Source organism: Streptomyces endocoffeicus (assembly GCF_016741935.1).
GTDB classification, from domain to species: domain Bacteria; phylum Actinomycetota; class Actinomycetes; order Streptomycetales; family Streptomycetaceae; genus Streptomyces; species Streptomyces endocoffeicus.
This window is the reverse complement of the sequence record NZ_JAERRG010000004.1, coordinates 230,687-288,357: the sequence shown is the minus strand read 5'-3', so window position 1 is coordinate 288,357 and position 57,671 is coordinate 230,687. Positions and strand designations below refer to the sequence as shown.

Sequence of the window (57,671 nt, the reverse complement as noted above, 5' to 3'; positions counted from 1 at the left end):
GACGGGACGGCCCTTGCCCGCGAACCAGCGCTGCCGGGGCAGCCACTCGGTGAGCAGCGGCGCGAGCGAGGTGAGCAGCCCGGGCGGGCCCGCGGCCGCGGCGGTGCGGGCCGCGGCCGGTGGGGGCTGGTCCCGCGGTACGGCGGTCGGCGGGTGATGTGCCCCCCGGGAGAGCGGAGCTTCCGGCATGGCGTCGCGTCCTTTCCCCGGGCACACGACAGATCAGGGCAAAGTGTCCCGGATTGCGGCATTGACTGTGCGACGGTGCGGGACGTGTCGGGCGAGGATCGTCCGTACGGCGAGCCCGGTGAACGCCATCGGGCCCGCCGGTGACGGTGTGAGTACAGAGTGCCCATGACGGGGGGTCGAAAACGCCCGTACGCGCCCGAGATGGACGCGTACGGATGAGCGAGCACCGGAGCGGGTGCCGGGCCCCGGCCGAAACCGGACGCCGGAGCGTGGCGCCTGCGGCGGGCCGTTCCCCTCCCCGCCCCTTCCCGACACCTGACGATTTGCGGCTCCGCCGCGTGGGGGGCATCGACCCCAGCCCCCGAGGTCGGGGGCGGAGCCCCTGTGCCCCGACCTGCCGTCGACCGTCTGCGGCGCCATCGTGGCTGGTCGCGCAGTTCCCCGCGCCCCTTCGGGGCGCCTGCCGCGCCCCCGGGGTCCAGGTGCGGCCATCCCGGGGCCCAAGGGCGGAGCCCCCCGCCATCCCGGGGTCCAGGGGCGGAGCCCCTGGTATCGGGAAGGGGCGGGGAGGGGAAAGCATCGGCGGCCCGGTACCCGCGTCGGCTCAGTCCGCCCAGCGCCCCGCCGTTTCGCCGCGTCGCAGCCGGAACCAGTAGAAGCCGTGCCCGGCCAGGGTGAGCAGGTACGGCAGCTCGCCGATGGCCGGGAAGCGGACCCCGCCGATCAGCTCGACCGGATGGCGGCCGGCGAAGGACTGCAGGTCCAGCTCGGTGGGCTGAGCGAAGCGCGAGAAGTTGTTCACGCACAGCACCAGGTCGTCCTCGCCGTCCCGGGTCCTCGGGGCCTCGCGCAGGAACGCGAGGACGGCCGGGTTGGAGGACGGCAGCTCGGTGAAGGAGCCGAGCCCGAAGGCGGGGTTCTGCTTGCGGATCTCGATCATCCGGCGGGTCCAGTGCAGCAGCGAGGACGGGCTGCTCATGGCCGCCTCGACATTGGTGACCTGATACCCGTAGACCGGGTCCATGATGGTCGGCAGGAACAGCCGCCCCGGATCGCAGGAGGAGAAGCCCGCGTTCCGGTCGGGGGTCCACTGCATGGGGGTGCGCACGGCGTCGCGGTCGCCGAGCCAGATGTTGTCGCCCATGCCGATCTCGTCGCCGTAGTAGAGGATCGGCGAGCCGGGCAGGGACAGCAGCAGCGCGGTGAACAGCTCGATCTGGTTGCGGTCGTTGTCCAGCAGGGGCGCCAGTCGTCTGCGGATCCCGATGTTGGCGCGCATTCTCGGATCCTTGGCGTACTCCGCGTACATGTAGTCGCGCTCTTCGTCGGTGACCATCTCCAGCGTCAGCTCGTCGTGGTTGCGCAGGAAGATGCCCCACTGGCAGCCGGAGGGGATGGCGGGGGTCTTGGCGAGGATCTCCGAGACCGGATAGCGGGACTCGCGCCGCACCGCCATGAAGATGCGCGGCATCACCGGGAAGTGGAAGGCCATATGGCATTCGTCGCCGCCCGCCGAGAAGTCGCCGAAGTAGTCGACGACGTCCTCCGGCCACTGATTGGCCTCGGCCAGCAGCACGGTGTCCGGATAGTGGGCGTCGATCTCGGCCCGGACGCGCCTGAGCATCTCATGCGTCCGGGGCAGGTTCTCGCAGTCGGTGCCCTCCTCGGCGTACAGATATGGGACGGCGTCGAGCCGGAATCCGTCGATGCCCAGGTCCAGCCAGAAGCGCAGGGCGGCCAGTACCTCCTCCTGGACGGCGGGGTTCTCGAAGTTGAGGTCCGGCTGGTGCGAGAAGAAGCGGTGCCAGTAGTACTGCTTACGTACCGGATCAAAGGTCCAGTTGGACGCCTCGGTGTCGACGAAGATGATCCGCGCGTCCTGGTACTGCTTGTCGTCGTCGGCCCAGACGTAGTAGTCGCCGTACGGTCCGTCCGGGTCGCCGCGGGACTCCTGGAACCACGGATGCTGATCACTCGTGTGGTTCATGACAAAGTCAATGATCACGCGCATCCCGCGCTGATGAGCGGCGTCGACGAACTCCACGAAGTCCGCGAGATCCCCGAACTCCGGCAGCACGGCGGTGTAGTCCGAGACGTCGTAGCCGCCGTCGCGCAGCGGTGAGGCGAAGAACGGCGGCAGCCACAGGCAGTCCACGCCCAGCCACTGCAGATAGTCCAGCTTGGCCGTCAGGCCCTTGAGGTCGCCGACGCCGTCGCCGTTGCTGTCCTGGAAGGAGCGGACCAGGACCTCGTAGAAGACCGCGCGCTTGAACCAGTCGGGATCGCGGTCGCCCGCGGGCGTGTCCTCGAATGTGTCCGGTACGGGCTCGTTGACGATCATGTTGTGGGTGACCCTCCGATCGGTGAGGACGGTCGCAGGGACAGCACATGCGCCGGAGCCATATCCCGCCCGGGCTCCAGGCGCACATAGTTGTCCCTGCCCCAGTGATAGGTCTCGCCGGTGAGCTCGTCGCGCACCGGGACGGACTCATGCCACTCGAGGCCGAGTTCCGGCATGTTCAACGAGACCGTCGCCTCCTGGGTGTGGTGAGGGTCGAGGTTGACGACCGTGACCACACACGAGTCGTCCGCGCGCTTGGAGTAGACGATGACGGAATCGTTGTCGGCGTGGTGGAATCTGAGGTTGCGCAGCCGGCGCAGGGCGGGATGGCGGCGGCGCACCCGGTTCAGCCGGGCGAGCAGCGGGGTGATCGTTCTTCCCTCGCGCTCGGCCGCCGCCCAGTCGCGCGGCCGCAGCTGGTACTTCTCCGAGTCCAGGTACTCCTCGCCGCCCTGCCGCACCGGGGTGCCCTCGCACAGCTCGTAGCCCGCGTAGACGCCCCAGGCGGGGGAGAGGGTGGCGGCGAGCACGGCCCGCACCTCGAACGCGGGGCGGCCGCCCTCCTGGAGGTAGGCGTGCAGGATGTCGGGGGTGTTGACGAAGAAGTTGGGCCGCATCCAGGCGGCCGCGTCCCCCGACAGCTCGGTGAGGTAGTCGGTGAGCTCCTGCTTGGTGTTCCGCCAGGTGAAGTACGTGTACGACTGGTGGAAGCCGACCGCGCCGAGGGCGTTCAGCATCGCCGGGCGGGTGAACGCCTCGGAGAGGAAGAGGACATCGGGGTCGCTGCGGTGGATGTCGCCGAGCACCTTCTCCCAGAAGACCACCGGCTTGGTGTGCGGATTGTCCACCCGGAAGATCCGCACCCCGTGCGCCATCCAGAAGCGCAGCACCCGCTCGGTCTCCCGGACCAGGCCGTGGAAGTCCCGGTCGAAGGCGAGCGGATAGATGTCCTGGTACTTCTTGGGCGGGTTCTCGGCGTACGCGATGGTGCCGTCGGCGCGCTGGTGGAACCACTCGGGGTGCTGGGAGACCCAGGGGTGGTCCGGGGAGCACTGGAGCGCGAAGTCCAGCGCGACCTCCATGCGCAGCTCCCGGGCGCGCGCCACGAAGTGGTCGAAGTCCTCGAGGGTGCCGAGGTCGGGGTGGACCGCGTCATGGCCGCCGTCGGCCGAGCCGATGGCCCAGGGCGAGCCCACGTCGAAGGGGCCCGCGGAGAGCGTGTTGTTGGGGCCCTTGCGGAAGGCGGTGCCGATGGGGTGGATGGGCGGCAGATAGACCACGTCGAAGCCCGCGGCGGCGATCGCGGGCAGCCGCTCGGCGGCGGTGCGCAGGGTGCCGCTGACCGGCCGCCGCCCCTCGGACACCTTGGCGCCCTCAGAGCGCGGGAAGAGCTCGTACCAGGAGCCGAACAGCGCGCGCTCCCGGTCCACCTGGAGCGGCATGGGGCGCGAGGTGGCGACCAACTCCCGCAGCGGGTGGCGGTCGAGGGCCGCGGTCACATCGGGCGCGAGGGCGGCGGCGAGCCGGTCGGCCACCGGGCGGCGCTCGTCGCGCAGTCCGTCGACGGCCGCCAGCACCGCCTCCCGGCCGTCGTTCTTGGGCACTCCGGCCGCGGCCCGCTCATGCAGCCGGGCCCCCTCCTCCAGGACGAGATCGGTGTCGATCCCGGCCGGGATCTTGATGCGGGCGTGATGGCGCCAGGTGGCGATCGGATCGCTCCACGCCTCGACCGTGTACGTCCAGCGGCCGGGCGCGCCGGGGGTGACCTCGGCGCCCCAGCGGTCGGTGCCGGGGGCGAGTTCACGCATCGGGGTCCAGGGGCCGGAGCGTCCGGACGGATCCCGGAGGACCACATTGGCGTTGACCGCGTCATGGCCCTCCCGGAACACGGTGGCACTGACCTCGAAGGTCTCGTCCACCACCGCCTTGGCGGGGCGGCGGCCGCAGTCGATCAGCGGGCGGATATCCAGAATGGGAATGCGACCGATCATAGGATCACCTGACGGCAGTGCGGATGGAGACGCGGGGGCGGCTTTTGTCCTTTGTATCGGTTTTGCCGCCGGGCGTTGGGTTGCGGGCATGACAGCTCCTGTCCGCGTTCACTCTGGTGGGCGGATGGGGTCGGCCATGGGGGGCGCGCGTGGAAAGCCTTCCCCAGTGGAATGGGGAGACAATCCGGGTTCCCGTTAACTACCGGTTCGTAACGCCGGGTATACGAATCGGCCCCGCCCGTAGGCGGGGCCGTCCACTCGACGCGTTCCGCGTTTACGTCAGTTGGCCACCCGCAGCAGACGGTTGGGCGAACCCGGGCCCGCGCCGCGCACCCGGCCCTTGCTCGCCCCGGCCGTCAGCGCGGCCCCGACCCGGGCCGGAGTCGCGAAGCGATGGCCGGCGAGATACAGCGCGGCGGCGCCCGCGACATGCGGGGCCGCCATCGAGGTGCCCGACAGCGTCCTGGCCGCCGTATCGCTCGCGTCGGACGCCGAGACGATCCGGTCGCCGGGCGCGAACAGGTCAATTCCCGGGCCCCAGTTGGAGAAGCCCGAACGCCGGTCGGCGCGGTCGGTCGCGCCCACCGTGAGTGCCCCCGGCACCCGGCCCGGCGAGAACGAGGCCGCGGGCCGGTCCTGGTTGCCCGCCGCCACGGTGAAGACCAGACCGGCGGCGATCCCCGCCCGCACCGCCGCGTCCCATTCGGGCAGCGGGGTGGCGGACGCCGAGCCCAGGCTCAGATTGACCACCGCGGGCCGCCTGGCGTGTCGCAGCACCCAGTCCATTCCGGCCAGCACCTGCGCGATGGTGCCCTCGCCCCGGTCGTCCAGCACCCGGACGGCCACGATCGCGGCCTCCTTCGCCACCCCGTAGCGGGTGCCCGCCGCGGTGGCGGCCACATGGGTGCCATGGCCGTTGCCGTCCTCGGCCACCGGATCGTCGTCCACGAAGTCCCAGCCGGAGCGGGCCCGGCCGCCGAAGTCCTCATGGGAGGTGCGGACCCCGGAGTCGATCACATAGATCGTGGTGCCGCGCCCGCCGCCGCGGGGCGCGGTGTACGCCCCGTCCAGCCGCCGGTCCGGCTGGTCGATCCGGTCCAGCCCCCACGGCGGCCGCGCCCGGCCGCGCGGCGGGGCCGGTAACCGCGCCCGGGACCAGCGCAGGGACACCCGCTCGTCCCGGGTCACCGAGGCGATGCGCGGATCGGCCGCCAGCCGCCCGGCCTGCGCCGCGTTCGCCCGTACCGCATAGCCGTTGAGCGCGGTGCGGTAGACCCGCCGCACCCGCGCCCCGTACCGCTCGATCAGCGCCCGGCCCGCCCCGGACGCCGCCACGGGTGCTCCCGGGCCCCGCTTGAGGGCGACGATATAGCCGTGGGTCCCCGCCCCGCCCGTGGCCTGGGCCCCCTGCGCGGGAACGGTCTGAGCGGGCGACAAGACCACCAGGACCACCGCGACGACGGCGGCCGGCGCCGCCACCCTCCGACGGGGCGCCACCCTCCGGCGGGGCGCCACCCTCCGGCGGGGCGCCACCCTCCGACGGGGGCCTGCGGATGCGCATGCCATGGAACGATCCCCTCCCCAACTCGACGGCGCAAGCCTGACGTGGGACGAAAGATCCCGACAAGGGCGCATCAGGGGGCGTAAAACGCGACGGTCTCCCTCGACAGCAGCCGCAGCGCCGCCCCCGACGGCGACCCCGGCTCCGCCCCGTACATCAGCAGCGCCTGGCCACCCGAGTCCGGCAGCCGGGTCATCTCGAAGTCCAGCTCCAGCGGCCCCACCAGCGGGTGGTGGAAGGACTTGGTGCCGAAGGCGCACCGGCGCACCGGGTGGCGCGACCACAGCGCCGCGAACTCCCCGCTCTTCATGGTCAGTTCGCCGACCAGCTCCGCGAGCCGCCGGTCGTCGGGGTGCGCCCCGGCCACCACCCGCAGTGAGGAGACCGCGCGCCGCGCCTCGCCCTGCCAGTCCGGATACAGCTCACGGGTGTGCGGATCGAGGAACAGCATCCGCTGGGTATTGGGCCGGTCGTCGGGGTGCTCGGGCGCGTCGGCGGGCAGATGTCCGGCGATCAGGGCGTGCCCCAGCGGATTCCACGCCAGGACGTCGAAGCGCAGGCCGAGGACGACGGCCGGTACGCCGTCCATCGCGGCGAGCAGCCGCCGGGTCGCGGGGCGCGCGGACTCGGCGCGCCGCGCGGGGCGGCGCCCGGCGCGCGGGCCAGGTTGCCAAGGTGCGCCCGCTCGTCCTGGCTGAGCCGCAGCGCGCGGGCGAGCGCGTCCAGCACCCCGTCCGAGGCGCCGGTGGACTGGCCCTGCTCCAGCCGGGTGTAGTACGCCGCGCTCACCCCGGCCAGCTGCGCCAGCTCCTCGCGGCGCAGCCCCGGGACCCGGCGCCGGGTCCCGTACGCGACCAGGCCGACGTCCTCGGGGCGCAGCCCGGCGCGGCGGGTGCGCAGAAAACTCCCCAGCTCGGCAGTGTCCATAGCCACCAGTGTCCGGCACGGGCGCGCGCCGTGCCTGTCCCTGTGAGGGTCAGGCACGGCGCCGGGTCATCCGGACGTCACTTGTAGGTGATGTCGGAGGTGCTGTACTTGCAGTAGGTGCCGTCGGGGCCGCTGCCGTTCTTGCTCGGCTCGGCGCCGGTGTTGTTCCCGATGTACTTCTGGCACGGGACGATCTTCTTGCTGCTGTCGCCGACGATCGTGATCCCGCGCAGGGTCAGCGAGTCGCCGTAGTTGGTGTTGATCCCGCCGATGACCTTGCCGGGGGCGGTGATCTCGGAGTTGCTCACATTGATCGTGCGCTTGTACTGCGAGGAGCAGTTGCCGCAGGAGCGGACGAAGGTCGAGAAGTCCTGGCCGGCGAAGCCCGAGATGTTGAGCGTGCCGCCGCCGTTGAACTGGAAGATCTTGTCCGCGGCCTTACGGGCGCCGCCACCGATGACGTTGAACGTCTTGCCGGTGCCGCGGAAGGTGGCGGCGTCCTCGCCGACGTCCTCCCACCAGACGTTCTGCAGGGTGCAGCTGCCCTCGCAGTGGACGCCGTCGGCGGCCGGGGCGCCGAGGATGACGTTCTTCAGGGTGGCGCCGTCCTTCAGCTCGAACAGCGGGCCCTGGTCCTCGTCCTGGTTGTCACTGCCGAGGTCGCCGGAGCCGTAGTAGCGCTTCATACCGCCGTCGGTGGTCCCGCTGACGCTGATGGTCTTGGAGACCGCCTGCGGGGTCCCGCTGGGCGTGGGCCAGGTGGCGGCGGAGGCGGTGGGCAGGGTCAGCCCGGTGGTGATCGCGCCCGCGGTGAGGGCGACGGCGCCCAGGGCCCCGGCCATCGCCCGGTACCTGGTGCGTTGTTCAGCCATGTCGGATCTCCTTCTCAGTGGGGGGTTTCACGGGGTGGTGATGGCCGGCCGCGGCGGGGTCGCCATCTTGTCGCCGATGAAGAAGCTGGGGTGCGGGGGCTGGTTGTAGGCGGTGTTCTGCCAGGCCAGCGCCTCGCGGTACTGCCGGTCGTGGAGCAGCGTGGTGATCTTCCGGTCGGTCTCGTACGGCGTGGAGTAGATCCGCAGCGCCTTGTTGTCGCCGGTCGGCCAGACCACCTCCTCGCGCCAGTCGCCGAGGATGTCGCCGGACAGCGACGGGGTGGCCTTGGTGCCGTTGTTGGAGTGCACCCCGGAGCCGGTGAGCAGCCGGGTGTCACCGGAGGTGCCGTACTTGTCGATATGGGTGCCGTCCAGCAGCTCGCGCACCGGATCGCCGTCCCACCAGGCCAGGAAGTTGGTCGAGGAGGGTTTGCGGCCCTTGGCGCCGCCGCCCTCGTCGCGGATCTGGTCGTCCCGCGCGGACCACATCTCGGCGCCGTCGTTGCCCGCCCAGATGTCGCCGGCCACGCCGCGCCCGTTGTCGCCGCCGGACGCGGTGGACCACAGCACCTGGCCGGTGCGGGCGTCGGCGAAGTACGAGCCCGGTTTCGAGGAGTCCTCGTCGACCTTGAAGTACTCCAGGCCCGGCCGCGACGGGTCGAGGTCGCCGAGGTGAGCGGCGTCGCCGTGGCCGTATCTGTTCGTCCACAGCCCCGAGCCGTTGTCGTCCACGGCCATCGAGCCGTAGACGATCTCGTCCCTGCCGTCGCCGTCCACATCGCCGGTGGCCAGTGCGTGGTTGCCCTGGCCGTCGTAGCCCTTGCCGGTGTTGGTGGAGCTGTTGGTGTCGAACGTCCACTGGCGGGTGAGCTGGCCTCCGCTGAACCTCCAGGCGGAGATCACGGTGCGGGTGTAGTAGCCGCGCGCCTCGATCAGTGAGGGGGTGGAGCCGTTGAGATACGCCGTCCCGGCCAGGAAGCGGTCCACGCGGTTGCCGTAGGAGTCGCCCCAGGAGGAGACGGTGCCGCGCGGCGGGACGTAGTCCACCGTGCTCATCGCGGCGCCCGTACGGCCGTTGAACATCGTCAGATATTCGGGTCCGCTGAGCACATAGCCGCTGGAGTCGCGGTAGTCGGCGGATGCGCTGCCGATCGTCTTACCGGCGCCGTCGACCGTGCCGTCCGCGGTCTTCATCGCGATCTCGGCCTGGCCGTCGCCGTCGTAGTCGTACACCTGGAACTGGGTGTAGTGGGCGCCGGAGCGGATGTTGCGGCCCAGGTCGATCCGCCACAGCCGCTGCCCCTGGAGGGTGTAGCCGTCGACGATGGTGTTGCCGGTGACGCCCGACTGGGAGTTGTCCTTGGCGTTGGTCGGCTGCCACTTCAGGACGAAGTCCAGGTCGCCGTCGCCGTCGAGGTCGCCCACGGAGGCGTCATTGGCCTCGTAGGTGTAGTCCGACCCGCCCGCCGGGGGTGAGATCGGCACATCGTAGTACCCCGGGCGGAACTGGATCGCGCTCGGCGAGGCGGGCTGCTCCGCCCCGCCCACGATGGCCCGCACGGTGTAGTCGGCGCTGTTCGGGGCGTCCTTGTGGAGGTAGTTGGTGGTTGTGATGGGGGAGGAGTTGACCTTGACGCCGCCCCGGTAGAGGTTGAACGTCACACCGTCCGGGTCGGTGGCCAGCCAGCGCCAGCTGACCAGGTTGTCATTGCCGGTGTGCACGCTCACCAGCCCCCGGTCCAGCTTCTCGAGCTGGGCCGCGGCGGCCGCCTTCGGCGCGGGCCCCTTGCCCTCGGCGGCCTCCGAGACGCTCACCAGCGAGGTGACGGTCAGCGCGCCCGCCGCGCAGACGGCGGCCAGCATCCGGCCCCTGCGTGGGGTGGATCTGGGCGGATGAGCGGGGGGCGGAGTGTGCGAACTGTCCCGAGAGCGCACGTCGTCCTCCAAGGCATGGGGGGAAGGTGTGACCCCTAGTCGTCCCCTTGGCCGGAAAGGTTGCCGCCTTCGGGCCGACTTCTCGGGAGCGGGGCGAAACAGACGAAACGGGGACTCGTCGGCCGCTACCGTCGAAGGGTGAAGGCCATTCGTCGATTCAGCGTGCGCCCCGTCCTTCCGGAGCCCCTGCGACCGCTCAACCGGCTGGCGCGCAATCTGCGCTGGTCCTGGCACCCCGAGACCCGCGAGCTCTTCGAGTCCGTGGACCCCGAGGGATGGCGGGAGTCGGGCGGCGACCCGGTGCGACTGCTGGGCGCCGTGCCCCTCTCCCGGCTCGCGGACCTCGCCGAGGACCGCTCCTTCCTGCGCCGTCTCACGGCGGCCGCGGACGATCTGCACGACTATCTGACCGGGCCCCGGTGGTATCAGGGGCGGGTCGCCGCGGAGGACAGAGCCGGGCCGACCCCCGTCGAGCCCGTACCCACCGTGTCCCCAGGCGCGTCCGTGCGGTCGGACGCGCCTGTGCCGTCAGGCGCGCCGGTGCCGTCGGACGAGCCCGTGCCGTCAGGCGTGCCTGTGCCGTCAGACGCGTCCGTGCCGCCCGGCGTGCCCGTGCCGTCAGACGCGTCCGTACCCTCCGGACCGCCCGTACCCTCCGTCCCGCCCGCCCCCTCAGGACTGCCCGCCGCCATCGCCTACTTCTCGCCGGAGTTCGGGATCACCGCCGCCCTGCCCCAGTACTCCGGCGGCCTCGGCATCCTCGCCGGTGACCACCTCAAGGCCGCCAGCGACCTCGGCGTCCCCCTGATGGGCGTCGGGCTGCTCTACCGCCACGGCTACTTCCGGCAGTCGCTCTCCCGCGACGGCTGGCAGCAGGAGCACTATCCGGTCCTGGACCCCGACGAGCTCCCGCTCACCCAGCTGTGCGAGGCGGACGGCCGGCCCGTCCGGATCCCGCTCACCCTGCCCGGCGGCCGTCCGCTGCACGCCCGCGTCTGGCAGGCCCGGGTGGGCCGGGTGCCGCTGCTGCTGCTCGACTCCGACGTGGAGGAGAACGGCCACGGCGAGCGCGAGGTCACCGACCGGCTCTACGGTGGCGGCAGCGAGCACCGGCTGCTCCAGGAGATGCTGCTGGGCATCGGCGGCGTCCGCGCCCTGCGCGCGTACTGCCGGCTCACCGGCCACCCCGCACCCGAGGTGTTCCACACCAACGAGGGCCACGCCGGATTCCAGGGCCTGGAGCGCATCCGCGAACTGATCGCCGACGGGGCCGACTTCGACGCCGCCCACGAGGCGGTGCGGGCCGGGACCGTCTTCACCACCCACACCCCCGTCCCCGCCGGGATCGACCGCTTCGACCGCGAGCTGGTCGCCCGCCACTTCGGCGACGACGCCGAGCTGCCCGGGATCGAGGTCGAGCGGATCCTCGCGCTCGGCATGGAGACCTATCCCGACGGGGAGCCCAACCTCTTCAACATGGCCGTGATGGGGCTGCGGTTGGCCCAGCGCGCCAACGGGGTGTCCACCCTGCACGGCCGCGTCAGCCGGGAGATGTTCGCCGGGCTCTGGCCGGGCTTCGACCCCGAGGAGGTGCCCATCACCTCCGTCACCAACGGGGTGCACGCGCCCACCTGGACGGCCCCCGAGGTCACCCGGCTCGGCGCCCGCCAGTTCGGCCACCTCGGCGACTCCGAGCTGTGGGAGCTGCGCCGCACCCTGCGCAAGCGGCTGGTCGCCGAGGTCCGGCAGCGGCTGTACGCCTCGTGGCGGCAGCGCGGCGCGGGCACCGCCGAGCTCGGATGGATCGACGGGGTGCTCGACCCCGACGTCCTCACCATCGGCTTCGCCCGCCGCGTCCCCTCCTACAAGCGGCTCACCCTGATGCTGCGCGACCAGGACCGGCTGATGGAACTGCTGCTCCACTCCGAGCGGCCGGTCCAGATCGTCGTCGCGGGCAAGGCACACCCGGCCGACGACGGCGGCAAGCGCCTGGTCCAGGAACTCGTCCGCTTCGCCGACGACCCCCGGGTCCGCCACCGCCTGGTCTTCCTGCCCGACTACGGCATGGGCATGGCCCAGAACCTCTACCCCGGCTGCGACGTCTGGCTCAACAACCCGCTGCGCCCGCTGGAGGCATGCGGCACCAGCGGTATGAAGGCGGCCCTGAACGGCTGTCTCAACCTCTCCGTCCTCGACGGCTGGTGGGACGAGTGGTACGAGCCGGACTTCGGCTGGGCCATCCCCACCGCCGACGGCGACGCCATCGGCGAGACCCGCCGCGACGACCTGGAGGCCGCCGCGCTCTACGACCTGCTGGAACAGCGGGTCGCCCCGCGCTTCTACGACCGCGGCCTGGACGGCCTCCCCAGCCGCTGGATCGCCATGGTCCGGCGCACCCTCACCACCCTCGGCCCCAAGGTGCTCGCGGGCCGCATGGTCCGCGAATACGTCGAACGCCTCTACGCCCCGGCCGCCCGCTCCCACCGAGCCCTGAACCTCGAGGCGGCCGCCGAACTGGCCACCTGGAAGGCCCGAATCCGCGCCGCCTGGCCGGACGTCGCCGTCGACCACGTCGAGGCCCACCTCACCCCACCCGCCCCGGGCGGCGCCGCCGAACTCGGCTCGACGCTCTCCCTACGGGTCCGGGTGCGCCTGGGTGCCCTGGACCCGGCGGACGTCGAAGTCCAGGCCGTGGCGGGCCGGGTGGACGACACCGACCGCATCACCGACGCCACCCACGTTCCCCTCAAACCCACCGCGGGCCCCGACCTCGAAGGCAGCCGCCTTTACGAAGCCCCCCTGGCCCTCAACCGCACGGGCCCCTTCGGCTACACCATCCGCGTCCTCCCCACCCACCCCCTCCTCTCCCACCCCGCCGAACCGGGCCTCATCGCCATCCCCTCGGAGACCGCATCCGAAGCGGCGGGAGTCCTGATGCGCTGAGCCCCCGGCGGCTAAACTGGCCACGGACCGTCCGGCGCGGGGGAAAGTGCCACCCCATGTCCGACGTCTCGGGGTGCACAAAAAAAGCCGGCCGCCGCCCGAAGCGGCGGCCGGAATTGCCGACGGTCCCGGAGAGCGATGCTCTCCGTCCGTACGTATTGAGATCTTGGACGTCGGCGGGACCTCAGCTGACCACCGCAAGGCGGTGGTCGGGCTGAGCTGCCTGCCGGGCCATCGGTTCGACCACCCCGATCGAAGGGTTGAGAACTGGTGGACTGGGACACCGTCACCCTGCTCGTCCTCGCGGCCTTCGGCCTCGCCGGACTGATACTCACCATGTCAGCGGAGCTCCTGTCCAAGATCCCGGCCGTCATCGAGGCCTGGCGCCGGGTTCGCACGACATGGCGCGGTGGCGACGATGGCTAGGCGGCCAGGTCGGGGCCGAGCGAGGCGGCCCTGGACGGGGCGAGCCACACGAGCTGTGCGGTGACTCCGTCCCGGGAGAACCACGCCTCCGCGCGCTCGGGCGAGGCGAGCACCAACCGCTGCCCCGGCCCGACCACTTCGGTACGCCCGTCCTCATGGGCCATGCCCCATGCCGCGATCTCCACGTCTGATTCTCCGGTGTCCTCGTACGGGTGGATCCGGGCCACGGCGAAGAGGCGGGGCGCGGTGGCGAGGACGAGGGCGCGGAGTTCTTTGCCGAGGTCGAATTACTTCTACGGTGCATCGAGAAGTATCTAACCTTGACTTCGTTCCAGTGACCCTTGCACCATCTGTGCGACCGTGGAGGACCGCATGCCGCCAAGGACAACTCCGACCGCACGCCAGCTACGCCTCGGAGTTGAGCTGCGCAAGCTCCGCGAGCGCGCGGGGCTCAACACCCGGGAGGCCGCTGAGCTGATCGGGGCCAACCAGGCCCGCATCAGCAACATCGAGACTGGGCGCTTCGGCCTCAGCGAGCGCAGCATCCGCACCCTGGCCGGGAACTACGCGTGCGGCGACGAGGCTCTGATCGCCGCGCTCATCGCCATGACCGGCAAGCGGAAGCGCGGCTGGTGGGAGGAGTACCGTGAGCTGCTGTCTCCCGGACAGCTCGACCTGGCCGAGTTGGAACACCACGCGGCGGCATTGTTGCTGGCTACTGTGCTCCACATCCCCGGCCTGCTCCAGACCGCCGATCACGCCCGTGCGGTCTTCGCCGAAGGGGTGCCCGCGCTCCCGCCGCCCGATGTAGAAGACCGGGTCTCGCACCGCATCAAGCGACAACGCATCCTCTATGGCGAAAGTCCCACCCCGTGCAAGGCGGTGATCCACGAGGCCGCCCTCCGTATGCCCTTCGGCGGCCCGCGCACGGCCCGTGCGCAGCTTCAGCACTTGATCGACATGAGTGAACGAGAACACATCACCATCCAGGTGATCCCGTTTAGGAACGGGACGTTCGCCGGTTCCGGCCAGTCGATCAACTACTTCTCCGGCCCCGTGCCCCAACTCGATACCATCCTGCTCGAGCAGGCCCACGGCTCGCTTCTGCTCGACGCCGAAGCTCAGCTGGAGAAGTACCGCATGGTGATCGGCAAGATGGAAGCCATCGCACTAAAGCAGGACGAGACCCGTGACTTCATCCACGGGCTCATCCACGAACTGTGACAAGGAGCGGCACATGAACCCGATGTCTTGGCGGCAGTCCTCCTACTGTCAGGAGTCAGCCTCTTGTCTGAACGTCGCCAAGGGGGAGCACAACACGATATTGCTCCGCGAGAGCGAGCACCCCGAGGTCATACTCTCAACCACCCGCACGCGCCTGAGAACCTTCATACGCGCTGCCAAGGCAGGCCAGTTCGACCACATTGGCGAGCCCAGGCGCTGACTACGAGCGACTCAGACAGGCCCTTGCGCGTGCGATGAGACGGTGCGCTTGGGCTCCGTAAGCGGCGGTCTCACTCAGCCGCTCCCAGACGCGCTTGTACAGGGCGACATCGTCTGCCGATTCGAGATGTAGCTCAGTGTTGATCGTCTCGACGATCACGCGCTCGTCGTCGAAGATCCAGAAACCGTGTTTGGGCGTGAGCTTGAGAGGTGCACCGAGGGGGATGACGCCGAATGAGACGCTGCTCATCCCGATGAGGCCGACGAGCCGGTCAAGCTGCGCCGCCATCACGTCGTGGGGGCAGACCACGGCGTGCAGTACGCCCTCCCAGATGAGGATGTCAAAGCGCTTGCCCGGCTCATAGAGAACCTCCTGACGCTTGACCCGCGCGCGTACCGCCTCTTCGGTGTCCCGCGGCGTGCGCATCAGCTCGGCGTTCTGCAGCAACAGGCATCGTGCGTACTCCGGAATCTGGAACAACCCCGGGATAACGGTGGCCTCATAGCCCTGAACGGTCGAAGTTCGGCGGTACTCAACGACATACTTCTCCTGTACGCCGCGATGCCCCGAAGCGAGCTGGCGCCGCCACGATCGCTGCTGTGATTCCAGGCCGCGTAGACGTGCCTTCAGATCCTCGGCTTGGGGCAGAGCACCAACCACATCGGCCCACGCTTCGAGGTCTATAGCGGTAGCGGTCTGTTTGCCGTTCTCCAGTCTTGAGACCTTCGAACGTTGCCAGCCGAGTCGGGCCGCCAGCTCCTTGCCATTGAGACCGGCCTCGGTGCGCAGTTCGCGCAGCCGCGCACCGAGGGCGATACGGCCAGCCTGAAAGTCAGTGGTCACACGGACGACGGTACCTGTGCCTCAAACTCTCTCGTGGGCACGGCGTGGTGCCATGCTGCGTCACGGATCTGACACGCGCGGACCACGGATTCCGCGTCCTCCAGGACGTGTACGCCCAGGGTCGTTCCCTCGCTGTCGATGACGAACTTGACGACGGAGCGGGAGTCGAACAGCCAGAAGTCGTAGCCCGGCAGGCCGATACGCTCCGCGTCCGACCGGTAGAGGTTCCGGATGTCCTCTCCGGCCTCAACATTGCCGAGCCCGGACGCGAGCAGGAACCGTTGGCCTTCTGTGGGAGGTTGATCCACCAGGCGCACTCGCTCGAAGCGCTTGCCCTGCATCGTCTGTTCGCGGACATTGACGTGCCAGGGGCTGTCCGGGTTGTAGCCGAAGGTCTCCCCGCTCTGGAAGCGCGGCCAGTTGGGGCTGGCGAGGTCGGACGCGTAGCCCCGCTGTGTCTCCAGCCGCCAGGCGGTGTGCTCGAAGTCATCGAAGAAGTGTGCGGCGTCTTCGAAAGGAATGAGGTCGGGCACGTCTTCTACTCCTTGGGGGCGTAGCGAGTCAGCAACTCACGCGGGACGACGACGAATGCCTCGGACTCCTTGACGTCTCGGAGCTGGGCAAGGTGCTTGGGGTCGGTGAGCAGATAGCCCTGAATGACAAGATCGCCGGTTTCTTCGATCTCGTACAGCGTTGGACAGTTGCCGTGCTCGGACGTCGTGCCGAGGAACCTCAACGCCATGGAGTTCCCCTTCCTGTCGGGAGTCGATCGGGTCATCAGAATGTCGTGGATAGCGTCATGGAGCTATGCGATTGCGCGGGATTGCGACGGTCATTCACCCATGAGTGTCTGTGCTTCTTCGAGGCGCGGAAGCCCACTGTCTTCAGGTGCGTCTGAACTTGCGGCACGAGACGGCGGGCTGACTCACGACCAGGGCACAGCCTCTGGCCTCGCCCATCCCATCGCTCCACCAGCTCGCCCGCAAGCGATGAGCAACTTCGAGCAATCGCGTTGAGCAGTGATGAGTGCGCTCCGTAGCGTCTCCGTCACCCACTCGCGCGGAGAAGTTGGTAGTCATGAGAATCACCGAAGAGGTCATCGACGCCATGCGTTCCGAGCGCCACCGAGCGGCCGGAGAAGAGGCGAGAGCGGTCGCTGAACTGCTCCGACAGGCACTTGGCCGTCTCGGCTTCACGGCGGACGTGGCCATGCCCCACGGAGAAGTGGACGAGGCCCTGTTCTGGCCGGTCCTGCGGGGTGAGGTGACCGTCTCGGGACACCCCATGGTCGCCCTCGGTCGTATCCCGCTCGACAGTGCGAACCGGCTCGCGGAAATCCTCATGCGCGCCGCTCTGGAGGAGAACACCAAGTCGGCCACCACTCGGTGAGCCGTCTCTGAAACCCCCGTTCCCGCTGGACCGGAGCCCTGGCAGGTCGAGCCCAGCGCGGAACGGGCGCATGTGCACGACGGCGCGAGGAAAGCCCCCGCGCCGGCAGCACCGAAGGGAATCATCTCGATGCGCTTACGCGGATTCAAGGCCGTCGTCCGGCAAGACCCGGAGGACGACGGGCCGACAGAGGGTGGGCAGCAGGGCGGATGTGGCGACGGTGATGGCTGCGGGCGGCAGTAGGTACGTGCTGTAGACGGGCGACCCCCACTCGGCGTGGGGGTCGCTCTCACTGAGAGAGCGAGCACATGCACCACCACGGCTACACCTGGCTCGGGTCCGCGCACGATTTGCTCAAAGACGGCCCCCGGCGCCCCCTGCACCCGGAGTTCACATCCAACAAGGTCGTCCCCCTGGAATGTGCACACTGGCTGCTCAAGCCGGCCCCGTTTATCCAGGGGACATGGAGCGACTCCGAGCAAGCAGCCGCATGGTTCGGTCGGCAAGTGCGGGCTTCCGCAGCGGCGTTCGCGGCGGAGCGCGATCGGGACGCCCCCCGGCTCGCAGAGACGGTCGCCCGTGCGGTCGAAAGGGTGGCGAGCGGTGAGGACGTGGTCGGCGGCTGGTATCTCGCAGGGCAGAGATTCCTGTCCGTGTGCCTGATCGCGTGCAGTCCGCACCGTCTGCGCCCGGAGATTCCCTGTCCTGCCGGTGCTGCCGCCTGAGTCCAGACCGTCGTCCGAGTTGTCCGGTTGTGTGCTGTCCGTCGTTCAACGTGCCTTATAGGCTCGCGATTTGGCTGTCCGCCCGTTTCGGGAGGTGTCGTGCGAGACCAGAAGATGTACTGCTACACCTGTGGCTCTGACGAGCAGCACCGTCGGCTCACCGCCAAGGAGAAGGCCTGGCTCAAAAACCGCACGGGCCGGAAGACGGTCGAGGAGTTCTTCGTGTGCAAGGCGCCGGACTGCCGCAATCTGCGGACAGGTTTCCAGAAGCGCCCCTTCGATCCCGTCATCCGCCTGCCCTTGCCCGACTGACGCTTCATGCTGCCGCGGTTGACCTTGTCGCGGCGGCAGGGTTTCTACTGGCGTTATGCGCATCGAAGAGGGCGGCGAGGCCGTCAAGGGACTGCGGGCCGCGCGGGTGGCGGTGTGGGTGGTGCTGCCCGCCGAGGTGGCCGTCGCGGTGTGTGTGGTGGCGGGTGTGCGGATGCCCGGAGCGATTCTTGTGGGGGCCGAGGCGCTGGTCGCGAGCGTGCTCGTGCTGGAGGCCGTCGTTCTGTGGCGGCTGTATGCCGTGCGGCGACGGGCCGGGGCCGAGCGGCGGGATGCCGTGCGAGGCGCGCTGCGTACGGTGGTGCCGGTAGTGGTGCGGCGACTCGTCGCGCATGAGATCCGGGCCCTGCACAGCCTCGGGCTGTGGGTGCTGCGCCGGCGCCACCAGGTTCCCGAGGGGGCGCTGGCCGCCCCGTACACCGGACCCCAGACGGCCATGATGTACGGGCTGCTCTTCGTCTCCGTGGTCGAAACGGTTGGGCTGGCGCTGGTGATCCCCTGGCCGGTCGTGCACGCGATCCTGCTCGTCGTCGATGTGTACGGGGTGGTGCTGATCCTCGCCCTGCACGCGTCCTGCGTGGTCCGGCCGCATGTGGTGGAATCCGACGGCTCGTTGCGCATACGGTTCGGCGCACTGTTCGACCTGCGGGTTCCGGCCGCCACCATCGCCACCGCCCGGGTCGAGCGGCGCTATCCCGATGGACGGCTGGTGCGGGTGAGCGCGGACGGGGTGCTCGATCTCGCGGTGGGCAGCCAGACCACGGTGACGGTGGAGCTGACGGAACCGGTGGAGTTCGTGCGACCGCTCGGCGGGTCGGGCTTCGCCCGTACGCTCCGGTTTCACGCGGACGACCCGCGTGCGGCGGTCGCCGCCCTTAAGAGGGTTGGAACATCCAGCTCCGGCCACAGCGGCGGCGGTCATTGAACGCGGGACGAACATTGGATGAGAGGTGAGCCACATCGGCCACATGTGCGTTCTTGGAGCGTACATTCGCCCCCCTGAAGCCATTGCATGCACGGGGGGCAATCGTGAAGTGGCTGGAGCAGTTGACGGCGCCCGAAAATCTGCTGGCGCTGCTCGGCGTCGTCGTGACGGTCGGCGGGCTGTCGTACGAGCGGCTGATTCCCGGGCGGAAGCGTATCGGTTATCGCGTGCAGATGGACACGTTGATAGACGACAGCACCCAGGACGGGCCGATTCATCAGCGGTTGCGGATGCTGGAGAATACTCCGGATCTGGCCGGGGCCTCGCTCGTCCTGTTGCGGATTGAGAATGACGGGTTTCGGAGCATTGACGCCGATGACTACATCACGGCGCCGGCGACGAACCACCGCGGGCTCACCGCGACCTTTCCCAATCGCACCGTGCGGGATGTGGCGGTCACCGAGCCCAGCCATCCGGATCTGCTGCGGCATCTGCCGCAGCGCGGGACTCCGGAGAATCCCGGGCTGGTCTGTGCGGGCAACGAGATCTCGCTGCCCCGGGTGCCGCTGAACAAGGGGGATCACTTCAAGCTGCTGGTGCTGCTGACGGGTGCCGGGACCGATAAGCCGCCGCATGTGGGCGGGCGGATCAAAGAGGGCAGGATCCGGAACAATGAGAAGTTCCGGCGGCCCAGCAATCGCATGCTCGGGCTGATCGGCAGTCTGCTGGCCATGCTGATGCTCCAGTCGTTCGGTATGCAGCTGTGGCGGGACGATCCGCTGCCGCGCGGCTGCGCCGAGGGGAATCTGACGATCGTCGGTTCGACCGCGTTCAAGCCGGTGGCGCAGGACGCGGGCAAGGCGTATCAGGGCGACTGCCGGGATGCCCATGTCACCGTGGAGGCGCAGGGCAGTGGGCGCGGTACGAAGACGCTGATCGACGTCGGGGAGGCGGCGAAGGGCGGGTTCCCGTCGTATCTGGCCTTCTCCGACGGCCCGGACGGGGACGGGAACCCCCGGCTCAAACAGCATCTGGTGGCGCTGTCCGTCTTCAGTGTGGTGGTGAACAAGGATGTCCGGGTCACCGATCTCTCCCTCGACGATCTCCGCAAGCTCTATTCGGGTCGGATCACCAACTGGAACCAGCTGCCCGGCGGGCCCGATCTGCCGGTGCGGCTGGTGAGCCGGGACGCGAAATCCGGGACCCGCGGGGTGTTCGAGGGCCGGGTGCTGGAGCGTAACGAGATCTCGCGGACGTCCGACAACTGCCGGACCCCGAAATTCACCGGGGACACCGTCGTTCGCTGTGAACTCGACAGCACCGGCGAGGTGTTGAAGACGGTGGCGAGCACCCCCGGCGCGATCGGCTACGCCGAATTGCACTCCGCCGAGGAGAGCGCCCAGCAGGGGGATCTCCATCTGGTGGCCCTCGACAACCGTAAGCCGTCCATTGGCGCGGTGCGGGAGCGGATCTACCCGTTCTGGGAGCCGGAGTACGCGTACACCTACACCGCGCCGCCCGCGAACTCCCTGACCTCGAAGTTCCTCGACTATCTGGCCGGGGACACCGGGCGGAACCTCATCGAGAAGCATGGCCATCTGCCCTGCGCCGCCGCGGAGAACCAGCGGGCGTGTCAGCTGGCGGCCGGCGGGCGGTAGGAGACAGAGGTGGGACCGGTCGGCCGGGTGGGTACCGAAGCCCGGCCGACCGGCGGGGGTCACTTGACGTTGACGCCGCCCCAGGCGTTGTCGACCGCCTTGTACTCGGCGCTGCTCGCGCCGTACAGCGCCTTCGCGGCCTTGAGGGTCGCGGTGCGGGCCTTGGCGTAGTTGGTGGTCGAGGTCATGTACGTGGTGAGGGCCTTGTACCAGATCTTCTCGGCCTTGGCGCGGCCGATGCCCTTGACGGTGCGGCCGTCCTTGGTCGGGCTGTTGTAGGTCACCCCGCCGATGACCTTGCGGCCGCTGCCCTCGGACAGCAGATAGAAGAAGTGGTTGGCGATACCGGAGGTGAAGTGCGGGTCGTCGTTGCCCACACCGCTCTTCCAGTAGTCATAGGACAGGCCGTCCTTGCTGGGCTTGTCCATGTAGCGCAGCGGGGTGCCGTCCCCGTTGATGTCGATCTTCTCGCCCATGAGGTAGTCACCGGGGTCCTTGGCGTTCTTGGCGTACCACTCCACGGCGGTGCCGAAGATGTCGGAGGTCGCCTCGTTGAGCCCGCCGGACTCGCCGCTGTACTCCAGGTTGGCGGTGGCCGAGGTGAGCCCGTGGCTCATCTCGTGGCCCGCCACGTCGAGCGAGGTGAGGGGCTTCTTGTTGCCCGCGCCGTCGCCGTAGGTCATGCAGAAGCAGTCGTCGTCCCAGAAGGCGTTCTCGTACGCGTCGCCGAAGTGGACGCGGGAGTAAGCGGCCTTGCCGTTGCCCTTGATGCCGTTCCGGCCGAGGACCTTCTTGTAGTAGTCCCAGGTCATCGCCGCGCCGTAGTGGGCGTCCACGGCGGCGGTCTGGGCGATGGTGGGCTTGCCGTTGCCCCAGACGTTGTTGGCGTCGTAGAAGGCCGACCCCTTCTTGGTGTCGTCCCACGAGTGCTTGAGGTTGTACGTCTTGTGGCCGCCGCGCGCGGTGTCCTTGAGCAGCCACTGGCTGCCGCTCTTGACCGAGCCGACGGTGACCTTGCCGTTGTGCTGGCCGGTGCCGGTGCCGTTCTCGACGGCCTGGAACTCGTAGAGCTTCTTGCCGGAGTCGGCGTCGGTGATGACGTGCAGCTTGCTGGGCGTACCGTCCTTCTGCACCCCGCTGACGACCGTCTCGTACGCGAGGGTGGGCTTGCCGGTGGCGGCCCAGATCACCTTGCGCGCGTTGTCGGCGGCTGCCTTCTTGTCGCCCGCGGCCCGCGCGGCGCCGAGGGCGGAGCGCTCGGCGCCGGAGGGGGCGATGGCGGCGCTGGTGTCGCCGACCTCGATGTCGGCGTCGGTCGCCTTGTCGGCACCCTGGGAGGCGCCGCTCGCGGACTCATGGACGATCAGATCGCCGCCGAGGACCGGCAGTCCGGCGTAGGTGCGCTCGTAGCGGGTGTGGGTGGTGCCGTCGGCGTCCTTGACGACATCCCTGACGACCAGCTTCTCCTTGGCCCCGAGCCCCAGCGACTTCGCGGTGGAGACGGTGGTGGAGCCCGCCGCCCGCAGCAGCTCGGCGCGGGCCGAGGGAGAGAGCGAGACGGCGGCGGCATCCGAGCGGGTGGCCGAGGGAGCCGAAGGAGCGGCCGCGTTCGCGGATCCGGCGGTGGCGCCGGCGGCGAGCAGGGAGGCGGCCAGGGTCGCCGCTCCGGCGGCGAGGGCGGTACGCGAGCGTCTGAGACGGGATATGCCGGATATGGCTGACGTCGAACGTGAATCCACGCGTATCTCCAGTTGTGATGGGGAGTTGGGCGAAGCTTCCGCCCAACGCGACAAAGATGTCGCTTTGCCGTGGATAAAACATACCGGTGCCCGGGGCCTCAGGCCCCGGGCACCGGCAGAGTGTCGTGCGGTAACTCAGGTGGTTTTACTTGACGTTGACCCCGGCCCAGGCGGCGTCCACGCCCTTGGCCTCGGCGCTGTCGGCGCCGAAGAGGTCCGTGGCGGCCTTCTGGGTGGCCTCACGGGCGGCGTGGTAGTCGGTGGTGGAGGTCATGTACGTGGTCAGGGCCTTGTACCAGATCTTCTCGGCCTTGTCCCGCCCGATGCCCTCGACCTTGGAGCCGTCGGAGGTGGGGCTGTCGTACTTCACACCGTTGATCTCCTTCGCGCCGCTGCCCTCGGACAGCAGGTAGAAGAAGTGGTTGGCGACACCGGAGGAGTAGTGCACGTCCTGGTTGCCCACATCGTCGGACCAGTTGTCCGCGGACTGGCCGTCCTTGCTCGGCTTGTCCATGTAGCGCAGCGGGGTGCCGTCGCCGTTGATGTCGATCGCCTCGCCGATGAGGTAGTCACCGACGTCGGTGGAGTTCTTGACGTTGAACTCCACCGAGGTGCCGAAGATGTCGGAGGTGGCCTCGTTGAGGCCGCCCGACTCACCGGTGTACTCCAGGCCCGCGGTCTTGGAGGTGACGCCGTGGCTCATCTCGTGGCCCGCCACGTCGAGCGCGGTCAGCGGGGCCTTGTTGCCCTGGCCGTCGCCGTAGGTCATGCAGAAGCAGCTGTCGTCCCAGAAGGCGTTGACGTAGCTGTCGCCGTAGTGCACGCGGGAGTAGGCGCCCTTGCCGTCGCCCCCGATGCCGTCGCGGCCGTGCACGTTCTTGTAGTAGTCCCAGGTGGCGGCGGCGCCGTAGTGGGCGTCGACGGCGGCGGTCTGGGGGTCGTCCGGCTTGCCGGTGCCCCAGTTGTCGTCGTCGTCGGTGAACGCCTTGCCCTCGCCGTCCTCCTTGTTCTCCAGGTTGGTGGTCTTGTGGCCGCCGCGGTCGGCGTCGGTCAGGGTGTAACCGCTGCCTTCCTTGCTGGTGCCGAGCTCGACCGAGCCGCTGTACTCGCTCTCGCCCTTGCCGGTCTCGATGCCCTGGTACTCGTAGAGCTTCTTGCCGGTGGCGGCGTCGGTGATGACGTGCAGCTCGTTCGGGGTGCCGTCCTTCTGCACCCCGCCGACGACGGTCTCGTAGGCGAGCACGGGCTTGCCGCTGGAGGCCCAGATCACCTTGCGCGGGGCCTGGTCGGCCGCCGCCTTGGTGGTGTCGTCGGCCTTGGCCAGCTTGACGGCCGACTTGGCCACGGCGCTCGGGGCGATCCCGGCCGTGGTGGAGGCGACCTTGACGGTGGCCTTGGTGGCCTTGGTGACGCTCTTCACGTCACCGCCCTTGGCGCGGTGGACGATCAGGTCGCCGCCGAGGACGGGCAGGCCGTCGTAGGTGCGGTCGTAGCGGGTGTGGGTGGTGCCGTCGGCGTCCTTGATGACGTCCTTGACGACCAGCTTCTCCTTGGCGCCGAGGCCGAGCGACGAAGCGGTGTCCGCCTTGGTCGCGTTGGCGTCGCGGAGCAGCTCGGCGCGGGCCGAGGCGGTGAGCGCCGCGGGCTGGGCGCCGGACTTGGCGTCGGCCGGGGCGGCACCCGCGGTGCCGGCGCTCAGTCCGGAGGCGAGCAGGGCGGCCGCGGCGACCGCGGTACCGGCGGCCATGGCGGAACGCCGCTTACCGGCACCGGATATGGGCATGCTGAAGGTCTTGCGCACGCGATCTCCTCGTTGCTGTGGGGGGTCAGCGCCGGGCTGCGGGGAAGTGCGGCCCGGTGCTGAACAAGAGGTACTGATGCGTAATGCGTTGGGCAGACTGTCACACAAGTCCGGGACATGTCACGGGTTTCACGACAGGTCGAAGGGAAAATGTTCGTTGAATGCTGATCAACCTTCGGATTCCGGACAGGCGAATGTAAGAGTCATGGACTGAAAATGGGCCAAAAGAGGCGCCGCCAGGGGGAGTCGGGTCGACCCCTGGCGGCGCCTGTCCTGGGCGAGCCGCACGGCTCCGTCAGAACGTCAGAGCGTCAGAACCTTCAGAACGTCAGAACCTTCAGAACGTCAGCTTCCAGCTGTTGATGTAGCCGGTGTCCTGGGCGTACATGTCCTGGACCCGCAGCTTCCAGGTGCCGACCGCGGTCTCGGAGGACGCGTCCACGGTGTACGTGGTCCGCACATCGTCCGCCGAGTCGAAGAGGCTGCTGTCCTTGAGCCGGTAGGCCGTACCGTCCGGGGCCACCAGGTCGATCGCCAGGTCGCCGCGGTAGGTGTGCACGATGTCCACGCCCACCTGGAGGTTGCTGGGCGCGTTGCCCGCCCGGCTCACCGAGATCGGCGAAGTGACCGGTTCACCCGCGTCCGGGATGGCGATGTCCGCGGTGTTCTCGAAGACATTGCCGCCGCTGGTGTTGACCGTCCAGGTGAAGGACGCCGTACCGGTCTTGCCGGCCGAGTCGGTCACCGTGACGGTCACCGCGCTCGACCCGACGGCGGTCGGGGTGCCGGAGATCAGACCGCTGGCGGAGTCGAGGGCCAGGCCCGCGGGGAGCCCGGTGGCCGCGTAGCTCAGCGCGCCCGGGTTGGAGCTGGTCGCGGTGATCTGGAGGCTGGTGGCCTGGTTGACGATGCTGGTCTGGTCGCCGGGCGGGGTGACGGTGACGCCGTCGGCGATCCGGGTGCCGACGTTGACCCCGGCCCAGGCGTTGGCCACCGCGTTGTACTGCGCGCTGCCCTGGCCGAACAGCTCGCCCGCCGCCCACAGCGTGGCGTCGCGGGCGCCCGCGTAGTTGGTGTTGGAGGTCATCCGCTGGCTCAGCGCCTTGAACCAGATCTTCTCCGCGTTGTCCCGCCCGATGCCGGTGACCGGGAGGTTGTCGTACGTCGGGCTGTTGTAGCTCACGCCGTTGATGACCTTGGCGCCGCTGCCCTCGGAGAGCAGGTAGAAGAAGTGGTTGGCGATGCCGGACGAGTAGTGGACGTCCACATTGCCGACACCGGAGTACCAGCTGTCCTTGGAGGCCCCGTCCTTGCTGGGCTTGTCCATGTAGCGCAGCGGGGTGCCGTTGCCGTTGATGTCGATCTTCTCGCCGACGAGGTAGTCGCCGGGGTCGCCGGCGTTGTTCGCGTAGAACTCGACGGCGGCGGCGAAGATGTCGGAGGTGCCCTCGTTGAGCCCGCCGGACTCACCGCTGTAGGTGAGGTTGGCGGTGGCCGCGGTGACACCGTGGCTCATCTCGTGCGCGGCGACATCGATGGAGGTCAGCGGCTTGGCGTTGCCCGAGCCGTCGCCGTAGGTCATGCAGAAGCAGGCGTCCTGCCAGAAGGCGTTGACGTAACCGCTGCTGTAGTGGACCCGGGAGTACGCGCCGACGCCGTCGCCCCGGATACCGGTACGGCCGTGGACGTTCTTGTAGTAGTCCCAGGTCTCGGCGGCGCCGTAGTGCGCGTCCACCCCGGCGGTCGCGGCGTCGGAGGTGGTGCCGTTGCCCCAGACGTCGTCGGCGTCGGTGAAGAGGGTGCCGGTGCCCGAGGTGCCGCGGTTGAGGTTGTACGTCTTGTGGTTGCCGCGCCCCGCGTCGGTGAGGTTGTACGAGCCCGAGCTGCCCGAGGTGCCGAGGGCCACCTGGCCGCTGTACTGGCTGTTCCCGGTGCCCGTCTTGACACCCTGGAACTCGAACAGCTTCTTGCCGGTGGCCGCGTCGCTGATGACGTGCAGCTCGTTCGGGGTGCCGTCCTCCTGGAGGCCGCCGACGACCGTCTCGTACGCGAGGGTCGGGGTGCCCTTCGCGGCCCAGATCACCTTGCGGGGCGCCCGGTCGGCCGCGGTCTTCCGTGAACCCTGCGCGTTCGCCGCCTTCACGGCGGCCTTCTCGGCGGTGGCGGGCGCGACGCCGGCGCTGGTGGTCGGGACGGTCAGCCGGGCTTTGGTGGCCTTGGCGACGGTCAGCGGCGCGCCGCTCTTCGCCCGGTCGACGACCAAGTCGCCGCCGAGGACGGGGAGTCCGGCGTAGGTGCGCTCGTAGCGGGTGTGCGTCGTGCCGTCGGCGTCCTTGATGACGTCCTTGACGACCAGCTTCTCCTTGGCCCCGAGCTTGAGGTCCTGGGCGGCCTCGCCCTTGGCGGCGTCCGCCGCGCGGATCAGCTTGGCGCGCTGGGCGGGGGACAGCTTCACGGGGAGGGCGCCGGGGTCGGGGGCGCCGGAGATGGTGCGGGCGGCGGGGCGGTCGGCGGCGTTCGCGGAGTTCGCGGCGGAGTCGTCCGGGCGGGCGGCGGCGGTGCCGCTCTGGAAGCCGACGCCGATCATCGCCGCCGCGACGACCAGCACACCGGTCGCGATGGCCCGGTTGCCCGGGGTGCGACCGGATCTGCGGCCACTGGGTCTGAGGTGCCGTTGGGGGAGGGATCTCACGCTGACTCCTTCTGCGCTGGCCGCGCGGTGGCACGGCCGGGACGACCGGGCGGCTGGGTCGCCGTCCGGGCAGGGCAGGGCAGAACGCGTGCTTACCCCGGCGTTACCGGGTGCGCCCGGCCGCCGACGAACGACCGGGCGCGGCCGCGGTGCGACCGGGGGTGTGGGGGGTGGCTGTGGCTTCGGGCGCGGCTAGGGGCTGGGGGAAGCGCTGCGCCTCGGCCGAGGGAAGAGTGCCATCAATGGACTCGACCTGTCAGGATCGCGACAAAAACTTGTCCGGAAAGCGTCCGTTGACAGGTGTGCCGTGTTCATATGGCGGTGATTTACGGTCAATTTCGGTAAGGGGCGATGTCGGTGGCGTTTCCCGGCATCACCCGCCATATCCCGCCCCCCATGTCCGGCCCCTCGAACCCGGCGAACCCGACCCCCGCCGTCAGCGCGCGGTGGAGTCGAAGCGCGGCTCCTCGCGCAGCAGGGCGCTCAGATCGGCGCCCGGGCGCAGCTCCGCCGGGTCCTCGCCGCGGCGGAAGAGGATCGCCCCGGCGTCGATGCCGCCCAGGGTCAGCCGGTCCGCGTCCCGGCGCAGCCAGGTGCCCTCGCGCAGGCCGACCACGGGGACGTCGTTCTCCTCGAGGAACTGCTCGAGCCGCTGGGCCCGGGTCTCGCCCATGTGGGCGGTGTCCGGCTTGGCGTCGAGGTAGTGCGGGTTGATCTGGAACGGCAGCAGGCCCAGCGCCTCGAAGGTGGGCGGCTGGACGATGGGCATGTCGTTGGTGGTGCGCAGGGTCGGGCAGGCCATGTTGGTGCCCGCGCTGGAGCCCATGTAGACCGCGCCCGCGGCCACCCGCTCCCGTATCGCCCGGACCAGATCGCGCTCGTGCAACGCCTTGAGCAGCCGGAAGCTGTTGCCGCCGCCGACGAACACCGCCTGCGCCCCGCGCACCAGACCGGCCGGGTCGTCGGCGGTGTGCGCACCGGTGACCTCCACGCCCAGCGGCTCCAGGGCCGAGGCCACCTGGGCGGTGTAGCCGTCGTGGTCGGCCAGCGCGTACGGCACGAAGACGAGCCGGCGCGCGCCGTCCAGCACCGAGGCGATCTCCTCCCGCGCGTGTTCCAGATAGCCACGGCCGGGCGCGGCGGAGTTCGACAGCAGCAGCAACTGCATGAGGGGGCCTTTCCGAGACGGGTCACAAGGGAGGCGGCGGGACGCCGGGCGGCTCGGCGCCGGCGCCGCGCCGTTCAGCGCCGCTCGCGGTGCGGGGCGCGCCGGGGCCGGGAGGGCGTCAGCGCCCGGCCCAGATCGGCGGCGCCCTGCAGCAGCGGTGCCACCAGCTGCTCCCGGCGCGGGCGCAGCACTTCGGGGGTGGCGGCCAGGGTCAGGGTGCCCACCGGACGTCTGCCCACCAGAACCGGCGCCGCGAGCGCGGCGGTGTCCGGATCGTACTCGCCCTCGGAGTATGCGTAGCCATCGCGCCGCATCTCGGAGAAGCGCTCCTCGAGCCGCACCGGATCGGTCAGGGTGTGCTCGCCGAAGCGCGCCATCGGGCGGCCGTACAGCAGCACGGCCCGGTCACCGGGCGGGAGCATACCGAAGTAGGCGCGGGAGGTGGCCCCGGCGTGTGCCGGGTACAGCTCGCCCGCCAGCACGTAGTAGCGCAGCGGGCCGGTGGCCCCGTCCACCGCCGCGACGCAGCGCATATGCACCCCGTCCGGGACCGCGAACAGCGCGTTCACCCCGACCGCCCCGGCCAGCGCCTCCAGGGTGGGCCGGGCCAGGCTGGCCATGCCGCCGCCCCGCTCCCACACCCAGGACAGATGCCATACCGCCGGGCCCAGCCGGTAGCGGCGTGAGCGCTTGTCGGAGACCAGGAAGCCCCGGTAGGCGAGCGCGGCCAGCAGCCGCTGGGCCACCGACTTGTCCAGCCCGAACTCCTCGGCGATCTCGGTGACGCCCCATTCCGGACGCTCCCGGTCGAAGGACAGCAGCACATTCAGCACGCGGTCCGCGGTCTGGAGGGGTGGGGAGCTGGTTACGGGAGTCTGTTCTGCCATGACGAAAGGGTAAACATTCTCGGATATAGAGAAAACATTGCGCACTGCGCCACACCGGGCGGACCCTGGCGAGGCCGGTGCCGGGAGGATCCCTGGCCAGGCCGGTGCCCGGTGGCAGTGCCCGCCCCGCGCAGCGCTTCCCCTTCCGCACGACCCCTTCCGCACGACCCCTTCCGCACGACCCCTTCCGCACGACCCCTTCCCCTCCCGCTTCCCCGTTTCCCGTTCCCCGGTCGGGCCATGGGCGTCACCGCCCGCATCGCCCCCGGCCGCCCGCATCACCCCGACCGAACGCATCACCCCGCCGTGAGAGGCCAGCTGTGCTCAAACACGTCCTTGACATCATCGAACTCCTCGACCGACCGCAGACCAGCGGCGCCCTCCTCGCCGACCATCTGCGCGCGGTCCAGGCCGCGGCCGGAGCCGACCCCCAGACGGCGCCCGCGATCGAGGTACGCACCGTCGAGGGCGACAAGGGCAGCACGGACTTCGTCTCCGTCACCGTCCCCGGCCGCCGCGGCAAGCTCAGCGGCGGCGACGCCCCGACCCTGGGCATCCTCGGCCGGCTCGGCGGGGTCGGCGCCCGCCCGGAGCGGATCGGGCTGGTCTCGGACGCCGACGGGGCGGTCGCGGCGCTGTCCGCCGCGGCCAAGCTGCTGGACATGCACGCCCGGGGCGACGTCCTGGACGGCGATGTCACGCTCTCCACCCACGTCTCCGGCTGGGCCCCCACCCAGCCGCACGACCCCGTACCCTTCATGGACTCCCCGGTGGACACCCTGGTGTGCAACCGGGAGGAGATCTCGCCCGCGATGGACGCGGTCGTCTCCATCGACACCACCAAGGGCAACCGGCTGCTCAACCACCGCGGCGTCGCCCTGTCGCCCACGGTCTGCCAGGGCTGGATCCTGCGGGTCAGCGAGGACCTGGTGTCCGTCCTGGAGAGCGTGACCGGCGAGCCGGCGCGGATCCTGCCGATCACCACCCAGGACATCACCCCGTACGGCAACGGAGTGCACCACCTCAACTCCATCCTCCAGCCCGCCGTGGCCACCACCGCCCCCGTCGTCGGCCTCGCGATCACGGCGGGCACGGCGGTGGCCGGATGCGCCACCGGCGCCAGCCATGAGACCGACATCGCCGTCGCGGCCCGGTTCGCCGTCGAGACCGCCAAGGAGTTCGGCCGCGGCGTCGCCCGCTTCCTGGACGCCGAGGAGTTCGCGCGCCTGGTCGAGCTGTACGGACCCATGACCCACCTCCAGGCCCTCACCCCAGCGGGGTGACCGACCCGTCCGGGGCGACCCACCCGTCCCCACCCCGGACCCCGCAGGAGTCCCCATGAACCCGAACCCCCAGGCCACCGCCGCGGCCGCGGACGCCCCGCCGCGGTCGCACCCCAGAGCCTTCGAACCGGTCACCCTCGTCCTGACCATCGTGCTGTCGGTCCTCGGCGCCCTGATCGGCATCGTGCTGATCACCACGCTCGGGGTGTCGCCCAATACGGCGGTGATCGGCGCCCTGGTGGCGATGCTCATCGGCCGTATCCCGGTGGGCGTGCTGACCCGGATGCGCTCGAAGCACCGGCAGAACCTGGTGCAGTCGGCGATCTCCGGCTCCACCTTCGCCGCGGCCAACTCCCTGCTCACCCCGATCGCGGTGCCGTTCGCCCTCGGGCGTAACGACCTGGTGTGGCCCATGCTCGGCGGGGCCGTCATCGGCCTGGCGGTCGACAGCTGGGTGCTGTACCGGGTGTTCGACTCCAAGCTGCTGCCCGCCACCGGCTCCTGGCCGGCCGGTATCGCGGCGGCCGAGACGATCAAGGCAGGGGACACCGGCGGGCGCAAGGCCGCGATCCTGGGCGTGGGCGCCGTGGTCGGCTTCGTCGGCGCGCTGTTGAAGCTGCCGACCAGCGCCGCGGGCGTGGGCTTCCTGGGCAACATCTGGGCGCTCGCCATGTTCGGCATCGGGCTGACCGTGGGGCAGTACGCCCCCGACTTCGGCTTCGACCTGGGCGCGAACCATGTGCCGCACGGGCTGATGATCGGCGCCGGGCTGGTCGCCCTGACCCAGGCGCTGCTGCTGATGCGGACGCGGAAGGGCGGGGGCGAAGGGGCCGATCAGGCGGAGAGCGCCGACGGCGGCCCGGACGCCGACGGCGCCGACGGCGGCCGTACGGTCCAGGCCCCCCAGCTGCGGCGGGGACTTCTGGAGGGCATGGGCCTCTTCGTTTGCGGCGCGGTCGTGGTCGCGATCGCGGGCGGCGTGACCGGCGGGCTCTCGCTGCCCGCCCTGGTCGGCTGGGTGCTGCTGGCCGGTGTCGCCGCCATCGTCCACCAGCTGATCGTGGGGCTGGCGGCGATGCACTCCGGCTGGTTCCCGGCCTTCGCCGTCACCCTGATCTTCCTGATCATCGGTCTGGTGCTGCACATCCCGACCGTCCCGCTCGCCCTGCTGGTCGGCTACACGGCCTCCACCGGCCCCGCCTTCGCCGACCTCGGCTACGACTTCAAGGCGGGCTGGCTGCTGCGCCGGGACGCCGCGCCCTGGCGGCCCTTCGAGATCGAGGGGCGGCGTCAGCAGTACCTCGCCCAGCTCGTCGGCTTCGGTGTGGCGCTGGTCGTCGTCGCCGTCGCCTGGAAGGCCTTCTTCTCCGAGGGCAAGGTGCCGCCGGTCGCCGAGGTCTACGTCACGACCATCAAGACCGGCCTCGAGCCCGGCACCATGACCACCATGCTGCTGTGGGCGATCCCCGGCGCGCTGGTCCAGCTGATCGGCGGGCCCTCCCGGCAGATGGGCGTCCTGCTGGCCACCGGCCTTCTGGTGGCCACGCCCCAGGCCGGCTGGATGGTCCTCGGTGCCCTGGTGGTCCGTCAGCTCTACACCATGTGGCGGCGGCGCGGGATCGCCGACGCGAGGGCGCGCAAGGAGTCCGACGAGCAGGCCGAGAACGATCTGTCGCTGGTCGGCGCGGGACTCGTCGCCGGAAGCTCCCTCAACGACGTCGGCCAGCTCACCAAGGCGCTGTGAACGAGCCGGTGGCAGGCCCCGAGCCCTTGAACGGTTCTGAGAACGGCTCTATGAGGAAGGACATGCACGCTGTGGACACCACGGAGGCTGTGGACACCACGAAGATCGTGGACCGCGACAACCCGGCGGGCGGCCCGGCCCTCGGCCTCGTCACCATCGGCCAGGCCCCGCGCGCCGACCTCCGCCCGGACGCCGAACCGCTGCTGCCAGGGGTGCGCCTGGTCGAACACGGCGCGCTCGACGCCGACCGGTTCGACGGCGACGCCGAGGCCGCGACCCGCCGGCTGCTGGCCCCCGAGCACGGCGAGGCACCGCTGGTCTCCCGGCTGCGCGACGGCCGTTCGGTGCTGCTCGGGCACGGGGCCGTCGTCCCGCGCATCGCGGACGCGGTCGCCCGCGCGGAGCGGGACGGCGCCGCCGCGACGCTGCTGCTGTGCACCGGCCGCTTCCCCGCGGTACGGGCCCGGCGGCCGCTGCTGTTCGCCGAACCGCTGGTGCAGCAGGCCGTGGCGGCGGCCGTGGGTACGGACCCGGTGGGCATCGTCTGCCCGCACCCGGACCAGGCGGAGGACGTCTCCCGGCGCTGGGCGGAGCTGCTGCCCGGCCGGGTGGAGGCCGCGGTCGCCGATCCGTACGGCCCCGCCGAGCGCGTCCTGGACGACGTGGCCGCGGCCGCGCGCAGCCTGACCGAGCGCGGCAGCTCCTGGCTCGTTCTGGACTGCATCGGCTACACCGAGCGGATGCGCACCGCCGCCCTGCGGGCCGCCGACCGCCCCGTACTGCTGGCCCGCGCCATCGCCGTCCGAATGGCGGCGGAGGTGGTGGCGGCCTCGGCGTAACGGGCGCGCCCTCCGCCCCGACCCTTCGCCCGGCCCCTTCGTCCGGCCCCTTCGTCCGACCCGATGTGCCTCACCCACCGGAGGTCCACCATGTCCGTGCCCGCGTCCGAAGCCCCGGCTCGGCCCATCGGGGTGATACGGGTCCTCACCAGCGAGGACCCCACCGCCGTCGCCACCCATGGCACGGCCATCGAGGAGCGCTACGGTTTGCCGACCGTCTCGCGGTGCATCCCCGACCAGCCCCACGGCATCCATGACGACGAGTCCGAGGCCCGCGCCGAACCCAAGATCGTCGCTCTCGCCCGGGAGTTGGCCGACGCCGGGGCGCGGGCGCTGATCATCAGCTGTGCCGCCGATCCGGCGCTCCAGGAGACCCGTCGGGCCGTCGGCGTCCCCGTCATCGGCGCGGGGTCGGCGGCCGCCGCCGTGGCTCTGGGCCTCGGCCACCGGGTCGGGGTGCTGGGCATCCGGGACGAGGCCCCGCCCGCCGTACGCGCCCTGCTCGGCGACCGCTTCACCGCCTCAGCCCGCCCCCACGGCGTCCACCGCACCACCGACCTGCTCGCCCCGGAGGGGCCCGCGGCGGTGCTGGAGGCCGCGGCCGGGCTCGTCGCCTCGGGTGCGGACACGCTGCTCCTCGCCTGTACGGGCCTGAACACCATCGGCATCCGGCCCCTGCTGGAGCGGCGGCTGGGCATCCCGGTCGTGGACCCGGTGCTCGCCGCCGGGCTGCTCGCCTCGTACGCGTACGAGGCCTGAGCGGCGGCAACGGATCGCCGGGCCGCACCCGGCGCCCGTCCCACACCAGATCCGGCGCCCGTCCCACACCAGATCCGGCGCCCGCCTTACACCAAGCTGTCCCGCCACGCCTGGTGCAGTGCCGCGAACCGGCCCTCGCCCGCGATCAGCCGGTCCGGCGGGCCGTCCTCGACGATCCGGCCGTCGGCCATGACCAGCACCCGGTCTGCCGTCTCGACCGTCGACAGCCGGTGGGCGATGACGACCGCCGTACGGCCGCGCAGCACCGTCTCCATGGCGCGCTGCACCGCCCGTTCGCCCGGGATGTCGAGGGAGGAGGTGGCCTCGTCGAGGATGAGGACGGATGGATCGGCGAGCAACGCGCGGGCGAACGCCACCAGTTGGCGCTGACCGGCGGAGATCCGGCCGCCGCGCTTGCGCACATCCGTGTCGTAGCCGTCGGGCAGCGCGGCGATGAAGTCATGCGCGCCGATCGCCTTGGCCGCCTGCTCGATCTCGGCGCGGGTGGCGTCGGGGCGGCCGATGGTGATGTTGTCGGCGACCGTGCCGGAGAACAGGAACGCCTCCTGCGTCACCATGACCACACCGCGCCGCAGTTCGGGCATGGCCAGATCGCGGAGATCCACCCCGTCGAGCAGCACCCGGCCGTCGCTGGGGTCGTAGAAGCGGGCCAGCAGCTTGGCCAGGGTGGACTTGCCCGCGCCGGTGGCCCCGACCACCGCGACCGTCTGCCCGGCGGGCAGCGTGAGGTCGAAGCGGGGCAGCACTTCGCCGCCGGTGCGATAGGCGAAGCGCACCCCGTCGAAGACCACCTCCCGGCCCGGGGCCTTCGTCGGGCGCGGCGGCAGCGGCTTGGGCTCCGCGGGCTCGGGCACGGAGGGGCGCTGGGCCAGCAGGCCCGCGATCTTCTCCAGCGAGGCGGCCGCCGACTGGTAGGAGTTGAGGAACATCCCCAGCCGGTCGATCGGGTCGTACAGCCTGCGCAGATACAGCGCGGCCGCGGCGAGCACCCCGAGCGCGAGCGAACCGGAGGCCACCCGGTAGGCGCCCCAGAGCACGATGGCGGCTACCACCGCGTTGGCCACCAGCCGGGAGCTGACCACATAGCGGGCCATCTCCAGGATCGCGTCCCCGTTGGCGCGCTCGTGGCGGTGGTTCTGCTCGCCGAAGCGCGCGTCGTTGGCGCGCTCGCGGCGGAACGCCTGCACGGGGCGGATGCCGTTCATGGTCTCGGTGAACGTCACGATGACCGCCGCGATGGCCGTCGACCGCTTGCGGTACACCCGCATGGAGCGGCGCTGGAAGGAGCGGATCAGCAGATACAGCGGCCAGAAGGAGAGCACGGCCGCCGCGCCCAGACCCCAGTCCAGATACAGCAGCGTGATGGAGATGTAGACCACCGACAGGGCGACCCCGAGCAGCTCCTCCAGGCCCTCGATGAGCAGCTCGCGCAGCGACTCGACGTCCGTCGTGGCCCGGGAGATCAGCCGGCCGGAGGTGTACCGCTCATGGAAGTCCACGCTCAGCGCCTGGGCATGGCGGAAGATCCGGCCGCGCAGATCCAGCAGCACGTCCTGGCTGATCCGGGCGGAGGCGCGGATGAACGCGTACTGCAGCGCCCCCGAGGCGAGCGCACAGCCCAGATAGCCCGCGCCGACGGCGATCAGCGGGCCGTGGCCGCCGTCGCGGAGGGCGGGCACGGCACGGTCGATGGCGTACGCCACGAGCAGCGGACCCGCCTGGACGGCGGCCTGCTGGAGCAGCAGCAGAACGGTCGCCAGCCACACCCGCCGCCGGCGCGGGGAGAGCAGCGAACGCAGCAGGGCCGGCGACGCGCCCTTGGGCACGGGCAGGACATCGCGGTCGAACGGGTCGTCGGACGACGCCGCCCGGCCCCCGTCCTTGTCGTCCCAGTCGTCCGTGCTCTCCCGCTCCTCCTCGACCGTGGTCATGGACTTCTCTCCCCCTCCTCGGCTTCCTGCCCGGACATCAGCGAGCGGTACTCCGCGCTCTCCCGCAGCAGCCGCTGATGGGTGCCGACGGCGGCGATCCGGCCCTCCGACAGCAGCGCGACCCGGTCGGCGAGCAGCACGGTGGACGGCCGGTGGGCGACGACCAGCGCGGTCGTGGACGCCAGCACCCGCCGCAGCGCCGCCTCCACCAGCGCTTCGGTGTGTACGTCGAGGGCGGACAGCGGATCGTCGAGCACCAGGAACCGGGGGCCGCCCACGACGGCCCGCGCCAGCGCGAGCCGCTGCCGCTGACCGCCGGACAGACTCAGCCCCTGCTCGCCGACCTCGGTGTCGGTGCCCTCGGGCAGGGCGTGCACGAAGTCGGCCTGCGCCACTTTCAGGGCCCGCAGCAGCTCCTCCGTCCCCGCGTCGGCGGCGCCCATGAGGACGTTCTCCCCGGCGGTGGCGGAGAACAGCGTGGGCTCCTCGAACGCGATGGCCACCAGGGCGCGCAGCTCCTCCCGGGAGAGGGCGGTGATGTCCCGGCCGTCGAGGGTGATCCGGCCGCGCGTGACCTCATGGAGCCGGGGGACGAGGGCGGTGAGGGTGGTCTTCCCGGAACCGGTCGCCCCGACCAGCGCCATGGTCTCGCCGGGCCGGATGTGGAGATCGACCCCGTGCAGCACGGGCGGCTCCTCCGGCGGCGCGTCCGCGTAGGCGAACTCCACCCCCTCGAACCGCAGCCCGCCCTCGCCCTCCCGCGCTTGGCCGCGCTCCCGCTCCTGGCCGCGCTCCCGCTCTTGGCCGCGCTCTCGCTCCTGGCCGCGCTCCTGTTCTCGGCCGTCCTCCTGTTCTTGGCCGCGCTCCCGTGAAGACGCGGCCCGAAGCCGGTCGGCGGCCGTGGCCGGTTCCGCGTCCATGACGTCGAAATAGCGGTCGGTGGCCGTGGCCGCGTCCTGGCTCATGGCGAGGAGGAAGCCCAGGGACTCCACCGGCCAGCGCAGCGTCAGGGCGGTGGAGAGGAAGGCGACCAGCGTGCCCGCCGACAGATCCCCGTCGGCCACCCGCACCGTGCCGAGCACCAGCGCCGCGCCGATCGCCAGCTCCGGCAGGGTCATGATCAGCGCCCAGAGGGTGGCCAGCAGCCGCGCCTTGTGCAGCTCGGTGGAGCGGACCTGCTCGGACAGGGCGCGGAAGGCGCGGGCCTGGCTGCGGTGGCGGCCGAAGCCCTTGACGATCCGGACGCCCAGCACCCCCTCCTCCACGACCGTCGTCAGATCGCCGGTCTGGTCCTGCACGGTGCGGGCCACCGTCGCGTACCGCGTCTCGAACAGCGAGCACAGGATCACCAGCGGCACCGCCGGGATCACCAGGACCAGGCCCAGCGTCCACTCCTGGGACAGCAGAATGGCGAACCCGGCCAGGATGGTGACCCCGTTGACCACCAGGAAGGTGAGCGGGAAGGCCAGGAACATCCGCAGCAGCATCAGATCGGTCGTGGCCCGCGACAGCAGCTGGCCGGAGGCCCAGCGGTCGTGGAAGGAGACCGGCAGCCGCTGCAGATGGCGGTAGAGATCGGCGCGCATCGCGGCCTCGACGGACGCCAGCGGCCGCCCCACCAGCCAGCGCCGCAGCCCGAACAGCGCCGCCTCGGCCGTGCCGAGGGCGAGCAGCAGCGCACCCCCCAGCCAGACCCCGCCCGGGTTCCGGTGGGCCACCGGCCCGTCCACCATCCACTTGAGGACCAGCGGGATGACCAGCCCCAGACAGGAGGCGACGACCGCCACCCCGGCCGCGCCGAACAGCCGCGCCCGCACCGGGCGCACATATGGCCACAGCCGCAGGAGCGAACGCGTGGCGGAGCGGTGCCGCGGGGCGGCACCGCCTTCCTGGGCGCGGGGTTCACTCGTCACAGCCATCAGTGGGGAGACTACGGTCCGCCACTGACAGTGCTCACTCGGTTTTTTGGCGTAGGTCCACGGAGGTGAGGGCGCGCAGCAGCAGGACCGAGCGTTCCGGAAGCTCGATGGGCGCGCCCGCCGCGAGGAGTGTGCCGGGGGGCGCGTCCTGTTCCTCGCGGGCGGTGTCCAGCAGAAGCTCGTACCCCCGGGCCCAGGGCGGTCCGGGGAGGGTGAAGGTGACCGGTCGCGGGCCCGCGTGCAGCAGCGCCAGGAAGCTGTCGTCGGTGACCGGGGCGCCGTGCGGATCGCGCTGGGGCAGTTCGCGGCCCGACAGATAGGCCCCGAGGGCGGTCGTCGGCGCGTACCAGTCGGATTCGGTCATCTCGGTGCCGCGCGGGGTGAACCACGCCAGGTCGCGCAGCCCCTCCGGGGGCCGGGCCAGACCGGAGAAGAAGGCCGGGCGGCGCAGCACCGGATGGGCCCGGCGCAGCCGTATCAGCCGGGCGGTGAGCTCGGTAAGGGCGTGCCAGCCCGGGTCCTCCAGCAGCGACCAGTCCAGCCAGCCGGTCTCGTTGTCCTGGCAGTACGCGTTGTTGTTGCCGCCCTGGGTGCGGCCCAGCTCATCGCCCGCGACCAGCATCGGCACCCCGGTGGACAGCAGCAGGGTGGCCAGCAGATTGCGCAGTTGGCGGCGGCGCAGCGCGCGTATGTCCAGGTCGTCGGTCTCGCCCTCGGCGCCGCAGTTCCAGGCACGGTTGTCGGGGGAGCCGTCGCGATTGCCCTCTCCGTTGGCCTCGTTGTGCTTGCGCTCGTACGAGACCAGGTCGCGCAGGGTGAAACCGTCGTGCGCGGTGATGAAGTTGACCGAGGCGTACGGGCGGCGGCCCCCGCGCTCGTACAGATCGCTGGAGCCGGAGAGCCGGTAGCCCAGATCGCGGGCATCGGGCAGCGCCCCGCGCCAGAAGTCCCGCACCGCGTCGCGGTAGCGGTCGTTCCACTCCGCCCACAGCGGCGGGAAGGCGCCCACCTGATAGCCGCCGGAGCCCACGTCCCACGGCTCCGCGATCAGCTTGACCCGGCGCAGCACGGGATCCTGCGCGATCACGGCCAGGAAGGGCGAGAGCATGTCCACGCCGTGCGCGGCGCGGGCGAGCGCGCTGGCCAGGTCGAAGCGGAAGCCGTCCACGCCCATCTCGGTGACCCAGTAGCGCAGCGAGTCGGTGATCAGGCGCAGCACGTGGGGCTGGAGGACGTTGAGGGTGTTGCCGCAGCCGGTGAAGTCGGCGTAGCGGCGGGGGTCCTGCTGCAGCCGGTAGTAGCCGCGGTTGTCCACACCGCGCAGCGAGAGGGTGGGGCCCAGCTCATTGGCCTCGGCGGTGTGGTTGTAGACCACGTCGAGGATCACCTCGATCCCGGCGGCGTGCAGGGCCCGCACCATCCGCCGGAACTCCCCGACCTGCTGGCCCCGGGTGCCGCCGGCCGCGTAACCGGCGTGCGGCGCGAAGTAGCCGATGGAGTTGTAGCCCCAGTAGTTGCGCAATCCCCGCCGCAGCAGATGATCCTCATGGGCGAACTGATGCACCGGCAGCAGCTCCACCGCCGTGACCCCGAGCCGGGTCAGATGCTCGATCGCCGCCGGATGCGCCAGCCCCGCGTAGGTGCCGCGCAGCTCGGGGTCCACCCCGGGATGGCGCATGGTGAAGCCGCGCACATGGAGCTCGTAGATCACCGACTCGGCCCAGGGCGTCTTGGGCCGCCGGTCCTCGGTCCACTCGTCGGGCGCCCCGTCCGCCGCGTCGTCGCCGACGACCACGCCCTTGGGGACGTACGGGGCGGAGTCGCGATCGTCCCGTACGGTGTCCGCCACATGCTGCTGCGGCCAGTCCCGCACATGTCCGTAGACCTCCGCCGGCAGCGCGAAGTCCCCGTCCACGGCGCGGGCGTACGGATCCAGCAGCAGCTTCGCCGGATTCCAGCGGGCGCCCATCCAGGGGTCCCAGCGGCCGTGCACGCGGTAGCCGTAGCGGCGGCCGGGCAGCACACCGGGGACGAAGCCGTGCCAGACCTCATGGGTGAGCTCGGGGAGCGGACAGCGGAGCTCGTGGCCGTCGTCGTCGAACAGGCAGAGGTCGACGGCCTCGGCACCGCCCGCCCACAGCGCGAAGTTGGTCCCCCACGCCCCGTCCGGCCCCTGGCGGGGGCGGGCGCCGAGCGGCTCCGGGCTGCCCGGCAGGACGACGGGGCCCGGCACGGCGGCGGTGGTCCGGCCGCGGCGCGGCGCGACGGCCGTGGGGCGGTGGCCGACGGGGTGCCCCACTGCCGTCGCCGAGGGGCGTGCGGGGGTGCCGTCGCGCGCCGCCTGCTGGGCTGCGCGCGTCTCCCGCTGGGCTGCGTGCGTCTCCTGCTCGGCTGCGCTGGACACATCGGCCTCCGCGGCTCGCGGCCAACCGCCTCCGCTCGGCGGGAGGGAGGCGGGCAGCACCTCATGGCGGGCCGGTGGGCCCGCGGTGTCCCGTCCCGCACGGCCCGGCCCGCGCTCTCCCACCTGTTCTGCCCGTAATCCCGCCGACTCGCACGTTTTCCGCTGCCGCCACCCGCCGATCATCGTGGAGCCCTTCCGGCCTGGGACTGAAACGTGACCATCGGGGGGAGTCCACTGTCGGAGGCGTGTGATTACCTATCGCCAGGCGCGCCTGCGCGTTATCGGGTTTGCCGCGGGGGCGCGGCCCGGGGGAGGGGAGACCTGTTGTGAGGATGCGGCGGATACCGGGGGCGGCGCGGGGCGGCCGCAAGGGGCTTCTCGCGCTGCTGCTCGGGGTGTTGCTGATGGCGGTGGCCGCGTGCGGCGGCTCCGACGACGGTAAGAAGGGCGGGGACGGCAAGGGCGACCGGCCCAAGACCTCGCGGGCCGTGGTGACCATCGCGCCCAAGGACGGCGCCAAGGGCGTGGACACCAGCGGCGCGCTGAAGGTCACCTCGGCGAAGGGCACCCTGTCCTCGGTCAAGGTCAAGGACGCGAAGGGCACCGCGGTCGAGGGGAAGATCGCCCAGGGCGGGAAGAGCTGGCGGCCCGACGCCCATCTCCGCTCGGACACCACCTACACCGTGGACGCGGTCGCCAAGGACGCCCACGGTCTGACCACGGCCGAGCACGCCACCTTCACCACCCTCCGCCCCAAGAACACCTTCGTGGGCATCTACACCCCGGAGGACGGCACGACGGTCGGCGTCGGCATGCCGGTCTCGCTCCACTTCAACCGCGGCATCACCCACCCGGCGGACGTGGAGAAGGGGATAAAGGTCAGCGCCTCACCGTCGGTGCCGATCGAGGGCCACTGGTTCGGCAACGACCGGCTGGACTTCCGGCCGGAGGAGTACTGGAAGCCCGGCACCAAGGTGACGCTCCGCATGGACCTCGACGGGATCGAGGGCAGGCCGGGGGTGTACGGCGAGCAGCGGAAGTCCGTGACGTTCACCATCGGCCGCAGCCAGATCTCCGTCGTCGACGCCAAGTCCAAGAAGATGACGGTCAAGCGGGACGGCAAGACCATCAAGACCATCCCCATCACCTCCGGCGCGCCCGGCCATGAGACCTACAACGGCAAGATGGTGATCAGCGAGAAGCATCCGGTGATCCGGATGGACGGCGCCACGGTCGGCTTCGGCGGGGAGTACGACATCAAGGACGTGCCGCACGCCATGCGGCTGTCGACCTCCGGCACCTTCATCCACGGCAACTACTGGGCGGGGCGGCCCACGTTCGGTTCGTCCAATGTCAGCCACGGCTGTGTGGGCCTGTTCGACCAGCGCGGCGGAGGGGACTCCTCCACCCCGGCGTCCTGGTTCTTCCGCAAGTCGATCCTCGGCGATGTGGTCATCGTGAAGAACTCCCATGACGAGACCGTCCAGCCGGACAACGGGCTCAACGGCTGGAACATGTCCTGGGAGAAGTGGAAGGCCTGACCTCGGCCGGTGTCCGGGCGCCCTGTCGAGGGCGGCCCGGCACCCCCGCCCCCGCCCCTCCGCTCGCGTGTTAGCGGGCGCTAACCTGCGCTCATGACTGTGAACCTCGAGGTTGCCGACGGCGTTGCCACCTTCCGCCTTGACCGCCCCCCGATGAACGCGCTCGACATCGCCACCCAGGACCGGCTGCGGGAGCTCGCGGCCGAGGTGACCCGCCGCGACGACGTGCGCGCGGTGGTCATCTGGGGCGGTGAGAAGGTGTTCGCGGCCGGCGCGGACATCAAGGAGATGCGGAAGATGGACCACGCCGCGATGGTGGTCCGCTCCGGTGAGCTGCAGGAGTCCTTCACCGCCGTGGCCCGGATCCCCAAGCCCGTGGTGGCGGCCGTCACCGGCTACGCCCTCGGCGGCGGCTGCGAGCTGGCGCTGTGCGCCGACTTCCGGATCGCCGCGGAGAACGCCAAGCTCGGCCAGCCCGAGATCCTGCTCGGCCTGATCCCGGGCGCGGGCGGCACCCAGCGGCTGGCCCGGCTGGTCGGCCCGGCCAAGGCCAAGGACCTCATCTTCACGGGCCGTCAGGTCAAGGCCGACGAGGCGCTCGCCATCGGCCTGGTGGACCGCGTCGTACCGGCCGAGGAGGTCTACGAGCAGGCCCATGCCTGGGCGGCGAGGCTGGCCAAGGGCCCGGCGATCGCGCTGCGCGCGGCCAAGGAGTCGGTGGACCGGGGGCTGGAGACGGACCTCGACAGCGGTCTGGCCATCGAACGGAACTGGTTCGCCGGGCTGTTCGCCACCGAGGACCGGGAGACCGGGATGCGCAGCTTTGTCGAGGACGGGCCGGGCAAGGCCACGTTCCGCTGACACCCGACCGGTTCCGATCGCCTCGGCCGGGGTTCGCGACGTCACCCCGGCCGGGGTCGTGGAGCCGGGTATGCCCCGTGCGAGCGAATTTTCTTCGCCAATGATCGGCCCTCGACTGACCCGGTCCGGTACGCTGGGTGATCACGCGTACGCGCGGTGACATCGCTGGTCAGGCGGGATGTTGCGGTTCCCCAACTGCCCTTGGCATATGTCGGATCGGATTTATGGAGCCTGGGGCTCCGGTGTTCGGAATCCCATGGTTCCGCCCCGGATGGCCTTTTGGGCGGCCATGATGGGGGGCATGGCGGGCTTGGAGGGAATGGAGCAGCCGCAGCAGCGCACTGGTACGGCTGCGGTGCGGGGGGCGCCGTCCGTCGAGGACGACCTGGCCCTCAGGGCGCTTGACCTCTTCGGGAACCCCGCGTGCGAGGAGGTGCGGCTGCCCTCCCGCCCCGAGTCCGCGGGGACCGCCCGCCGGATGGCCGAATTCGTGGTGGCGCGGGACTGGGGTCTGGGTCTTCAGCTCGCCGAGCACACGGTGCTGCTGGTCTCCGAGCTCGTCGGCAACGCCGTACGGCACACCGGCGCCCGCACCTTCGGGCTGCGGATGCTGCGGCGGCGCGGCTGGATCCGGGTCGAGGTCCGCGACCCGTCCCGGGGGCTTCCGTGTCTGATGCCGGTGGGGGAGCTCGACACCAGCGGACGCGGGCTGATGCTGGTCGACCAGCTCTCCCAGCGGTGGGGGGTCGATCTGCTGCCGTGCGGCAAGACGACCTGGTTCGAAATGCGAGTGGCCGAAAACTGATCGCACGTGCGCCGCTGCGGACCTCACGCGGAGCGTAAAAAGAGGCTGAAAGAGGCCCCCGTGTCGTCGCGCGGCGATGGCACGGGGGCCCCTTCCGTCCCCGGCCATGGCGCGAAAGGGGTGTTCGCCGTGGCATTCGGGGGAAGCGACCTCGCTCGGGTCAATGGGGGTCGCGGGCCCGACTATCGCAGAGACGGTAGACCAGTTCCAAGCCAATCCCAGGTGAGGTGTAACACTTGCCTTGTTAATGGCGGGTAGAGCGGCAAATTTCCTTTGTTGTCGACCTGATTCTTTCGAAACTTCAGTGGTCCAGACCGTGACACGAAATCTTTCTTTGTGTGGCGGTTCTTGGCATGGCCCTGCCGAGGACTCACCATGGAACCGCGCTACGCGCGTCACACCCCCACGCGTCACCCCCTTTGTCCCCGCTACGACATTCGGGAGACCCCCCATGGAAGCGCACGGCCGCACCCCCACCCGGCGCGCCCTGCTCCGCTCGGGCGCCTACCTCGCCACCGCCGCCACCGGACTCGCCGCCACGGCCGCAACGGCCACCACCGCCCACGCCGACGGCAGACGCCGCCGCCGCGTGGCCGCCTATCCCCCCACCCACTGGATCCCGGCCTCCACCTCCAACTACCGCGTCTCCAGCCGCCCGACCTCGTATCCCATCGACTTCATCGTCATCCATGTGACGCAGGAGACCTTCCCGGACGCGATGAAGATCTTCCAGGACCCGGCCAAGCAGGTCTCCACCCACTACATGGTCGCCTCGGCCGACGGCTACATCGGGCAGTTCGTCCGGGAGAAGGACGTCGCCTGGCACGCGGGCAACAAGGACTACAACAACCGCAGCATCGGCATCGAGCACGAGGGCTGGGTGGACGACCCCAAGTGGTTCACGGACGAGATGTACGCCTCGTCCGCCGCCCTGACCGCGGCCGTCTGCGACCGCTACGGCATCCCCAAGAACCGCGACCACATCATCGGCCATGTGGAGGTCCCCGGCACCGACCACACCGACCCCGGCCCGCTGTGGGACTGGGACCGCTATATGAGGCTGGTCAACGGGGGGAGCCGGGTACGACGCCAAGTCTGAGGGCGTGAACCGGATGCCGAGCGCGCCGTGACATGGCCGAGACGAACCGGCCACCCCCGACCGCTAATCTGTGCGGGTCAGGAAACGCATGGAAGGGGCGGAACAGGTGGCGGACATCGAGGCGGCGCGCAAGGCGTTCGAGCGGTATGACCTCAATGGTGACGGTCAGATCACCGCGGCCGAGTACAAGAGCGTGATGGCGCAGCTGGGGGACCCGTATGTCACGGAGCCCGTCGCCCAGGCCGTCATCAACGCCCACGACTCCAACGGTGACGGGCTGCTCACCTTCGACGAGTTCTGGGCGGCCCAGAACAAGGGCGGCGAGAAGACCGCCTGAACGGGCCGTACGGACGACGGCGCGGCCGGCGCGCTCAGCGCCAGCCGCGCCGCTGTGCGCCGGCCCGCCGTCTGCGGTCGTTGCACAGCAGACAGCGGCCGTAGCCGGGCGGCAGCGGGTCGTCCGGATCCCCGTACAGCGGATCGACGGCCCCGCGCGGATGCTCCGGGCAGCCCGTGGCACCGTGCTCGGCGGTCAGCGATCCCGCCGCGGCGAGCGCCCGCCGCAGGGCGTCGGTGAGCAGCTCGGTCTCCGGTCCGGAGGGTGCGGCGTCCAGCGAGAAGGCGATGTCCGACGCGGTGGTGAGCGCGCTGCGGAGTTCGCGCAGGTCTGCGTAACTCATACCGGGCAGCGTAGGCGCCCCCACCGACAACGCCCCGAGGGGCCCGGGGCCGGTCAGGCCCCGTCCTCGACGTTACGCGTCCTCCGCGTCCTCCGCGTCCTCCGCCGTGTGGACGTCCGCCACGTCCTCCGCCTCCTCATCGGCGGTGAGCGCCGCCCGGCTGGGGTCGGCCCAGGCCTGCAGCGCGGACTTGCTGGAGAAGTTCGCCACGTCCTTGTCCAGCGGGCGGTCGGTGTACTGGTGGATCCGCCACTTCGCCTTGATGCGCGGCTTGCCCGCCGTCACGTAGTCCGCTATCCACAGGCCGTCACCGGCGTACGACGTGGTGTCGTGGTTGAGCCAGAAGTTCCGGTTGCAGTAGAGCATGACCCGGTGCGTGGGCCGCAGCTTCTTGACCTCGCGGATGAACCGGTCCTTCTCGGCGTTGCTGGCGCGGGTGCCGGAACCGGTGGTCTCCCAGTCCACGGCGAGCAGATCGTGCTTCTGGGACGCGCACTTCTCGACGAAGTAGCGCGCCTGTGCCGAGATATTGCCCGGCCACAGGAAGTGGTAGAAGCCGACGACGCATCCCGCCTTGCGCGCCCGGGACGCCTGCGAGGCCTGCTTCGGGTTGATGTACGACCGGCCTTCGGTGGCCTTGATGAAGACGAAGGCCAGTCCGTCCGCGTCGAACGTGGACTGGTGCGAACTCACGTCGATGCCGTGCAGCATGGCGCCTACCTCGGGTCAAGAACGGGTGAATACACGGGTGTTATTCCCCCTCTCGTACGCAGGACCCTACTGGGACGGGATCTCGATCCGCAGCCGTTCGGTGCCACACAAAGGGTGACGGGAGCGACGGGCGGGAGGAGAACGGGAGGAGAGGCGGACCCGAGGGTTTGGCCATCCCCCGGGCCCTGTGATGCCGCCCAACTGCGCACGCCCGCCCGGATGGGAACGGGTCAGTCTGATGTCGTCGTGTTCTTCCGTTGAACTACCGCTCCACGAAGCGGGGCGGGCCGGATTCGAACCGGCATCCGACGACCAAGCCCGTGCCCGGTCGGTGAGACGATCGGCGGCGAATGCTGAGGCTGGAGCGAGAATCTGAGATTGAACGCGTGCCACGGGCGCACGATCCGCTCGAAGACCGGGGGCTGAACCCGGCTACCTCCTGGGACGGACCGTCCCCTCTCGTGACCAAGTACTCGGGGAGGTGGTCAATACCTCCCAACGCAACCGCGTGCATCACGACGAGCTTCAGTATCAGCTTGCGCTCCTCGCGCACCCCGCACCGCCGCTTGACCCGGCGGCCGGGGAGTCCATGACGCTACCCGAACAGGTAGCCGAAGACCACCTCGCCCACGCGCTGATCGGTGACGTCGACGCCGTTGGCCTCCTCGCGGGCGTACTTGACGGCCTGCTGGAGCTTCTCCACCCGGTCGAGCACCTCATTGACGCGCCGCGCCGGAAGGGCGCCGGAGAACTTCACGGTCGTCCAGTAGCCGACCGGGATGTCCTCGTAGTACACCTCGACCTGCGCCGGGTGCTTCTCGGTGGCCTCCGCCTTCACATGGTTCCTGGGCACCTTCTTCGTACGGACGGTCCGCACGGCCTCGGTCTTCCAGCAGTCCGTCGACGGGTCGAGTGACCACGACTCGGCGGCGTCCAGGGTCGGCAGCCTGCGGATGAGGGTGGCGACATCCGTCAGCTGCTTCTCCAGGAACAGCAGATACGAGACCGGCACATCACGCAGCAGCGTGCGCCCCTCGACCTCGATGTCCGCGCGGGCCTCGCAGTTCGTCCAGTCCTTGGTGGCGGTCACATCGAACAGCCGGGTCAGCGTCGTCGCGGTCTCCCGAAGGATGTCCTCCGCCTTCACCTGCACCCGCGTCGACTCGGGCGGCAACTGCTCGCCCTCCTCGTCCTTCGGCTGATACGTCCGGGAAATCCCGGCCAGCAGCACCGGCTTGTCCAGACGGCGCTGGGACGCCGTCAGGTCCGCTTGCGTCTTGGACTTGACGCCCTTCTCCACTGCGATGATCTGATTGAGTTTCGCCACGTGAGGGACGCTAGCAGTGCGGAACTCCCGCTCTCGAACGATATTCGAGGCGGCCTTCGGGGGCGTTCAGGGGCCTTCGGAGGCGTCCAGGGGGCCTTCAGTGGGCCTTCAGGGGGCGTTCCCGTCCCCGCGGCGGGCGGATGGTCCGTGCGTACCAGGCCGACGAGGCCACCGCCGGCCCGGCCGCGAGACCGGCCACGGCGATGAGAAAGACGATGATCAGCCAGGTCAGAAGGGTGAAGACGGGGCCGAGCGGGCCGAAGTCGGCCAGGCTGCGGGCCATGGCCACGGGCATGATCAGCCGGGAGAGGTAACCCAGCAGGACGGTTCCCACACCGGCGAACACGGCGCCCGTCAGCAGATGGGTCCAGGTGACGCGGCCACTCAGCAGGAGATGCTGGGTCCACCACCACAGCAGAACGGCCGACAGCAGGGACAGCGCCAGCCCGGAGACGATGCCCGTACCGAACCCCCTGCGCACCGGTGCCTGGACGAGGAGCACCGCGAGCCAGACGAGCAGCCACAGCAGCCAACGCCACGCCGTCACGCGCACCGCCGCCCTGGGCAGCCCCCAGCACCGTTCGCAGATCGCCTGGAGCGCCCTGCTGAACGCCGTCGCGGACACCAGGGCGACCAGCAGTCCGACGACCCCCGAGGTGTTCTTGGCCGTTCCCGGGGTGGTGAACGTACGGCGTACCTCGTCGAGAACGTCACCGCGCACGCCCACCACCGAGCGCAGGGAGTCGGCCAGGAGGTTCTGCAGCTCATCGGGGACGAAGGCCGCCACCGCCATCAGCAGGGGGAGGGCGGTGAGGAACGCCTGGGCGGCCAGCCGGGTGGCGGCCTCCACCACGTTCACCGCCACCAGCCGCTCCAGGAACCGGGCGGCCGGACCGCCGCCGATCGCGGTCGAGACGGCCTCCCACAGCGCCCGCGGCTCCCTCATGGCATACCGCCCGGCCGCCCGGCCGTCAGGGATCCCCGAGACGGCCGCCCGTCGCGGGGCCGCCCGTCGCGGGGCCGGACGCCGCTGGGCCGCCCGTCGCGGGGCCGGACGCCGATGGGCCGTCCACCGCACGCCCGGACGCCCCGGCGAGGATGCCGAGCAGTGCCAGGACCCCCACGACGATGCCGAGGACGAGCCCGACGGACGCCGGAGTGGGGTGATTCCACAGCACCAGGGCCAGCGCGCCGCCCGTGATCACCACGCCGGTGGTCCAGGCCCGATGGGTGTCCAGCCAGCGGCCGAATCCCCCGGTGCGGGCTCCGACGCGGGCCAGGCCCCGGCCGATGGCGCCGGTGCCGCGCGCCGCGGCCGAGCGGACGACGCGGGCCCCGCGCCCGGGGCCGTACAGATACGCGGCGAGCGCGGTGACGATCGCGACGACGAGAAGGGTGCGGGTGCTTTCGCGCAGGAAGCGTACGAGCGTGTCGAAGATGAAGGCCGCCGGGCCCCGGGGCAGGGTCGTGGGCGGGACGGAGTCCAGATAGACGCCGCGCACCACGGCCAGGCCGACCAGCAGCGCGATCATCATCACCGCCGTGCCGACCCCGGCGGCCAGCAGCGTGCCCCGATGTGCGGGGGAGACCCACACGGCGAGCGCGGCGAGCACGATCGTCACGGCGGGCAGCCAGGTGCCGACGACGTCGAGGAGACGCATCGCGCCCTGTGCCTCGTCCAGCTTGTCCGTCCGCACCAGCGTGAACTGCCGGTCGATGTGCGGGATCTTGGCGGCCTTCTCGTAGCCCGCCCGGACGAGGTGCTGTTTGACGTTGTCGACGAGGGTGCCGATGTCCAGGACGATCGCGTTCCCGCGGGCCTGGACCGCGCTGGTGCCCTCACCGGTGAGGACCTTGACGACGGCGGCGTGGGCGCGCCGGTTGGCCGCGTCCCACACCAACGGGAACTGCTCGCTGGTGATCACCTTGTGGACCACGCGGTGCACGGCGTTGGTGAGGGCGCTCTCCAGCGGCCCGCCGAGCATCCGGGTGCCGTTCACGACGACGGTCGGGGCTCCGGTCTTGTCCAGGTTCCTGGCGAGGTGGGCGGTGATGGCGGGCACGTCGACCCGGTCGACCACGCGTTTGGTGAGCCGGTTGGTGACGGTGGACTGGACACCGGGGTTCCTGGCGATCGGGGCGACGGTCTGGACATACCGGTGGGGGTCGGTGATCTCTTCGTGCAGCCAGGTGGCGACGACGGCGAGTGGGGAGAGCAGGATCGCCAGGACGAGCAGCACACACGCGCCCGCGTGGCGAAGCCGCCGGTGACGTACGGCCGCCGCCCCGCGCAGCCGCTCGTACTCCCGCCGCTCGCTCCCGCTCAGCGGGTGCGGCTCGGCGGGGCCGGAGGCGTCGGTGGACGGATCCATGGGACCTCCCTCGCGCGGGACGGAGGGAAGCGCCACCGGGCGGAGGCGCCACCGGGGAGTGGCAGCGTCACGGCGCTGGTCGCCCCGGCGGGCGGCGCATCTCCTCGATCCGCGGTCCGAGGCTCTGGAAACGCGACGACGGGCCGTTTTGATTCACGGCCGGGAGCGGGGAGCCGGGAGCGGGGAGCCCACGTGGACGTGGGGCGGCGTGGTGGCGAGCCCGGCGCGGGGTACCCGTGGGACCGCCCTTCCCGGCGCCCACGCCCCCGGACCGGGGTCACTGCACCGGGAGGTCACTGTCCGGGGAGGTCACATGATGTCGGCGGCGCCCTGGACGGCGCGCCTGGCCCTGGTCGCGGGCGCCATGGCGGTGGTGATCCTTCTCCTGTTCGCCGGGGCGCGGAGCGTGGTGCTGGTCGCGGTGGGGGTGGGCGGGACGGCGGTCACGCTGGCGGGTGTGTGGTGGACGCTCGTCCACAGAGGGCCGGTCAGGGTGCTGGCCGCCGTGCTGGCGGTGGCGGCGCCGGTCGCCGTTCTGGTCCTGTACGCGCTGGCCGGGCTGTTGTGGGTGGTGCTGGTCTCCCTCGCGCTCTGGGCGCTGGCGGTCGCCTCGGGGCGGTTCGCGCTGGCGGAGGCGACCGGACCCCGGCGCCCGAGGGAACACCGGGTCGCACCGCCGGAACGGCCGTTCCTGATCATGAATCCGCGCTCCGGCGGCGGGAAGGTCGGCCGCTTCGGCCTGCCGGAGAAGGCGCGGGCGCTGGGCGCACAGGTGGCCGTCCTGGACCCGGATCACCCCGCCGACGTGGCCGGGCTCGCCCGCCGCGCCGTCGAGGATGGCGCCGATCTGCTGGGCGTGGCGGGCGGCGATGGCACGCAGGCGCTGGTGGCGGGTGTGGCGGCCGAGCGCGGTGTCCCCTTCGTGGTGATCCCCGCCGGAACCCGCAACCACTTCGCCCTGGACCTCGGGCTGAACCGGGACGACCCGTCGGCCTGCCTGGACGCGCTCACCGACGGTGTCGAGCTCCGTGTGGACCTGGGCTTCATCGGTGAGCGCGTGTTCGTGAACAACGCCTCGTTCGGTGCCTACGCGGCCGTCGTCCAGAGCCCCGCCTACCGCGACGACAAGGTCCGCACCACGCTTCAGCTCCTCCCCGACCTGCTGACCCACGAGACGGGACCGGATCTCGTGGTGAGGGCGGGAGAGCTCGTCATGGACCGGCCACAGGCCGTCCTGGTGAGCAACAACCCGTACCGCGCGGGCGATCCGGCGGGCCTGGGGCGGCGCGAGCGGCTGGACTCCGGAGTCCTCGGCGTGCTGGCCGTCACGGTCGACTCGGCCGCACAGGCGGCCGGGCTGCTACGCGGCCCCAACGCGCCCGGAGTGGTATCCGCGACCGCCGAGGACGTCACCGTCGAAACGCGGGAGCCGACCGTCCCGGTCGGGGTGGACGGCGAACCCCTCACCCTGCGGACTCCCCTCCATTGCCACATAGCGCCGGGCGCCCTGCGCGTACGGGTCCCGAGACACCGCCCGGGGGTCCGGGCCGGCAGACCGGCCATGGACTGGCCCAGAGTGCGGCGACTGGCGCTGACCACCGTAAGGACGGCGGCGGGGCGCGGACCGCGTCGATCACGGTTACGGCGCGTCCGGGCGCCGCGCGCCGCCGTCCCCGTCCGCCGGGAAACGGAGGGCCCCGGCGTCGGCCGTCCACTCGACCCCGCCTCGCTCCGGCCGGAGGAACGCGACGCGATCGCTGGTCATCCGGTGGTCGAAGCACAACTCGGCGACGCCGTGCACCGCCTGCACTACGCCGGTACGGCCGCTGGCCGGGTCGTACGCCACCTGGCCGAGGGCGGGCGCTGGGGGCTGGTCGGGCTGTGACTGACGGAGCTGGTGGCTCATGCGATGCGTCCTTCGGGCTGCCGGGGGATGCGGACGGTGTGGGCGGGGTGGCGTCGGCGCAGTACCTCGTAGTCGGTGGCCTTGCTGTGGTCCCCGGCTTGTTTGGCCTGTTCGCGCAGTGCCGCGTAGTGGCGGCAGGTGGGGCAGGTGTCGTTCAACGGTCACTCTCCGATGGGTGTGGGCGGCTGGTGGCGCGCCGTTGGAGGTCTCCGGGGAGCGCCCCGCAGAACAGGACGTCCGGAGTCCCTCCCACCGACGTCTCGGCCGCGCCCGCCGAACTCCAGCCACGTCGCCGCGCCACTTCCCGCATCTCGCGGGTGACCCGGTCCGCGACGCGATGTCGGGTGGATTCGGTGATGTGTTCGGAGGGAAACACCATGGGGGGTTCTTCCTGACCTGGATGTGTCTTGCGAGCTTTAATCACTCTGTGTACTCCCAGCGTTGCCCTGAGGGGCCGCGCGCAACAGGGATCGGGGCACACCAAGAGGCTTGGGGTGAGGGGAGAACCACAGGTGAGTGAGGCCAAGGAAGGCCAGGAACCGTCCACCGGGGCGGCGTTCCTAGGAGCCGAGGTACGGACCTGGCGGATGCAGGCGGAGCTGAGCCAGCGGGAGTTGGGCTTGAAGGCCAACTACGGGCAGCAATATGTGGCCAAGGTGGAGGCGGGTGAGCGCCTGGCCAGCCTCGAGTTCGCCGACGCGTGCGACCGGGTCTTCGGCACGCCGGGCCTGTTCGCGCGTCTACGGAAGCGGGCCAGCCAGCACGGCTATCCGGACTGGTTCGTGCCGTACGTGCAGTTGGAGCGGCAGGCGACGGGTATTTCGAACTACTCGGCAGCGCTCGTCATGGGCATGCTGCAGACGCCCGAGTACGCGCGGGAAGTCTTCCAGGCGGTGCATCCCCGGAAGAGCACGAGCAAGATCGATGGGCTGGTGGATGGGCGACTGCGGAGGCGGGAGGTGATGGAGAAGGACATGCCTCCGCTGCTCTGGTGCGTCCTGAACGAGGCGTGCTTACGGACTGCGGTAGGTGGCCCAGGGGTTATGGCCGCACAGCTCGCCCACCTCATGGAGGAGGCGGAGTCTCCGCACATCACCCTTCAGGTACTACCGTTCGCGGTGGGGGCACCCGCGGCGTCAGAGAGTTACACGCTTCTGACGTTCGACGAAGGGCCCAACGTCGCCTACGTGGACACGGCGATGGCAGGCCAACTGATCGATTCACCGGAAGCAGTGGCGAATGCGACAGCCACGTACGACTGGCTGCGGGCTGCGGCTCTGCATCCCGAACAGTCACTGTCCATGATCCGTAGTGCAATGGAGGAATACACCCGATGAGGATTGCCCTCGACCTGTCCCGTGCTGAGTGGGTCAAGTCCAGCTACAGCAACGGTAATGGAGGTGAGTGCGTGGAATTCGCACCCGGCATAGCCACCACTGCCGGTGTCGTCCCCGTCAGGGACAGCAAACACCCGGCAGGCCCCGCCCTCGTCTTCCCCGTGGAGGCGTGGACTTCGTTCACGAGCGCCGTGCGCAGGGGAGAGTTCCCGGCCAACTGAGGCGCCGGTCTTGGTCGATGGGCGTCAGGCATGGTCAATCGTTGTGGCGATGCCGGACGCCCCGAGAAGTTCAGCAAGCAGGGAAACCTCTACCAGGGTTCCCCGATATCCCTCTTTCCCGGTGAGCTCCTTGGCCGATTGCTTTGCCTCGCCGATAGATACCCCGAAGGCATTGCGGAACGCTCTGAGGACCTTTCCTCCTGAACTGATCGGCCCCTCGACCCGGAGTCGCCGATACCCGTGCTCGGCCAGGATGGGCCGCCGCACTTCGTCCGGAGCGACGCCCCAATCACCGTCGTGCGAAACGCCACAGTCGTCGCAGGCCCACTCAAGCTCCCAACGGAGCCTGCCCTCCTTCACCAATTGCACCGCCCACCCTTCGCACGGTCGACCGCAATCGCCACACGGCTCAATGAGCCTGGCTGCCTGCTCAATCATCGCCAGCCTCGCATTCTCATGTATCTGTCCACCGTTTCATAGAATTGCGCGGACATGCCGGAGCCGTCGCGAGGGTGATGTGTGCCACCGGGGATGCCGCGCCCGTACCAGCGGTGGTGGAGTTCCTCATGCACGAGTGTGTTACGCAACTCGTCCCTGCTGGCAAATGACTTCCATCCGACTTGAGTGCCCACATTATTTTTGGCGATTCCCGTGCTTGCCCAGGGACTGTACCGGGGTCGATGCGTGAACCGCAGGTGCTGGAAATCCTCTCTGATCATGGCGTCGATCGCCCGATTCCGTGACCGTGCCGTCTTGCCGGTCACATGGCTCAGGTCCTTCGTCCAGACATTCCCTGTGCCCCTCTGCTCATCCTGTATGAGCGCCCCCGGACCGGGGCGGCATGGCGCGAGACCGTCAGGGTCCAGCGAAACATGAGGATTGTGGACGTACGTGAAGGGGTTGGGGGCTGGGGCGAGGCCCAGGGGGTCGGGGGTTAGGTAGCGGGCGGAATCTGGGTCGTAGTAGCGGTGGAAATTGTAGTGGTGGCCGGTTTCGGGGTCGAAGTATTGGCCGGGGAAGCGGAGAGGGGTATAGGCCGTGCTGTCGGCGGCCCAGGTCGTGTTGCCCCAGAGGGTTGTGCGGGTGTGCCAGGCGGTGGTGCCTGAATCATCGATGAGTTCAGTGGGGGTGCCGATCAGGTCGGTGACGATTGCGAAGAAGCGGGTGTCGATTTCGCGTTGGGTGGTGGCTTCGGTGATGCGTTCGGTTTGGGCTACCGGGCACAGGCCGTCGTGGTCCCAGGTGAGAGTGACGGGATGGGGGAGGTCCGGGGTGGTGGTGGTTTGTTCCACCAGGGTGGGGCCGTCCCAGGTGAAATCCGTTTGTTCCAGGACGGTTTCGTCGTCGGCCGCGAGGCGTTGTTTGGTGGTGCGGCGGCCGAACGGGTCATAGAGGTAGCGCCAGACCGTGCCGTCGGGGGTGGTGACCGATACCAGGCGGTCTTCGGCGTTCCAGGTGTAGCGCCAGGTGTCGGGCTTCTTCGACAGGCGGGTTTTTTGGCGGAGGGTGAGGCGGCCCGCCGCGTCGTGTTCGTAGCGGACCGAGCCCGCGCCGGTGATGCGCGTGCCGGTGTAGGTGCGGGGGCCTGTCGCCTCCTGGGCGGGTTGTGTGCTCGGCCAGTTCGCGTGTGTTTGGTTGCCCGCTGTGTCGTAGGCGTAGGTCTCGGTCCAGTCGTGGGCGTGGACGGCGGTGACCCGGCCCACAACGTCGAGTTCGAAGGTGCGTCGGCCCGACCTGTGGTCGTCCATCGCGATGAGGTGGCCGTCGGCTCGATAGGCGTACGCCCGGTGGATATGGCTGGGTGCGCCGGTCAGTGATTGCGCGGTCAGGCGGCCGAGCCGGTCCCAGGTGCTGGTGAGGGTGAGGGCGTCGCCGATACGGCGCGTGGTTTCGCGGCCCGCCGCGTCGTGTGCCGAGGTGAGGGTGTGGTTCCCGGCGGTCAGGGCGGTGCGGTTGCCCGCCGCGTCGTAGCCGTAAGTTGTCACCGCTCCGGCCGGAGTGCGGCGGCGGACAAGCTGTCCTGCCGGGTCGTAGGCCAGGTGCAGGGTGCGGCCGCCCACCGTCTCGGACAGCATGCGGCCCACGGGGTCGTAGGCCCGGGTCAGCTCGGTGTCCGGGCCTACGGCCTCCAGGAGTTCTCCGGCCGCGCCCCAGCGGAAGGCCGATACCCGCCCGGCGGCGTCCTGGGTCACTATGCGGCCGAGCGCGTCGTAGACGTAGCCGGTGCGTTGGCCCAGCGGGTCGGTACGCGAGAGGAGTTGGCCCGCCGCGTCGTGTTCGTAGGTCACCCTTCGGCCGTCGAAGTCCGTCTCCGCTATCAGATGGCCTGCCGGGTCATAGACGTAATCCCACGTCAGCCCCTGGGGGTTGGTGACCTGGGTCAGCCGTGTCGCCGCATCGTAGGCGAACGTATAGCGGACCCTGTCCGGGCCCGTGCGGGCGGCCAGCAGGTCGAAGTGGGTGTACTCGTACACCGTCGTACCGCCGACAGGGTCGGTGTGGGTGGTGCGGTTGCCCTCGCCGTCGTACGTCCAGGACTCCGCCGAGCCATCCGGACCGGTGCGGCGCAGGAGTTTGCCCTCCGGGCTCCAGTCGTAGCGGGTCACCGCGCCCAGCGGGTCCGTCTCGGCCACGACGCGGCCGAACGCGTCCCGCTGATAGCGGGTCGTGGCTCCCAGCGGGTCGGTGATCTCGATGGGGAGCCCGGCCCCGTCGCAGCGCACCCGGGTCGTGGCTCCCAGCGGGTCGGTGACGGCGAGCAGACCTCCGCGCTCGTCGTAGAGGTAGCGGGTGGTGGCGGCGAGCGGGTCGGTGAGGGTGGTGCGGTTGCCCGCCGTGTCGAAGGTCTGGTGCCACACCGCGCCGCCCGGGTCGGTGATCCGCAGAGGGTTGCCCTGTGTGTCGAGCTCCGCGCTGATCTCGCTGCCGTCCGGCCGGATCACGGCCGTCAGATGCCCGTGCTCGTCGTAGCGCAGGCCGGTGGTGCGGCCCAGCGGGTCGGTTTCGGCGACCGTACGGCCCGCTTGGTCGTACATCGTGCGGCTGACCGCGCCGGACGCGTCGATCTCCCCGACGACCTGGTGCGCCTCGTCGATCAGATAGCGGGTGATCGCACCGTCCGGTGAGGTCAGGGCCGTGACCTTCAGGCCCGGGAAGTCCGGGTCGACTCCGTCGTAGCCGATGCGGAGGGTGTAGTGGCCGCCCTCGCCGCCCTCGGCGACGACCCGGTCCCGCTCGTCGTAGGCGTAGGAGTACCAGCGGTTGTTGGTGTCGATCCAGGACGTGACCCGTCCGGCCCGGTCGTAGACGAAACGCAGCGGCAGGCCCGAGGAGCCCGTGACCTCGGTGAGTTGGCCATCGGTGTAGCCGAAGCCCCTCACCCGTACGTCCCCCACCCACAGGCCGGTGATCCGCTCGTGCTCCGACGTCAGCCGCAGCCGGTAGCCACCGCTGTGGAGGATCTCGAGGGGGGTGCCGGAAGCGTCATAGGCGAAGGTGACGCGGTTGCCGTTGCGGTCGGCGATCTCCCGCAGCAGCGCCTGGTCATGGTGCGGGGTGAAGGTGCGGACGAGCCCGGCGTCCGGGTCGGTGAGGGTGTACGCACCGCCGTCCGCCGTCCGTGCCAGCGGCCACCGCGGACCCTCCGCGGGCAGGACCGCGGCGCCGCCCGGCACCGGATGCGGATAGGCCAGCAGCAGACCGTCCTCGGTGAAGAAGACCACGCCCTGCTCGTCGGACTCCAGTCGCTGGTCGGCCGTCGACGCCCAGGTCGGGCCGAACCACCGCCCGGCGCGGTACCCGGAGTCCACCCGGCGGGAGAACACCAGCGGCAGCACACCCGGCAGCTCCACATCCGTCTGCGGCAGGAACATCCGCCCGGTCGCCAGATCCACCGGATCGGTACGGCCGTGCCGCACCCGGTCCCAGGTACGGGAGAACACCCCCCGGCCACGGCTCCGGAGCGCACCGCGCGCCCACTGCGTCGCCTCACGCGCCGCCAGCCTGGCTCCGATGCGGGAGGCGACCGGGGCCAGGGCGCGCGGGGCGAGGCCCATCAGCAGGGACTCCGCCAGCCCTCCGCCCATGGCGAGCTCAAGCGGCAGCGCGTAGGGCATGGCGAACATGGCGAGGGTGAGGAGGAGGGGAAGGCCGGTCTCAAGGAGCTTTTCCAGGAGGAAACGATCGGTGCCAAGGATGTCGTAGCCGGCGAGCGGGGCCTCGCCGTCCGCGATGGCCGACCAGCGGGACAGCAGCAGGACGCCGACGACGAGCGAGCCCGCGCAGACGGCGATGCGGAACTGGACCAGGGCGACGGCCTCGCCCAGCGGGGCCGCGCCCGCGGTCCGATAGCCGCGTACGGCGGAGATCAGGCGCCACAGGGTCAGGGCCAGCCCGCCCAGACCGACGCCGACCAGAATGCGCAGCCCGGTACCCCCGGTGAAGTACTCCTGCAGATCCTTCGTGGACGGGAAGGAGCCCACCGCCAGATACGCCACGGAGGGGACGGCCAGCAGCAGGCTGAGCACCAGAAGCACCTTCTCGTGCCGCGGCCAGCGGAGGCGCTGCTCCCGGGCCCGGTGCCACAGCTGCCGTAAGGTCACGCCACGCCATGCCTCCTGGCTGTGGGTGGCGTCCATACGGTGGGTCCGCTCGACGACCGACTCGCGCAGCGGCTCCAGCGTCTCCGCGCGGATACGGGGGTGGGCCGTGGCGTACAGCAGCGCCCGGCGCCGCCGGGCGTAGCCCAGGGCGATCAACCAGGTGGCCGGTAGACGCAGCAGGGCGTACCCGGAGAGAGTTTCCAGGGCGGTCCGGCCCTGGCGCTCGGCCGCCAGCGCGACGTCGGGCGCGCGGCGCCGGCCCAGGCGGGACCGGCGCAGATCCCAGACCCACGCGGCGGCAAGGCACCCCAGGATGATCCACAGCCCCCACTCCCCGGCCAGCCGCTCCCGCCACTCCATCGCCGATTCATTGCCCTGGAAGACCGCGGCGTAATTGGTCACCCAGTGGATCGCCACCGCCCCGGCCAGCGGCACCAGTGCCGCGACCCGGGTCACTACGCGGGCACCACACCACAGCAGGCCCACCCCCAGCCCGGCCAGCGCGCTGGTGAAGATATGCGCCT

The 57,671-nt window shown here is 70.6% G+C and carries 46 protein-coding genes and 1 pseudogene (2 of these 47 running past the window's edge); 20 read left to right on the top strand and 27 right to left on the bottom strand.

Features of this window, described 5'->3' with window-relative positions:
• From JK364_RS13815 to JK364_RS13785, 7 genes and pseudogenes are all read right to left on the bottom strand, one after another.
• A protein-coding gene (locus JK364_RS13815; RefSeq protein WP_201851137.1) for a maltokinase N-terminal cap-like domain-containing protein crosses the window boundary here: on the bottom strand, positions 1 to 189 show its 5' portion. The gene continues 1,344 nt to the left of window position 1, outside the view; the window shows 189 of its 1,533 coding nt (coding positions 1–189); its start codon is at positions 187 to 189; its stop codon lies off the left edge, out of view.
• Positions 190 to 793: 604 nt separating this feature from the next.
• Complete coding sequence (gene treS / locus JK364_RS13810) at positions 794 to 2,530, bottom strand: maltose alpha-D-glucosyltransferase (protein WP_201851135.1); 1,737 nt, start codon at positions 2,528 to 2,530, stop codon at positions 794 to 796.
• Positions 2,527 to 4,521, bottom strand: coding sequence for an alpha-1,4-glucan--maltose-1-phosphate maltosyltransferase (locus JK364_RS13805; RefSeq protein ID WP_201851133.1), 1,995 nt, complete (start codon positions 4,519 to 4,521; stop codon positions 2,527 to 2,529). Before JK364_RS13805 ends, treS begins: the two co-directional genes overlap by 4 nt.
• A gap of 279 nt (positions 4,522 to 4,800) precedes the next feature.
• The gene (locus JK364_RS13800; protein WP_372461945.1) at positions 4,801 to 6,087 is read right to left on the bottom strand and encodes a S8 family peptidase; all 1,287 of its coding nucleotides are present in this window, start codon (positions 6,085 to 6,087) and stop codon (positions 4,801 to 4,803) included.
• 68 nt (positions 6,088 to 6,155) lie between these two features.
• Positions 6,156 to 7,009: pseudogene (locus tag JK364_RS13795) on the bottom strand (helix-turn-helix transcriptional regulator).
• Positions 7,010 to 7,086: 77 nt separating this feature from the next.
• Positions 7,087 to 7,881, bottom strand: a complete 795-nt coding sequence (locus tag JK364_RS13790) for a pectate lyase (protein ID WP_201851130.1) — start codon at positions 7,879 to 7,881, stop codon at positions 7,087 to 7,089.
• Positions 7,882 to 7,908: 27 nt separating this feature from the next.
• Complete coding sequence (locus tag JK364_RS13785) at positions 7,909 to 9,744, bottom strand: rhamnogalacturonan lyase (protein WP_230991888.1); 1,836 nt, start codon at positions 9,742 to 9,744, stop codon at positions 7,909 to 7,911.
• A 210-nt stretch (positions 9,745 to 9,954) separates the two neighbouring features.
• On the opposite strand from JK364_RS13785, the gene glgP reads away from it, so the two are divergent.
• Both glgP and JK364_RS13775 read left to right on the top strand, forming a co-directional pair.
• Entirely contained in the window at positions 9,955 to 12,759 is a 2,805-nt protein-coding gene (gene glgP, locus JK364_RS13780; protein ID WP_201851126.1) for an alpha-glucan family phosphorylase, read from the top strand.
• A 270-nt stretch (positions 12,760 to 13,029) separates the two neighbouring features.
• Positions 13,030 to 13,185 carry a hypothetical protein gene (locus JK364_RS13775; protein WP_201851124.1) on the top strand — a complete coding sequence of 52 codons (156 nt, stop codon included), beginning with the start codon at positions 13,030 to 13,032 and terminating at the stop codon, positions 13,183 to 13,185.
• Here JK364_RS13775 and JK364_RS13770 read toward each other — a convergent pair.
• Positions 13,182 to 13,370: a hypothetical protein gene (locus JK364_RS13770; RefSeq protein ID WP_201851122.1), complete on the bottom strand. Its 189-nt coding sequence runs from the start codon at positions 13,368 to 13,370 to the stop codon at positions 13,182 to 13,184. The two genes, JK364_RS13775 and JK364_RS13770, sit on opposite strands and share 4 nt — an antisense overlap.
• A gap of 187 nt (positions 13,371 to 13,557) precedes the next feature.
• Between JK364_RS13770 and JK364_RS13765 the strand changes: the two genes are divergently transcribed.
• Together JK364_RS13765 and JK364_RS13760 are read left to right on the top strand one after the other, a co-directional pair.
• Positions 13,558 to 14,409 (top strand): helix-turn-helix domain-containing protein, encoded by an 852-nt coding sequence (locus tag JK364_RS13765; protein ID WP_201851459.1) that lies wholly within the window; start codon positions 13,558 to 13,560, stop codon positions 14,407 to 14,409.
• Between the two features lie 13 nt (positions 14,410 to 14,422).
• Positions 14,423 to 14,629 (top strand): DUF397 domain-containing protein, encoded by a 207-nt coding sequence (locus tag JK364_RS13760; protein WP_201851120.1) that lies wholly within the window; start codon positions 14,423 to 14,425, stop codon positions 14,627 to 14,629.
• Here JK364_RS13760 and JK364_RS13755 read toward each other — a convergent pair whose 3' ends face one another.
• The 3 genes from JK364_RS13755 to JK364_RS13745 are packed head-to-tail and all read right to left on the bottom strand — an operon-like array spanning position 14,630 to position 16,214.
• Entirely contained in the window at positions 14,630 to 15,472 is an 843-nt protein-coding gene (locus tag JK364_RS13755) for a helix-turn-helix domain-containing protein (RefSeq protein WP_201851118.1), read from the bottom strand. It lies immediately after the preceding gene.
• On the bottom strand, positions 15,469 to 16,005 hold the full coding sequence (locus JK364_RS13750) for a DUF6879 family protein (protein WP_201851115.1): 537 nt from the start codon (positions 16,003 to 16,005) through the stop codon (positions 15,469 to 15,471). Before JK364_RS13750 ends, JK364_RS13755 begins: the two co-directional genes overlap by 4 nt.
• 5 nt (positions 16,006 to 16,010) lie before the next feature.
• Positions 16,011 to 16,214 (bottom strand): hypothetical protein, encoded by a 204-nt coding sequence (locus JK364_RS13745; protein ID WP_201851113.1) that lies wholly within the window; start codon positions 16,212 to 16,214, stop codon positions 16,011 to 16,013.
• Between the two features lie 335 nt (positions 16,215 to 16,549).
• Here JK364_RS13745 and JK364_RS13740 point away from each other — a divergent pair, with 335 nt between their 5' ends.
• The 4 genes from JK364_RS13740 (at position 16,550) to JK364_RS13725 (ending at position 20,499) form a co-directional block, all read left to right on the top strand.
• Positions 16,550 to 16,861: a hypothetical protein gene (locus JK364_RS13740; protein WP_201851111.1), complete on the top strand. Its 312-nt coding sequence runs from the start codon at positions 16,550 to 16,552 to the stop codon at positions 16,859 to 16,861.
• Positions 16,862 to 17,700: 839 nt separating this feature from the next.
• Positions 17,701 to 17,898: a hypothetical protein gene (locus tag JK364_RS13735; protein WP_230991944.1), complete on the top strand. Its 198-nt coding sequence runs from the start codon at positions 17,701 to 17,703 to the stop codon at positions 17,896 to 17,898.
• A gap of 55 nt (positions 17,899 to 17,953) precedes the next feature.
• On the top strand, positions 17,954 to 18,841 hold the full coding sequence (locus tag JK364_RS13730) for a hypothetical protein (RefSeq protein WP_201851108.1): 888 nt from the start codon (positions 17,954 to 17,956) through the stop codon (positions 18,839 to 18,841).
• A 104-nt stretch (positions 18,842 to 18,945) separates the two neighbouring features.
• The gene (locus JK364_RS13725) at positions 18,946 to 20,499 is read left to right on the top strand and encodes a phosphate ABC transporter substrate-binding protein (protein WP_201851106.1); all 1,554 of its coding nucleotides are present in this window, start codon (positions 18,946 to 18,948) and stop codon (positions 20,497 to 20,499) included.
• A gap of 59 nt (positions 20,500 to 20,558) precedes the next feature.
• On the opposite strand, the gene JK364_RS13720 is transcribed toward JK364_RS13725, so the two are convergent.
• The 5 genes from JK364_RS13720 to JK364_RS13700 form a co-directional block, all read right to left on the bottom strand.
• A complete protein-coding gene (locus tag JK364_RS13720) occupies positions 20,559 to 22,238 on the bottom strand; it encodes a M4 family metallopeptidase (RefSeq protein ID WP_201851104.1) in 1,680 nt (559 codons plus the stop codon).
• Between the two features lie 145 nt (positions 22,239 to 22,383).
• Positions 22,384 to 24,021, bottom strand: a complete 1,638-nt coding sequence (locus JK364_RS13715; protein ID WP_201851457.1) for a M4 family metallopeptidase — start codon at positions 24,019 to 24,021, stop codon at positions 22,384 to 22,386.
• 355 nt (positions 24,022 to 24,376) lie between these two features.
• Positions 24,377 to 26,626, bottom strand: a complete 2,250-nt coding sequence (locus JK364_RS13710) for a M4 family metallopeptidase (RefSeq protein ID WP_201851455.1) — start codon at positions 26,624 to 26,626, stop codon at positions 24,377 to 24,379.
• Between the two features lie 541 nt (positions 26,627 to 27,167).
• A complete protein-coding gene (gene pepE, locus JK364_RS13705) occupies positions 27,168 to 27,899 on the bottom strand; it encodes a dipeptidase PepE (protein ID WP_201851102.1) in 732 nt (243 codons plus the stop codon).
• A 74-nt stretch (positions 27,900 to 27,973) separates the two neighbouring features.
• A complete protein-coding gene (locus JK364_RS13700; RefSeq protein WP_201851100.1) occupies positions 27,974 to 28,786 on the bottom strand; it encodes an IclR family transcriptional regulator in 813 nt (270 codons plus the stop codon).
• A 320-nt stretch (positions 28,787 to 29,106) separates the two neighbouring features.
• Here JK364_RS13700 and JK364_RS13695 point away from each other — a divergent pair, with 320 nt between their 5' ends.
• From JK364_RS13695 to JK364_RS13680, 4 genes are all read left to right on the top strand, one after another.
• Positions 29,107 to 30,069 carry a DUF1177 domain-containing protein gene (locus JK364_RS13695; RefSeq protein ID WP_201851098.1) on the top strand — a complete coding sequence of 321 codons (963 nt, stop codon included), beginning with the start codon at positions 29,107 to 29,109 and terminating at the stop codon, positions 30,067 to 30,069.
• Between the two features lie 55 nt (positions 30,070 to 30,124).
• On the top strand, positions 30,125 to 31,813 hold the full coding sequence (locus tag JK364_RS13690; RefSeq protein ID WP_201851096.1) for an OPT/YSL family transporter: 1,689 nt from the start codon (positions 30,125 to 30,127) through the stop codon (positions 31,811 to 31,813).
• Between the two features lie 62 nt (positions 31,814 to 31,875).
• Positions 31,876 to 32,652, top strand: coding sequence for an AroM family protein (locus JK364_RS13685; protein ID WP_201851094.1), 777 nt, complete (start codon positions 31,876 to 31,878; stop codon positions 32,650 to 32,652).
• A gap of 90 nt (positions 32,653 to 32,742) precedes the next feature.
• On the top strand, positions 32,743 to 33,411 hold the full coding sequence (locus JK364_RS13680; RefSeq protein WP_201851092.1) for an aspartate/glutamate racemase family protein: 669 nt from the start codon (positions 32,743 to 32,745) through the stop codon (positions 33,409 to 33,411).
• 86 nt (positions 33,412 to 33,497) lie between these two features.
• Here JK364_RS13680 and JK364_RS13675 read toward each other — a convergent pair whose 3' ends face one another.
• Genes JK364_RS13675 through glgX form a run of 3 tightly spaced genes read right to left on the bottom strand, consistent with a single transcriptional unit; the run spans position 33,498 to position 39,686 of the window.
• Positions 33,498 to 35,363, bottom strand: coding sequence for an ABC transporter ATP-binding protein (locus JK364_RS13675; RefSeq protein ID WP_201851090.1), 1,866 nt, complete (start codon positions 35,361 to 35,363; stop codon positions 33,498 to 33,500).
• Positions 35,360 to 37,282: an ABC transporter ATP-binding protein gene (locus tag JK364_RS13670; protein WP_201851088.1), complete on the bottom strand. Its 1,923-nt coding sequence runs from the start codon at positions 37,280 to 37,282 to the stop codon at positions 35,360 to 35,362. Before JK364_RS13670 ends, JK364_RS13675 begins: the two co-directional genes overlap by 4 nt.
• A 34-nt stretch (positions 37,283 to 37,316) precedes the next feature.
• On the bottom strand, positions 37,317 to 39,686 hold the full coding sequence (gene glgX / locus JK364_RS13665) for a glycogen debranching protein GlgX (protein ID WP_201851086.1): 2,370 nt from the start codon (positions 39,684 to 39,686) through the stop codon (positions 37,317 to 37,319).
• Between the two features lie 332 nt (positions 39,687 to 40,018).
• Between glgX and JK364_RS13660 the strand changes: the two genes are divergently transcribed.
• The 5 genes from JK364_RS13660 (at position 40,019) to JK364_RS13640 (ending at position 44,329) form a co-directional block, all read left to right on the top strand.
• A complete protein-coding gene (locus JK364_RS13660) occupies positions 40,019 to 41,227 on the top strand; it encodes a L,D-transpeptidase (protein ID WP_201851084.1) in 1,209 nt (402 codons plus the stop codon).
• Positions 41,228 to 41,320: 93 nt separating this feature from the next.
• Positions 41,321 to 42,088 carry an enoyl-CoA hydratase/isomerase family protein gene (locus JK364_RS13655; protein WP_201851082.1) on the top strand — a complete coding sequence of 256 codons (768 nt, stop codon included), beginning with the start codon at positions 41,321 to 41,323 and terminating at the stop codon, positions 42,086 to 42,088.
• Positions 42,089 to 42,389: 301 nt separating this feature from the next.
• Positions 42,390 to 42,893: an ATP-binding protein gene (locus JK364_RS13650; protein WP_044569715.1), complete on the top strand. Its 504-nt coding sequence runs from the start codon at positions 42,390 to 42,392 to the stop codon at positions 42,891 to 42,893.
• A 451-nt stretch (positions 42,894 to 43,344) separates the two neighbouring features.
• Entirely contained in the window at positions 43,345 to 43,992 is a 648-nt protein-coding gene (locus JK364_RS13645) for an N-acetylmuramoyl-L-alanine amidase (RefSeq protein ID WP_201851080.1), read from the top strand.
• A gap of 106 nt (positions 43,993 to 44,098) precedes the next feature.
• Positions 44,099 to 44,329 (top strand): EF-hand domain-containing protein, encoded by a 231-nt coding sequence (locus JK364_RS13640; RefSeq protein ID WP_201851454.1) that lies wholly within the window; start codon positions 44,099 to 44,101, stop codon positions 44,327 to 44,329.
• A gap of 34 nt (positions 44,330 to 44,363) precedes the next feature.
• Here the strand turns inward: JK364_RS13640 and JK364_RS13635 are convergent, their stop codons facing one another.
• The 5 genes from JK364_RS13635 to JK364_RS13615 all read right to left on the bottom strand — a co-directional run bounded on the left by JK364_RS13635 (position 44,364) and on the right by JK364_RS13615 (position 49,082).
• Positions 44,364 to 44,672, bottom strand: a complete 309-nt coding sequence (locus JK364_RS13635; RefSeq protein WP_201851079.1) for a hypothetical protein — start codon at positions 44,670 to 44,672, stop codon at positions 44,364 to 44,366.
• A 72-nt stretch (positions 44,673 to 44,744) separates the two neighbouring features.
• Complete coding sequence (locus JK364_RS13630; protein ID WP_201851076.1) at positions 44,745 to 45,383, bottom strand: glycoside hydrolase family 25 protein; 639 nt, start codon at positions 45,381 to 45,383, stop codon at positions 44,745 to 44,747.
• Positions 45,384 to 45,978: 595 nt separating this feature from the next.
• Complete coding sequence (locus JK364_RS13625) at positions 45,979 to 46,710, bottom strand: DUF7873 family protein (RefSeq protein ID WP_201851074.1); 732 nt, start codon at positions 46,708 to 46,710, stop codon at positions 45,979 to 45,981.
• A gap of 97 nt (positions 46,711 to 46,807) precedes the next feature.
• Positions 46,808 to 47,656 (bottom strand): YhjD/YihY/BrkB family envelope integrity protein, encoded by an 849-nt coding sequence (locus tag JK364_RS13620; protein ID WP_201851072.1) that lies wholly within the window; start codon positions 47,654 to 47,656, stop codon positions 46,808 to 46,810.
• A 25-nt stretch (positions 47,657 to 47,681) separates the two neighbouring features.
• On the bottom strand, positions 47,682 to 49,082 hold the full coding sequence (locus JK364_RS13615; RefSeq protein WP_201851070.1) for a hypothetical protein: 1,401 nt from the start codon (positions 49,080 to 49,082) through the stop codon (positions 47,682 to 47,684).
• A gap of 313 nt (positions 49,083 to 49,395) precedes the next feature.
• On the opposite strand from JK364_RS13615, the gene JK364_RS13610 reads away from it, so the two are divergent.
• Positions 49,396 to 50,967: a diacylglycerol/lipid kinase family protein gene (locus JK364_RS13610; RefSeq protein WP_307841261.1), complete on the top strand. Its 1,572-nt coding sequence runs from the start codon at positions 49,396 to 49,398 to the stop codon at positions 50,965 to 50,967.
• Between the two features lie 17 nt (positions 50,968 to 50,984).
• On the opposite strand, the gene JK364_RS13605 is transcribed toward JK364_RS13610, so the two are convergent.
• Positions 50,985 to 51,146: a hypothetical protein gene (locus JK364_RS13605; RefSeq protein ID WP_201851068.1), complete on the bottom strand. Its 162-nt coding sequence runs from the start codon at positions 51,144 to 51,146 to the stop codon at positions 50,985 to 50,987.
• A 354-nt stretch (positions 51,147 to 51,500) separates the two neighbouring features.
• Between JK364_RS13605 and JK364_RS13600 the strand changes: the two genes are divergently transcribed.
• Together JK364_RS13600 and JK364_RS13595 are read left to right on the top strand one after the other, a co-directional pair.
• Entirely contained in the window at positions 51,501 to 52,325 is an 825-nt protein-coding gene (locus tag JK364_RS13600; protein ID WP_307841260.1) for a helix-turn-helix domain-containing protein, read from the top strand.
• A complete protein-coding gene (locus JK364_RS13595) occupies positions 52,322 to 52,546 on the top strand; it encodes a DUF397 domain-containing protein (RefSeq protein WP_201851065.1) in 225 nt (74 codons plus the stop codon). The genes JK364_RS13600 and JK364_RS13595 overlap by 4 nt, the downstream gene beginning before the upstream one ends.
• A 24-nt stretch (positions 52,547 to 52,570) precedes the next feature.
• Here the strand turns inward: JK364_RS13595 and JK364_RS13590 are convergent, their stop codons facing one another.
• Together JK364_RS13590 and JK364_RS13585 are read right to left on the bottom strand one after the other, a co-directional pair.
• Positions 52,571 to 52,915, bottom strand: a complete 345-nt coding sequence (locus tag JK364_RS13590) for a hypothetical protein (RefSeq protein ID WP_201851063.1) — start codon at positions 52,913 to 52,915, stop codon at positions 52,571 to 52,573.
• Between the two features lie 65 nt (positions 52,916 to 52,980).
• A protein-coding gene (locus tag JK364_RS13585; protein ID WP_201851061.1) for a DUF6531 domain-containing protein crosses the window boundary here: on the bottom strand, positions 52,981 to 57,671 show its 3' portion. Its footprint extends 532 nt past the window's final position; the window shows 4,691 of its 5,223 coding nt (coding positions 533–5,223); its start codon lies off the right edge, out of view; its stop codon occupies positions 52,981 to 52,983.

Bases quoted from the DNA above. Each gene is read 5' to 3' on its own strand.
- JK364_RS13730 (WP_201851108.1), top strand. From the start codon at position 17,954: ATGCGCATCGAAGAGGGCGGCGAGGCCGTCAAGGGACTGCGGGCCGCG.
- JK364_RS13660 (WP_201851084.1), top strand. From the start codon at position 40,019: ATGCGGCGGATACCGGGGGCGGCGCGGGGCGGCCGCAAGGGGCTTCTC.
- JK364_RS13610 (WP_307841261.1), top strand. From the start codon at position 49,396: ATGATGTCGGCGGCGCCCTGGACGGCGCGCCTGGCCCTGGTCGCGGGC.
- pepE (WP_201851102.1), bottom strand. From the start codon at position 27,899: ATGCAGTTGCTGCTGCTGTCGAACTCCGCCGCGCCCGGCCGTGGCTAT.
- JK364_RS13635 (WP_201851079.1), bottom strand. From the start codon at position 44,672: ATGAGTTACGCAGACCTGCGCGAACTCCGCAGCGCGCTCACCACCGCG.
- JK364_RS13800 (WP_372461945.1), bottom strand. From the start codon at position 6,087: ATGGCATGCGCATCCGCAGGCCCCCGTCGGAGGGTGGCGCCCCGCCGG.
- JK364_RS13630 (WP_201851076.1), bottom strand. From the start codon at position 45,383: ATGCTGCACGGCATCGACGTGAGTTCGCACCAGTCCACGTTCGACGCG.
- JK364_RS13675 (WP_201851090.1), bottom strand. From the start codon at position 35,363: ATGACCACGGTCGAGGAGGAGCGGGAGAGCACGGACGACTGGGACGAC.
- JK364_RS13690 (WP_201851096.1), top strand. From the start codon at position 30,125: ATGAACCCGAACCCCCAGGCCACCGCCGCGGCCGCGGACGCCCCGCCG.
- JK364_RS13715 (WP_201851457.1), bottom strand. From the start codon at position 24,021: ATGCCCATATCCGGTGCCGGTAAGCGGCGTTCCGCCATGGCCGCCGGT.
- JK364_RS13700 (WP_201851100.1), bottom strand. From the start codon at position 28,786: ATGGCAGAACAGACTCCCGTAACCAGCTCCCCACCCCTCCAGACCGCG.
- JK364_RS13760 (WP_201851120.1), top strand. From the start codon at position 14,423: ATGAACCCGATGTCTTGGCGGCAGTCCTCCTACTGTCAGGAGTCAGCC.
- JK364_RS13790 (WP_201851130.1), bottom strand. From the start codon at position 7,881: ATGGCTGAACAACGCACCAGGTACCGGGCGATGGCCGGGGCCCTGGGC.
- JK364_RS13670 (WP_201851088.1), bottom strand. From the start codon at position 37,282: ATGGCTGTGACGAGTGAACCCCGCGCCCAGGAAGGCGGTGCCGCCCCG.
- JK364_RS13615 (WP_201851070.1), bottom strand. From the start codon at position 49,082: ATGGATCCGTCCACCGACGCCTCCGGCCCCGCCGAGCCGCACCCGCTG.
- JK364_RS13805 (WP_201851133.1), bottom strand. From the start codon at position 4,521: ATGATCGGTCGCATTCCCATTCTGGATATCCGCCCGCTGATCGACTGC.
- JK364_RS13650 (WP_044569715.1), top strand. From the start codon at position 42,390: ATGGCGGGCTTGGAGGGAATGGAGCAGCCGCAGCAGCGCACTGGTACG.
- JK364_RS13765 (WP_201851459.1), top strand. From the start codon at position 13,558: ATGCCGCCAAGGACAACTCCGACCGCACGCCAGCTACGCCTCGGAGTT.
- JK364_RS13710 (WP_201851455.1), bottom strand. From the start codon at position 26,626: ATGATCGGCGTCGGCTTCCAGAGCGGCACCGCCGCCGCCCGCCCGGAC.
- JK364_RS13785 (WP_230991888.1), bottom strand. From the start codon at position 9,744: ATGCTGGCCGCCGTCTGCGCGGCGGGCGCGCTGACCGTCACCTCGCTG.
- JK364_RS13620 (WP_201851072.1), bottom strand. From the start codon at position 47,656: ATGAGGGAGCCGCGGGCGCTGTGGGAGGCCGTCTCGACCGCGATCGGC.
- JK364_RS13595 (WP_201851065.1), top strand. From the start codon at position 52,322: ATGAGGATTGCCCTCGACCTGTCCCGTGCTGAGTGGGTCAAGTCCAGC.
- JK364_RS13735 (WP_230991944.1), top strand. From the start codon at position 17,701: ATGTACTGCTACACCTGTGGCTCTGACGAGCAGCACCGTCGGCTCACC.
- JK364_RS13685 (WP_201851094.1), top strand. From the start codon at position 31,876: ATGCACGCTGTGGACACCACGGAGGCTGTGGACACCACGAAGATCGTG.
- JK364_RS13745 (WP_201851113.1), bottom strand. From the start codon at position 16,214: ATGGCGTTGAGGTTCCTCGGCACGACGTCCGAGCACGGCAACTGTCCA.
- JK364_RS13655 (WP_201851082.1), top strand. From the start codon at position 41,321: ATGACTGTGAACCTCGAGGTTGCCGACGGCGTTGCCACCTTCCGCCTT.
- treS (WP_201851135.1), bottom strand. From the start codon at position 2,530: ATGATCGTCAACGAGCCCGTACCGGACACATTCGAGGACACGCCCGCG.
- JK364_RS13680 (WP_201851092.1), top strand. From the start codon at position 32,743: ATGTCCGTGCCCGCGTCCGAAGCCCCGGCTCGGCCCATCGGGGTGATA.
- JK364_RS13740 (WP_201851111.1), top strand. From the start codon at position 16,550: ATGAGAATCACCGAAGAGGTCATCGACGCCATGCGTTCCGAGCGCCAC.
- JK364_RS13645 (WP_201851080.1), top strand. From the start codon at position 43,345: ATGGAAGCGCACGGCCGCACCCCCACCCGGCGCGCCCTGCTCCGCTCG.